The 46,203-nt window shown below is 64.1% G+C and carries 41 protein-coding genes and 1 pseudogene; 25 read left to right on the top strand and 17 right to left on the bottom strand.

What is annotated here, in order from left to right; all coding sequences use genetic code 11:
* From QCE49_RS07270 to phaR, 3 genes and pseudogenes are all read left to right on the top strand, one after another.
* A pseudogene (locus QCE49_RS07270) lies at nucleotides 1–172 on the top strand (acetyl-CoA C-acetyltransferase); the annotation flags it as partial.
* A gap of 87 nt (nucleotides 173–259) precedes the next feature.
* Nucleotides 260–1,000 carry a 3-ketoacyl-ACP reductase gene (locus tag QCE49_RS07265; protein WP_008349413.1) on the top strand — a complete coding sequence of 247 codons (741 nt, stop codon included), beginning with the start codon at nucleotides 260–262 and terminating at the stop codon, nucleotides 998–1,000.
* Nucleotides 1,001–1,155: 155 nt separating this feature from the next.
* Nucleotides 1,156–1,731 (top strand): polyhydroxyalkanoate synthesis repressor PhaR, encoded by a 576-nt coding sequence (gene phaR / locus QCE49_RS07260; RefSeq protein ID WP_033537161.1) that lies wholly within the window; start codon nucleotides 1,156–1,158, stop codon nucleotides 1,729–1,731.
* Between the two features lie 69 nt (nucleotides 1,732–1,800).
* Here the strand turns inward: phaR and QCE49_RS07255 are convergent, their stop codons facing one another.
* Nucleotides 1,801–2,382 carry a hypothetical protein gene (locus QCE49_RS07255; protein WP_250460234.1) on the bottom strand — a complete coding sequence of 194 codons (582 nt, stop codon included), beginning with the start codon at nucleotides 2,380–2,382 and terminating at the stop codon, nucleotides 1,801–1,803.
* A 19-nt stretch (nucleotides 2,383–2,401) separates the two neighbouring features.
* Complete coding sequence (locus QCE49_RS07250; RefSeq protein WP_250434801.1) at nucleotides 2,402–2,584, bottom strand: hypothetical protein; 183 nt, start codon at nucleotides 2,582–2,584, stop codon at nucleotides 2,402–2,404.
* 250 nt (nucleotides 2,585–2,834) lie between these two features.
* Here QCE49_RS07250 and rimO point away from each other — a divergent pair, with 250 nt between their 5' ends.
* The 5 genes from rimO (at nucleotide 2,835) to QCE49_RS07225 (ending at nucleotide 8,220) form a co-directional block, all read left to right on the top strand.
* Nucleotides 2,835–4,172, top strand: coding sequence for a 30S ribosomal protein S12 methylthiotransferase RimO (rimO, locus tag QCE49_RS07245; protein WP_051079027.1), 1,338 nt, complete (start codon nucleotides 2,835–2,837; stop codon nucleotides 4,170–4,172).
* A gap of 4 nt (nucleotides 4,173–4,176) precedes the next feature.
* A complete protein-coding gene (locus QCE49_RS07240; RefSeq protein WP_033537160.1) occupies nucleotides 4,177–5,100 on the top strand; it encodes a sugar kinase in 924 nt (307 codons plus the stop codon).
* Between the two features lie 28 nt (nucleotides 5,101–5,128).
* Complete coding sequence (gene bktB / locus QCE49_RS07235; protein WP_250460232.1) at nucleotides 5,129–6,313, top strand: beta-ketothiolase BktB; 1,185 nt, start codon at nucleotides 5,129–5,131, stop codon at nucleotides 6,311–6,313.
* Nucleotides 6,314–6,336: 23 nt separating this feature from the next.
* A complete protein-coding gene (locus QCE49_RS07230; protein ID WP_144403838.1) occupies nucleotides 6,337–6,960 on the top strand; it encodes a hypothetical protein in 624 nt (207 codons plus the stop codon).
* A 66-nt stretch (nucleotides 6,961–7,026) separates the two neighbouring features.
* Nucleotides 7,027–8,220: a cystathionine beta-lyase gene (locus QCE49_RS07225; RefSeq protein WP_008349419.1), complete on the top strand. Its 1,194-nt coding sequence runs from the start codon at nucleotides 7,027–7,029 to the stop codon at nucleotides 8,218–8,220.
* A 38-nt stretch (nucleotides 8,221–8,258) separates the two neighbouring features.
* On the opposite strand, the gene serB is transcribed toward QCE49_RS07225, so the two are convergent.
* Nucleotides 8,259–9,098: a phosphoserine phosphatase SerB gene (gene serB, locus QCE49_RS07220; RefSeq protein WP_008349420.1), complete on the bottom strand. Its 840-nt coding sequence runs from the start codon at nucleotides 9,096–9,098 to the stop codon at nucleotides 8,259–8,261.
* 46 nt (nucleotides 9,099–9,144) lie between these two features.
* Nucleotides 9,145–10,101, bottom strand: a complete 957-nt coding sequence (locus tag QCE49_RS07215; RefSeq protein WP_034473407.1) for a LysR family transcriptional regulator — start codon at nucleotides 10,099–10,101, stop codon at nucleotides 9,145–9,147.
* Nucleotides 10,102–10,201: 100 nt separating this feature from the next.
* On the opposite strand from QCE49_RS07215, the gene QCE49_RS07210 reads away from it, so the two are divergent.
* The 11 genes from QCE49_RS07210 to QCE49_RS07160 all read left to right on the top strand — a co-directional run bounded on the left by QCE49_RS07210 (nucleotide 10,202) and on the right by QCE49_RS07160 (nucleotide 22,980).
* Nucleotides 10,202–11,218, top strand: a complete 1,017-nt coding sequence (locus tag QCE49_RS07210) for a zinc-binding alcohol dehydrogenase family protein (RefSeq protein ID WP_250460230.1) — start codon at nucleotides 10,202–10,204, stop codon at nucleotides 11,216–11,218.
* Between the two features lie 157 nt (nucleotides 11,219–11,375).
* The gene (locus tag QCE49_RS07205) at nucleotides 11,376–11,927 is read left to right on the top strand and encodes a DUF6013 family protein (protein WP_250460228.1); all 552 of its coding nucleotides are present in this window, start codon (nucleotides 11,376–11,378) and stop codon (nucleotides 11,925–11,927) included.
* Between the two features lie 296 nt (nucleotides 11,928–12,223).
* Nucleotides 12,224–13,132, top strand: a complete 909-nt coding sequence (locus QCE49_RS07200) for a Ku protein (RefSeq protein ID WP_008349424.1) — start codon at nucleotides 12,224–12,226, stop codon at nucleotides 13,130–13,132.
* A gap of 18 nt (nucleotides 13,133–13,150) precedes the next feature.
* The gene (gene ligD, locus QCE49_RS07195) at nucleotides 13,151–15,865 is read left to right on the top strand and encodes a DNA ligase D (RefSeq protein WP_034473413.1); all 2,715 of its coding nucleotides are present in this window, start codon (nucleotides 13,151–13,153) and stop codon (nucleotides 15,863–15,865) included.
* Between the two features lie 20 nt (nucleotides 15,866–15,885).
* Entirely contained in the window at nucleotides 15,886–16,188 is a 303-nt protein-coding gene (locus QCE49_RS07190) for a hypothetical protein (RefSeq protein ID WP_250460226.1), read from the top strand.
* A 203-nt stretch (nucleotides 16,189–16,391) separates the two neighbouring features.
* A complete protein-coding gene (locus QCE49_RS07185) occupies nucleotides 16,392–17,021 on the top strand; it encodes a biliverdin-producing heme oxygenase (protein WP_008349429.1) in 630 nt (209 codons plus the stop codon).
* Nucleotides 17,018–19,390 carry an ATP-binding protein gene (locus tag QCE49_RS07180; protein WP_309805849.1) on the top strand — a complete coding sequence of 791 codons (2,373 nt, stop codon included), beginning with the start codon at nucleotides 17,018–17,020 and terminating at the stop codon, nucleotides 19,388–19,390. Before QCE49_RS07185 ends, QCE49_RS07180 begins: the two co-directional genes overlap by 4 nt.
* Complete coding sequence (locus QCE49_RS07175; protein ID WP_008349436.1) at nucleotides 19,383–19,847, top strand: response regulator; 465 nt, start codon at nucleotides 19,383–19,385, stop codon at nucleotides 19,845–19,847. Before QCE49_RS07180 ends, QCE49_RS07175 begins: the two co-directional genes overlap by 8 nt.
* 74 nt (nucleotides 19,848–19,921) lie before the next feature.
* Nucleotides 19,922–21,859 carry a response regulator gene (locus QCE49_RS07170; RefSeq protein WP_008349438.1) on the top strand — a complete coding sequence of 646 codons (1,938 nt, stop codon included), beginning with the start codon at nucleotides 19,922–19,924 and terminating at the stop codon, nucleotides 21,857–21,859.
* 132 nt (nucleotides 21,860–21,991) lie between these two features.
* Nucleotides 21,992–22,465 carry a VOC family protein gene (locus QCE49_RS07165; RefSeq protein ID WP_008349441.1) on the top strand — a complete coding sequence of 158 codons (474 nt, stop codon included), beginning with the start codon at nucleotides 21,992–21,994 and terminating at the stop codon, nucleotides 22,463–22,465.
* A 38-nt stretch (nucleotides 22,466–22,503) separates the two neighbouring features.
* Nucleotides 22,504–22,980, top strand: coding sequence for a VOC family protein (locus QCE49_RS07160; protein WP_008349443.1), 477 nt, complete (start codon nucleotides 22,504–22,506; stop codon nucleotides 22,978–22,980).
* Between the two features lies 1 nt (nucleotide 22,981).
* Here the strand turns inward: QCE49_RS07160 and QCE49_RS07155 are convergent, their stop codons facing one another.
* Nucleotides 22,982–23,797, bottom strand: a complete 816-nt coding sequence (locus tag QCE49_RS07155; protein ID WP_008349446.1) for an ABC transporter permease — start codon at nucleotides 23,795–23,797, stop codon at nucleotides 22,982–22,984.
* Nucleotides 23,794–24,483 carry an ATP-binding cassette domain-containing protein gene (locus tag QCE49_RS07150; protein ID WP_250460236.1) on the bottom strand — a complete coding sequence of 230 codons (690 nt, stop codon included), beginning with the start codon at nucleotides 24,481–24,483 and terminating at the stop codon, nucleotides 23,794–23,796. The genes QCE49_RS07155 and QCE49_RS07150 overlap by 4 nt, the downstream gene beginning before the upstream one ends.
* Before the next feature lie 124 nt (nucleotides 24,484–24,607).
* Here QCE49_RS07150 and QCE49_RS07145 point away from each other — a divergent pair, with 124 nt between their 5' ends.
* Complete coding sequence (locus tag QCE49_RS07145) at nucleotides 24,608–26,989, top strand: AsmA family protein (protein WP_008349449.1); 2,382 nt, start codon at nucleotides 24,608–24,610, stop codon at nucleotides 26,987–26,989.
* A 15-nt stretch (nucleotides 26,990–27,004) separates the two neighbouring features.
* Here the strand turns inward: QCE49_RS07145 and QCE49_RS07140 are convergent, their stop codons facing one another.
* From QCE49_RS07140 to QCE49_RS07110, 7 genes are all read right to left on the bottom strand, one after another.
* Nucleotides 27,005–29,092, bottom strand: coding sequence for a TonB-dependent receptor (locus tag QCE49_RS07140; protein WP_250460224.1), 2,088 nt, complete (start codon nucleotides 29,090–29,092; stop codon nucleotides 27,005–27,007).
* A 161-nt stretch (nucleotides 29,093–29,253) separates the two neighbouring features.
* Nucleotides 29,254–29,646, bottom strand: a complete 393-nt coding sequence (locus tag QCE49_RS07135; RefSeq protein ID WP_284508275.1) for a DUF2946 domain-containing protein — start codon at nucleotides 29,644–29,646, stop codon at nucleotides 29,254–29,256.
* Nucleotides 29,647–30,150: 504 nt separating this feature from the next.
* Entirely contained in the window at nucleotides 30,151–30,393 is a 243-nt protein-coding gene (locus tag QCE49_RS07130; RefSeq protein WP_250460219.1) for a DUF2795 domain-containing protein, read from the bottom strand.
* Nucleotides 30,394–30,432: 39 nt separating this feature from the next.
* Entirely contained in the window at nucleotides 30,433–30,699 is a 267-nt protein-coding gene (locus QCE49_RS07125) for a hypothetical protein (RefSeq protein ID WP_008349457.1), read from the bottom strand.
* A gap of 228 nt (nucleotides 30,700–30,927) precedes the next feature.
* Nucleotides 30,928–32,664 carry a ClcB-like voltage-gated chloride channel protein gene (locus QCE49_RS07120; RefSeq protein WP_008349459.1) on the bottom strand — a complete coding sequence of 579 codons (1,737 nt, stop codon included), beginning with the start codon at nucleotides 32,662–32,664 and terminating at the stop codon, nucleotides 30,928–30,930.
* Between the two features lie 154 nt (nucleotides 32,665–32,818).
* Entirely contained in the window at nucleotides 32,819–33,622 is an 804-nt protein-coding gene (locus QCE49_RS07115; RefSeq protein ID WP_250460218.1) for an aldo/keto reductase, read from the bottom strand.
* A 26-nt stretch (nucleotides 33,623–33,648) separates the two neighbouring features.
* The gene (locus QCE49_RS07110; protein ID WP_250460216.1) at nucleotides 33,649–34,383 is read right to left on the bottom strand and encodes a glutathione S-transferase; all 735 of its coding nucleotides are present in this window, start codon (nucleotides 34,381–34,383) and stop codon (nucleotides 33,649–33,651) included.
* Between the two features lie 191 nt (nucleotides 34,384–34,574).
* Between QCE49_RS07110 and QCE49_RS07105 the strand changes: the two genes are divergently transcribed.
* Nucleotides 34,575–35,816, top strand: a complete 1,242-nt coding sequence (locus tag QCE49_RS07105; RefSeq protein ID WP_309805846.1) for a cystathionine gamma-synthase family protein — start codon at nucleotides 34,575–34,577, stop codon at nucleotides 35,814–35,816.
* A gap of 21 nt (nucleotides 35,817–35,837) precedes the next feature.
* On the opposite strand, the gene QCE49_RS07100 is transcribed toward QCE49_RS07105, so the two are convergent.
* The 4 genes from QCE49_RS07100 to QCE49_RS07085 all read right to left on the bottom strand — a co-directional run bounded on the left by QCE49_RS07100 (nucleotide 35,838) and on the right by QCE49_RS07085 (nucleotide 41,615).
* Nucleotides 35,838–36,776, bottom strand: coding sequence for a DmsC/YnfH family molybdoenzyme membrane anchor subunit (locus QCE49_RS07100; protein WP_250460212.1), 939 nt, complete (start codon nucleotides 36,774–36,776; stop codon nucleotides 35,838–35,840).
* 19 nt (nucleotides 36,777–36,795) lie between these two features.
* Nucleotides 36,796–37,527, bottom strand: a complete 732-nt coding sequence (locus QCE49_RS07095; protein ID WP_175982236.1) for a 4Fe-4S dicluster domain-containing protein — start codon at nucleotides 37,525–37,527, stop codon at nucleotides 36,796–36,798.
* A gap of 11 nt (nucleotides 37,528–37,538) precedes the next feature.
* Nucleotides 37,539–40,469: a molybdopterin oxidoreductase family protein gene (locus tag QCE49_RS07090; RefSeq protein ID WP_250460210.1), complete on the bottom strand. Its 2,931-nt coding sequence runs from the start codon at nucleotides 40,467–40,469 to the stop codon at nucleotides 37,539–37,541.
* A gap of 75 nt (nucleotides 40,470–40,544) precedes the next feature.
* Nucleotides 40,545–41,615, bottom strand: a complete 1,071-nt coding sequence (locus QCE49_RS07085) for a YeiH family protein (RefSeq protein ID WP_250460208.1) — start codon at nucleotides 41,613–41,615, stop codon at nucleotides 40,545–40,547.
* Between the two features lie 114 nt (nucleotides 41,616–41,729).
* Here QCE49_RS07085 and QCE49_RS07080 point away from each other — a divergent pair, with 114 nt between their 5' ends.
* From QCE49_RS07080 to QCE49_RS07065, 4 genes are all read left to right on the top strand, one after another.
* Nucleotides 41,730–42,620: a LysR family transcriptional regulator gene (locus QCE49_RS07080; protein WP_008349476.1), complete on the top strand. Its 891-nt coding sequence runs from the start codon at nucleotides 41,730–41,732 to the stop codon at nucleotides 42,618–42,620.
* Between the two features lie 141 nt (nucleotides 42,621–42,761).
* Complete coding sequence (locus tag QCE49_RS07075) at nucleotides 42,762–43,571, top strand: TIM barrel protein (protein ID WP_250460204.1); 810 nt, start codon at nucleotides 42,762–42,764, stop codon at nucleotides 43,569–43,571.
* 56 nt (nucleotides 43,572–43,627) lie between these two features.
* On the top strand, nucleotides 43,628–44,629 hold the full coding sequence (locus QCE49_RS07070; RefSeq protein WP_008349480.1) for a sugar kinase: 1,002 nt from the start codon (nucleotides 43,628–43,630) through the stop codon (nucleotides 44,627–44,629).
* A 44-nt stretch (nucleotides 44,630–44,673) separates the two neighbouring features.
* Nucleotides 44,674–45,957 carry an MFS transporter gene (locus QCE49_RS07065; protein ID WP_008349482.1) on the top strand — a complete coding sequence of 428 codons (1,284 nt, stop codon included), beginning with the start codon at nucleotides 44,674–44,676 and terminating at the stop codon, nucleotides 45,955–45,957.
* Nucleotides 45,958–46,203: the final 246 nt, after the last annotated feature.

Raw genomic sequence — 46,203 nt, 5'->3', positions numbered from 1 at the left:
GATCAACGTGAACGGCGGGGCGATCGCGATCGGTCATCCGATCGGCGCGTCGGGCTGCCGGATTCTCGTCACGCTGCTGCACGAAATGCAGAAGCGCGACGCGAAGAAGGGTCTGGCGTCGCTGTGCATCGGCGGCGGCATGGGTGTCGCGCTGGCGGTGGAACGTCCGTAATAAGTCACAGATAGTCACTGGCGGGATTGGGAAGGGCCAGCGGGCGGCAAGGAGATCGCCGTCCGCATAACGAAAATGGAGTGAGGAATGGCGAAGCGTATAGCGTATGTAACCGGCGGGATGGGCGGCATCGGCACCAGCATCAGCCAGCGCCTGCTTAAAGATGGCTTTACGGTCGTCGTGGGCTGCGGTCCGAATTCGCCGCGCCGGGTGAAATGGCTGGAAGACCAGAAGGCGCTCGGCTTCGAATTCATCGCCTCGGAAGGCAACGTCGGCGACTGGGAATCGACGAAGAACGCGTTCGACAAGGTCAAGGCCGAAGTCGGCGAGATCGATGTCCTCGTGAACAACGCGGGCATCACGCGCGACGTCGTGTTCCGCAAGATGACGCACGAAGACTGGACCGCCGTCATCGACACGAACCTGACGAGCCTCTTCAACGTGACGAAGCAGGTCATCGACGGCATGGTCGAGCGCGGATGGGGCCGGATCATCAACATTTCGTCGGTGAACGGGCAGAAAGGCCAGTTCGGTCAGACGAACTACTCGACCGCCAAGGCCGGCATTCACGGCTTCACAATGGCGCTCGCGCAGGAAGTGGCCACCAAGGGCGTGACGGTCAACACCGTGTCGCCGGGCTATATCGGCACGGACATGGTGAAGGCGATCCGTCCGGAAGTGCTGGAGAAGATCGTCGCGACCATTCCGGTGCGCCGTCTCGGCACCCCGGACGAAATCGGCTCGATCTGCGCGTGGCTCGCGTCCGAAGAATCGGGCTTCGCGACCGGCGCGGACTTCTCGCTGAACGGCGGCTTGCATATGGGCTGACGGGCGGCGGCTTCCCGCGACGCCGAAACGCGCGCGGGAAGTCACCACTCGCCGGATTTATCAACGATGCGGCGAACATGCAGCAGCGCTTTTTTGCGACAACGCAAGACCTGCTTGCTGCCATCGCAGTAAAGTTTTGCGTTTAAAGGCGTTAAATGACCACCACTACTACTACAAAGAAACCCGCCGAACGACTCATCAAAAAGTATCCAAACCGTCGGCTGTACGACACGGAAACGAGCACCTACATCACGTTGTCGGATGTAAAACAGCTCGTGCTCGATCAGGAAGATTTCAAGGTGCTCGACGCGAAGTCCAACGACGACCTCACGCGCAGCATCCTTCTGCAGATCATTCTGGAAGAAGAGAGCGGCGGCCTGCCGATGTTCTCGTCGGTGATGCTCTCGCAGATCATCCGTTTCTACGGCCACGCGATGCAGGGCATGATGGGCACGTATCTGGAGAAGAACATCCAGGCGTTCATCGACATCCAGCAGAAGCTGACCGAGCAGAGCAAGGGCATCTACGACGGCAACGCGCTCAACCCCGAAGTCTGGTCGCAGTTCATGAACATGCAGGCGCCGATGATGCAGGGCATGATGACGAGCTACATCGAGCAGTCGAAAAACATGTTCGTGCAGATGCAGGAGCAGATGCAGTCGCAGGCGAAGTCGATGTTCAACACGTTTCCGTTCCCGACGCCCACGCCTTCGTCGACGGAAAAGAAGTAGTCCGGTTCGAGGGCGCGTGCGGGCGTCGAGGCTTGCGCGCCTCGGCGTGAGCGCTCGCGCGCCGTCCGTTCATTGCCCGCCGACGGCTCTCGTCGAATCGTACGCCAGCGCCGCGCCGAAATCGCCGCGATACGTATAGGCGCCGTGGTGCTCCAGTGTCGAGCGTGCATCCACGTACACCTTTCCGCCAGAATCGCGCCAGCGGCGGCAAAACGCGTAGTCCTCGGAAAGATAGCGCCCGGTTTCCGGCTCGACCATCACGTCGAAGAAGCGATGGCAGTAGCCGTGCAACGGCGTATCCGGCGGCGCGTCGGGCACGTAGCGCAACTCGGGCATGCGCGCGATCATCGTTTCGAGCACCGCGCGGCGTATGCACATGAAGCCCGTCGGCGCCTCGTCCACTTCCATGAAGCCGTCGTCGTCCACTTCGAGGCGCGCGCCGTCATGCAAATTCACCGGATAGCGCAACGCCCGTTCGAGAAACTGCGCTTGCGTGAGCCCGGCGGGAATCTCGCCCGTCCAGTCGATGCGCTTGAGCGGATACACGCCGGCGACGACATCGCGACCCGCGAGCAGCAGACGCAGCACCTGCTCCGGTGTGAAGCCGATATCGGCATCGATCCAGAAGAGATGCGTGTGCTCCGTATGCATCAGAAAATGCGCGACGGCTTCATTGCGCGCGCGTGACGAGACTTTCGCCGGCGCAGATGCGCATCGAGCCTCGCACGCCGAGGCGCCAGAGCTCGTTGGTGAGCGTGAGCATGCTGGTGGCGTAGCCGGACGTCACTTGGCCCGAGTAGCAGGGCGTGACGAAGAGCGGATTGAAATGGCGCAGCGCTGAGTAGTCGAGCATGAAACCGATGTGTGATTCGAAGCAATGAGAGACGCGGGAAGCTGCGGATTCGCTCGAGTTTGCTGCGCGCCAGCTTCAATCGGAATGAGACAAAGGAAAAGGGGGCCGAGCCGTGTCGGCGGCTCGCCGATGTAAAATAGTGGATTGGCCTCTTGCGTTCCCACAAGACACTCTTCCCGTGAAAAATTCTTTAGATTCAATCGATTCAATCGATTCACTCGCCAGGACGAAGCCCGCGCCGAAAATCGGCATGGTGTCGCTCGGCTGCCCGAAGGCGCTTGTCGATTCCGAGCAGATCATGACGCAGTTGCGCGCCGAAGGTTACGAAATCTCCGGCACCTATGACGGCGCGGACCTCGTCGTCGTCAACACCTGCGGCTTCATCGACGAAGCCGTGCAGGAAAGCCTCGACGCCATCGGCGAGGCGTTGAGCGAGAACGGCAAGGTCATCGTGACCGGCTGTCTCGGCGCGAAAAAGAGCGCGAGCGGTTCGGGCCTCATCGAGGAAGTGCATCCGAAAGTGCTGGCCGTCACCGGTCCGCACGCGACCAACGAAGTCATGAACGCGGTGCATACGCATCTGCCGAAACCGCACGATCCGTTCACCGATCTCGTGCCGCCCGCCGGCATCAAGCTGACGCCGCGCCACTACGCTTACCTGAAGATTTCGGAAGGCTGCAACCATCGCTGCACGTTCTGCATCATCCCGTCGATGCGCGGCGATCTCGTCTCGCGCCCCGTCGCCGAAGTCATGCTGGAAGCCGAAAATCTGTTCAAGTCCGGCGTGAAGGAACTGCTCGTGATTTCGCAGGACACGAGCGCGTACGGCGTCGACGTGAAATACCGCACGGGTTTCTGGAACGGCAAGCCGCTCAAGACGCGCATGACCGAGCTCGTCGGCGCGCTCGGCGAACTCGCCGCGCAGTACGGCGCGTGGGTGCGCCTGCATTACGTGTATCCGTATCCGAGCGTCGACGAAGTCATCCCGATGATGGCAGAAGGCCCGCTGCGCGGCCACGTTCTGCCGTATCTCGACGTGCCGTTCCAGCACGCGCATCCCGAAGTGCTGAAGCGCATGAAGCGCCCGGCGAACGCGGAAAAGGTGCTCGAGCGCGTGAAGACATGGCGCGAAATCTGTCCCGATCTGACGATTCGCAGCACGTTCATCGCGGGCTTTCCGGGCGAGACGGAAGAGCAGTTTCAGACGCTGCTGGATTTCCTGAAGGAAGCGGATCTGGATCGCGTCGGCTGCTTCGCGTATTCGCCGGTCGAAGGCGCAACGGCGAACGAACTCGACGGCGCGTTGCCCGACGAAGTGCGCGAGGATCGCCGCGCGCGCTTCATGGAACTCGCGGAAGAACTGTCCGCGAAGCGCATGAAGAAGAAGGTCGGCAAGACGCTCAAAGTGCTCGTCGATGAAGTGGGCGCGGAAGGCGGCATCGGCCGCACGGCGGCGGACGCGCCGGAAATCGACGGCGTCGTGTACATCGCGCCGACGACGAAGGCATCGAAGCGCTACAAGGCCGGCGACTTCGTGTCGGTGAAGATCACCGGCGCCGATGGCCACGATCTCTGGGGCGAGGTCTAAAGCCATGCCAGGGATGCCGCACGTCCTCGCGCTCGGCGAGGCCATGATCGAGTTCAATCAGTCGACGCGCGATCAGCCGAACTATCTGCAAGGCTTCGGCGGCGACGTCTCCAACTTCCTGATCGCGGCATCGCGCCAGGGCGCGGCGACGGGCTTCGTGTCCGCGGTCGGCAACGATCACTTCGGGCAATTGCTGCTCGATCTGTGGTGCGCGGAAAACGTCGATACGTCGACGGTGCGCGTCGATCACGATGCGCCCACGGGCGTCTATTTCGTGTCGCACGGCGAGAGCGGGCATCGCTTCGACTATCTGCGCGCGGGTTCGGCGGCGAGCCGCTACGCGCCGTCGCACTTGCCGCTCGATGCGATCGCCGCCGCGAAGGTCGTGCATCTGTCGGGCATCAGTCTCGCGATCGGCGTGGCCGCCTGCGATGCCGCGCTCGCCGCGATCGACCATGCGCGCACGCACGGCGTCAAGGTCAGCTTCGACACGAACCTGCGCCTGAAGCTGTGGCCGCTCGCGCGCGCCCGCGCGGTCATGCTCGAAGCGATCCGCGCAACCGACATCTGCCTGCCGAGCTGGGACGACGTCACGCTGCTCACCGGCCACGAAGACAAAGACGCGATCGTCGATGCGCTGCTGAAACTCGGTCCGAAGGTCGTCGCGCTGAAGCTCGGCAAGGAAGGCGCGTATATCGCGACGCCGGACGAGCGGCGCGTGGTGCCGGGCCGCGTCGTGCAGGCGGTCGATGCGACGGGGGCGGGCGACTGCTTCGGCGGGGCGTTCATCGCGCGCATCGTTGCAGGCGACGATCCTTTCGCCGCGGCGCGCTACGCGAACGTCGCCGCGGCTTTGTCGACGCAAGGTTTTGGCGCAGTGGCGCCGATCCCGCGAAAGGACGAGGTCGAGCGCGCGCTGGCAGAATAGCCGAACCTCAAACGAAGGAGACGACAACATGCAACGTGAAGTGGTGGTGGTAAGCGGCGTGCGCACGGCGATCGGCGATTTCGGCGGTTCGCTGAAGGACTTCAGCCCGACCGATCTCGGTGCGCGCGTCGTGCGCGAAGCGCTGTCCCGCGCGAACGTCGCGGGCGATGAAGTCGGTCACGTCGTGTTCGGCAACGTCGTGCATACGGAGCCGCGCGACATGTATCTCGCGCGCGTCGCGGCGCTCGACGGCGGCGTCACGCAGCATGCGCCCGCGCTCACGGTGAACCGTTTGTGCGGCTCGGGCTTGCAGGCGATCGTGTCGGCGTCGCAGTCCATTCTGCTCGGCGATGCCGATGTCGCCATCGGCGGCGGCGCGGAAAGCATGAGCCGCGCGGCGTACATCATGCCCGCCGCGCGCTTCGGCCAGCGCATGGGCGACACGCGCATCGTCGACATGATGGTCGGCGCGCTGAACGACCCGTTCGACAAGATCCACATGGGCGTGACGGCCGAGAACGTCGCGGCGAAGTTCGGCATCACGCGCGAGATGCAGGACGCGCTCGCGCTCGAATCGCACCGGCGCGCGGCGAAAGCGATCGAAGCCGGCTATTTCAACGATCAGATTCTGCCGATCACGCTCGCTTCGAAGAAAGGCGACACCGTGTTCGACCGCGACGAGCACGTTCGCCTGAACGCCACCGCCGAAGACTTCGCGAAGCTCAAGCCGGTTTTTGCGAAGGGAAACGGCACGGTGACGGCGGGCAACGCGTCGGGCATCAACGATGCGGCCGCGGCCGTCGTGCTGATGGAACGCTCGCTTGCGGAAAAGCGCGGCGCGAAACCGCTCGCGCGGCTCGTCGCGTACGCGCACGCGGGCGTCGATCCGAAGATCATGGGCATCGGCCCGGTTCCCGCGACGCAGAAGGTGCTGGAGCGCGCGAGCCTCTCCGTCGACGATCTCGACGTCATCGAAGCAAACGAGGCGTTCGCCGCGCAGGCGTGCGCCGTATCGCAGGAACTGAAGCTCGATCCCGCGAAGGTCAATCCGAACGGCTCGGGCATTTCGCTCGGGCATCCGATCGGCGCGACCGGCGCGCTCATCACCGTGAAGGCGTTGTACGAACTGCAGCGCATCGGCGGGCGTTACGCGCTCGTGACGATGTGCATCGGCGGCGGCCAGGGCATCGCGGCGATCTTCGAGCGCATTTGAAGGACTCACGGATGATGCCAAGCATGAAAGGGCCGCGGACGGTCGCGGCCTTGACGATCTTCGCCGCGCTTGCCGCGTGCAATTCGCCGATGCCGGCGGGCCAGACCGGCGTGCAGGCACAGAACGCACGCGAGCCAGCGGGCGCCGACGCGCACGGCGCGCAAGCCGCGATCAAGGAACTCGCGCTGCCGCCGCAGAAGCCGCTCACGCCGAATCCGGAGTACGCGAAGTTTCCGCGCTACGTCGGCACGCTCGGCGACAAGCAGATCGAGATGAAACTCGGCGCGAAAACCGACGAGCCCTCCGGCGTGCACGGCGAGTACCGGTTCGCCGGCAGCCCGAACGTGATTCTCGTCGCGGGCGACCGCGACGGCGACACACTCGAAATCGAGGAATCGAACGACGGCACGCACATCACGGGCAACTGGGTCGGCAAGTTCGCGGCGGACGGCAGCGTGTCCGGCGAGCGCATGAACCCGGACGATTCGAACCCGCAGCCGTTCGATCTGCGGCCCGCCGCGGCCGGCAAGACCTTGCCCGCGACGGGCACCGCGAAGGCGCCGCCCGCGCCGTCGCTGGAACCTGCGCCGCCCGCGCCGCCCAAGAATGCCGTGGGCGGCACGAGCAACGTCATCATCGGCGAATGATTCGCTCTGTCTTCACCCCGCCGGGCGTTCCGGCGGCGGTCTCTTTTCATTCCGTATTGCAAAGCCATGACTGATTCCAGCAGCAAGGACCGCGATCTGCAAACCCGCATCGTTCAGCCTGAAGACCGCATCACGCCCGGCTTCGAGTCGTTCTCGGTGCCGGTCGCGCGCGCATCGACGGTCGTGTTTCCCGATCTCGCCTCGATGCGCTCGCTCGTCTGGAGCGACGATTCGAAGTGGCGCTACGGCCTGCACGGCACGCCGACGACCATCGCGCTCGCGCAGCGTCTCGCCGCGATCGAGGGCGGCGAATTCGCGCTGCTGCAGCCGTCGGGGCTCGCCGCGATCTCCAACATCTACTTCGGTCTCGTGAAAGCGGGCGATCACGTTCTCGTGCCCGACAACGCCTACGGTCCGAATCGCGATCACGCCGACTGGCTCGCCGCCGATTTCGGGCTGGAAGTGACCTATTACGATCCGATGACCGGCGCGGGCATCGCCGATTCGATCCGTCCGAACACGAAGCTGATCTGGCTCGAAGCGCCCGGCTCGGTGACGATGGAAGTGCAGGACGTGCCGGCGATCGTCGCCGTCGCGCGCGCGAAGGGCATCGTCACGGCGATCGACAACACGTTTTCCGCGGGCCTCGCGTTCAAGCCGTTCGAGCATGGCGTCGACATTTCCGTGCAGGCGTTGACGAAATATCAGTCGGGCGGCAGCGACATCCTGATGGGCGCGACCATCACGCGCGATGAGGAACTGCACAAGAAGCTCAAACGCGCGCGGATGCGTATGGGCATCGGCGTGTCGGCGGACGATGCGTCGCTCGTGCTGCGCAGCCTGCCGTCGATGAAAGTGCGCTACGAAGCGCACGACCGCACCGCGTACGCGCTCGCCCAGTGGCTCAAGACGCGGCCCGAAGTGAAGGCGGTCCTGCATCCGGCGCTGGAGGATTGTCCCGGCCACGCGTTCTTTGCGCGCGACTTCAAGGGCGGCGCGGGCGGGCTGTTTTCGATCGTCTTCGATGGCCGCTACACGAGCGCGCAAGTCGATGCGTTCGTCGAAGCGCTCGAACTGTTCTCGATCGGCTGGAGCTGGGGCGGCGCGCACAGCCTCGCGATGCCGTACAACATCCGCTCGATGCGCACCGCGTCGCAATGGCCGCACGAAGGCGTGCTGGTGCGTTTCTACGTCGGTCTCGAAGCGGAAGCGGATTTGCGCGCGGATCTCGAAGCCGCGCTCGCCAAGGCGTTCGCCTGAATGAAAACGGCGCCCCGAAGGCGCCGTTTTCACATCGATCAGAACAGCCGCAACAAGCCGTCGAGTCCGACGAAGTTGAACGCGAGACTCGCCGATTGCCGCACGACCGGCTTCGCGCGGAACGCGACCGATAATCCGGCTTCCGCCATCATCTTCAGGTCGTTCGAGCCGTCGCCCATTGCGATCGCGCGTTTCGGATCGATGCCGATCTGCGCGCACGTTTCGATGAGCGTGCGCGCCTTCACATCCGCGTTCACGATCTCGCCGACGACCTTGCCGGTCAGCTTCCCATCGACGATTTCGAGCGTATTCGCGCGCGTGTAATCGAGGCCGAGCCGCGCCTTCAGACGCTCGGTGAAGAACGTGAAGCCGCCCGACACGAGCAGCGTTTTCAGGCCCGCCGCGCGCGCGCCTTCGAGCATGCGTTCCGCGCCCGGCGACAGTTGCAGGCGCTCTTCGTAGACGCGTTCCAACGCGCTTGCATCGAGACCTTTGAGGAGCGCGACGCGCCGCGTGAGGCTCTCGTTGAAGTCCTTGATCTCGCCGCGCATCGACGCTTCGGTGATTGCCGCGACTTCGGCTTTGAGCCCGCAAAAATCCGCGATTTCGTCGATGCACTCGATCGTGATGAGCGTCGAATCCATGTCCATCGCGACGAGGCCGAAATCGGCGAGCTTCGCGTTCGCTTCGATAAAGGCGTAATCGAGCGCATGGGTGCCGCAATAAGCGTCGATGTCGGGGCGCTGCAGCGGATCGGCGTCGATGAGACGCAGAAGGGTGTCGTCGACGCGCTGCGTCTCTTTGGCGCGTGCGAGCGCCGCGAGCGGCCGCAGATGCGAATCGGAAATGGCGCTGGGACTTTGAATGACGAGGTTCATCAAAAAGAGCAGGAAAGGGCGGCGAAACCGCCATTGTAAAGAACCTTCAGCGCTGCACGCGCGCCGGATCGACATCCCAGTAAGGCGGCTCGCCGAACTGTACTGCGAGGAAGTCGATGAACGCGAGCGTCTTCGGCGGCACGAACGCGCGGCTCGGATACACCGCCCAGATCGCGACGGTCTGCGCGAGCGGGTAATCGTCGAGCACGGTGACGAGTTCGCCGCTCGCGAGCAAGGGCGCGACGCTCCACGTCGATTTGAGGCCGATGCCGATGCCCGCCGCGAGCGCATCCCGGATCACTTCGCCGTTGTCCGTCACGATGCGCCCGGACACGCGCACGTCGATGACGCCCGTCGGCGTGACGAAGCTCCAGTCGCGCTGATCGGCGAGGATCACGCATTCGTGATCGACGAGATCGGCGGGATGGCGCGGCGTGCCGTGTTCGGCGAGATACGCGGGCGATGCGCACAGCACGCGCCGGTTGCTCGCGAGCTTTTTCGCGACGAGCGTCGAATCCTTCAGCGCGCCGATGCGGATCGCGAGGTCGATGCCTTCATCGACGAGATCGACGATCTGATCGGTCATGCGCAAATCGACGGTCACGCCGGGAAACTGGCGCAGAAACGCCGGAATCAGCGGCGAGATGTGCTGGCGGCCGAGCGAAGACGGCATCGTCACGCGCAGCCGGCCATGCGGATGCGCCCGCGCGCGCCCGACCGATGCGCGCGCGGCTTCGGCGGCGTCGAGCAGTTCGCGCGCGCGCGCCGCGAAAATCTCGCCTTCCTGCGTGACGGAGACCCGCCGCGTCGTGCGATGCAGAAGCCGCGTGCCGAGCATGCGCTCCAGCCCGGCGATGCGCGCGCTCGCCACCGCCGGCGACAAGCCGAATTCCCGCGCCGCCGCCGACAGATTCGCCAGCGCCGCCGCGCGCACAAAAAGGCCGACGTCGAGCAGATCGAGCCGCTCGCGCGTCGTGTCTTCCGTTACAGGATCGCTCGCCATTCGATGGATTTCCCGAAAAATGTTTCAGCGATTATGACGGTTTTCGAAAGACCGATCGCACTTTAAGATCGAATCCAGTCCACTCACGACGGAGCAAAAAATGAAAGCCATCGGTTTGACCCGCTATCTCCCGATTTCCAATCCCGAATCGCTCGTCGATATCGAACTCGACAAGCCCACGCCGACCGGCCGCGATCTGCTCGTGAAAATCGAAGCGATCGCCGTCAATCCCGTCGACACGAAAGTGCGCGCGCCGAAAGACAAGGTCGAGGCGACGCCGCGCGTGCTCGGCTGGGACGCGGCGGGCGTCGTGGAAGCGGTCGGCCCGGACGTGACGCTCTTCAAGGCCGGCGATCCGGTCTACTACGCGGGCGACATTACGCGTCAAGGCGCGAACAGCGAGTTTCATCTGATCGACGAGCGCATTGTCGGCGCGAAGCCGAAATCGCTCGATTTCACCCACGCCGCCGCGCTGCCGCTCACGACGATCACCGCGTGGGAAGCGCTCTTCGAGCGGCTCGGCGTGTCGGCGGAAGGCAAGGACGCGGGCAAGTCGGTGCTGATTATCGGCGGCGCGGGCGGCGTCGGCTCGATCGGCATTCAGCTGGCGAAGCGCGTCGCGAAATTGCAGGTGATCGCCACTGCCTCGCGGCCCGAATCGGCGAAATGGGCCGAAGACCTCGGCGCGGATCACATCGTCAATCACTTCGACGACATTCCGAAGCAGATGAACGCAATCGGCTTTCCCGAAGTCGATTACGTGCTGATCTTCAACGACACCGACAAGCATTTTCCCGCGGCCGCCGACGTCATCAAGCCGCAAGGCGGCATCGCGTCGATCGTCGAGAACGCGCAGCCCGTTCCCGTCGAATTGCTGAAAGCGAAGAGCGCGGCGTTTCACTGGGAGTTCATGTTCACGCGCGCGATGTTCAAGACGCCCGACATGATCGAGCAGCACAAGCTGCTGTCCGAAGTGGCGCGGCTGATCGACGCAGGCACCATCCGCACGACGCTCGGGAAGAATCTCGGCGCGATCAACGCGGCGAATCTGCGCGAGGCGCATCGCCTTCTGGAAGAAGGGCGCACGGTCGGCAAGCTCGTGCTGACCGGCTTCTGACGAATGTGTTGACGAACATCATCGACGTTGCTGCTCACGCGGGTTTTCCACTAGGATGAGCCAGCGGGCGGGGCGCTAGACTGGATCGGCCCTACAGCTTGCCGGCGCTTCGCGGCGCCGGTCTTTCCTTCCAAGCGCTCGATACGGAGGTGGCGGCATGAATCGTCGTTTGATCGTTCGTCGCATCGTTTCCGTCGCCGCGCTCGCGCTGTTCGCAGCGACCGCCCACGCGACGCCAGGCATCAAGGTTCTCTCCGAAGCGCCCAATGACGGCCCCATCAAGTACACGGTGAAGATGGCGTCGAAGAATTTCGGCAACGAGCAGGAAACGCGCACCATCCGCTCGGGCCAGACCGACGACTTCACCTGGCAGGGCACCGCGCCGAGCGGCGCGCAGGCCGTACCGGACGGGTGCCCGCAGGCGGCGTCGGTGCCCAAAAGCGCCGACGGGCAGGCGGTGCGGCAAGTGCAGATCCGCTTCGCGCCGGTCGTCGCGGACAACGGCGCGGCGAACGTGCAGATCAGCTTTCGCGCGTACGCGCCGAAGGGCACGAGCAAGGTGACCGTGGGCGGCAGGAGCCTGCAATGTCCCGTCGATAATCGCTTCAGCCAGATCGTGCGCTTCTCGATGCCGACTTCTACCGGCTCCAAGAAAACCGTCACGCTCGACGACGGCACGCAGTTGACCGTCACCGCGAGCCGCAAGTAACTCGATGGACGCGCCAGCCTTCCCGGCGCGTTTTTTCGATGCCGCATACGCAACTAACTGTCTTGTTTTCCGAACCGCGCAAACTTGTCGCGCAAACTCATCCTCAGTAAAGCTTACAGATGAACGGCTGCACGCAAGCGCGGGCGACCCGGCGCGCCGTGCGTCCGCACGCCCGCGCCGCTTGGCACGCTTTGTGCGATTCTTGTCGATGCCGCGCTGAAAACAGCGCGCAGAAACGCTTGGGCGCATGTTCCCGAGCGTATCCATCGATTCGATCCGACAGCGAAGGTGCCGCAATGCCGCACATGATCTGGAAAGGCGCGATCAGCTTCGGGCTGGTCCACGTGCCCGTGCAACTCTATCCGGCGACGCAGTCGGAGAAGGTCGGCTTCAACCTGCTCGACAAGCGCTCGATGGACCCGATCGGCTACAAGCAGATCAACAAGAACACGGGCAAGGAAGTCACGCGCGACAACATCGTGCGCGGCTTCGAATACGAGAAGGGCAAGTACGTCGTGATGACCGACGCCGAAATCCGCGCGGCCAATCCCGAATCGACGCAGACGGTCGATATTCTCGCCTTCGTCGATGCGCCCGAGATCTCGTTCCTCTCGCTCGATACGCCGTACTACCTCGCGCCCGATCGCAAAGGCGAAAAGGTCTACGCGCTGCTTCGCGATGCGCTGAAGGATACGGGCAAGGTCGGCATCGCGAGCGTCGTGCTGCACAACAAGCAGCATCTGGCGGCGCTGATTCCGGTCGGCCCCGCGCTCGCGCTCAACACGCTGCGCTGGGGCGACGAAGTGCGCGACTTCAGCCAGTTCAAGTTCCCGGACGAAGACACGAAAAAGGCCGGCGTCACGCCGAAGGAACTCGAAATGGCCAAGCGTCTCATCGACGACATGAGCGACACCTGGGACCCGACGAAGTATCACGACACCTTCAAGGACGACATCATGGCGCTCGTCGACAGGAAGGTGAAGGAAGGCAAGGTTGCCGAGGTGATGAAGATCGACGAAGGTGGCGAGGAAAAGGCATCCGCCGACATCCTCGACTTGTCCGAACTGCTCAAGCGCAGCCTGAAGAAAGGCGGCGCGGCGAAACGCGGCGGCAAGGCCGCGCAATCCGATGACGATTCGGGCGACGAAAGCGGCGAGGAAACCGCGCGTCCGGCACGCAAGACGACGCGCCGCAAACGCGCATAAGCGCACGACCCAACGACGATGGCTGAGAAACTCGAAACCTATCAACGGATGCGGCGTTTCGACAAGACGCCGGAGCCGTCCGGCGCCACGAAGCGCAGCGCGCGCGCGAAAAAGGCCACGCAAAGCGCGCTGTCCTTCGTGATTCAGGAACACGACGCGCGCCGCTTGCATTACGACTTCCGTCTCGAACTCGATGGCACGCTCAAATCATGGGCGGTGCCGAAAGGGCCGAGTCTCGATCCGTCGGTGAAGCGGCTGGCGGTGCACGTCGAAGATCATCCGCTCGATTACGGCTCGTTCGAAGGCGAGATTCCCGAAGGCAACTACGGCGCGGGCAGCGTCATCGTGTGGGATCGCGGGACCTGGGCGCCGCAATCGGGCAGCGTCGAGGACGCGGCGCGCGAGTATGCAAAGGGCAAGCTCAAGTTCACGCTCGACGGCGAAAAGCTGCACGGCGGCTGGACGCTCGTGAAAAGCCACATGCGCGGCAGCGGCGACAAGGAGCAATGGCTGCTCATCAAGGAGCGTGACGACGAAGCGCGTCCCGAAGCCGAGTACGACATCTTGCTGAAGAAACCCGGCAGCGTGCTGTCCGATTCGCTCGGCGCACGCGACGAAACCGGTGCGCTGCGCGAGCGCAACGAACGCAAGGCGGGCGCGAAGAAAGCGCCGGCGCGCAAGACCTCGGCGAAAGCAGCGAAGGCGGGGAATGGTCACGCGCATCCGGATATCGTCGCGAATCGCAACGCCGAGTCGTTGCGCACGTTGTCGCACGAACCGGCGATCGAAGGCGCGCAAAAGGCGAAGCTGCCCGCGACGCTCAAGCCGCAACTCGCCACGCTCGTCGATGCCGCGCCGCCCGGAGATGATTGGGGCTACGAAATAAAGTTCGATGGCTATCGCGTGCTCGCGCGCATCGAAACGGTGAAGGGCAAGCGCGAAGTTCGCATCTATACGCGCAACGGCAACGACTGGACCGCGAAGTTCTCGAAGCAGGTGAAGGCGCTCGACAAGCTCGATATCGAAAGCGGCTGGCTGGACGGCGAAGCCGTGGTGCTCGACGAGCGCGGCTTGCCCGACTTCCAGGCGCTGCAGAACGCATTCGACGTGGGGCGCCCGCAAGACATCGTCGTCTATTTCTTCGACGTGCCCTATCTGAACGGCTACGACTTGCGCAACGTGCCGCTCGTGCAACGCCGCGCGATCCTGAAGGCGGTCATCGAGCCGCTCGACGATCCGGTGCTGCGCTTCTCGCAAGACTTCGCCTTTCACGCCGACGACCTGCTCAAGAGCGCTTGCGACATGGCGCTGGAAGGCATCATCGGCAAGCGGATCGACAGCACCTATGTCTCGGGGCGCAGTGCGTCGTGGATCAAGCTCAAGTGCAGACGCCGCCAGGAATTCGTGATCGGCGGATATTCGGAGCCCTCTGGCAGTCGCGGGCAGTTCGGCGCGCTGCTGCTCGGCGTCTACGATACGGACGGCAAGTTGCAGTACGCAGGGCGCGTCGGCAGCGGCTTCGATCACGCGACGCTCGTCGCGGTGAAGAAGGAACTCGACAAGCGCGAGACTCAACGCATGCCCTTTGCAAGCGAGCCGCAGGAACGCAGCCGCACGCCCGTGCATTGGGTGAAGCCCGAGCTCGTGGCCGAATGCAATTTCGCGGAATGGACCAAGGAGCGCATCGTGCGACAAGCATCGTTCGTCAGTTTGCGGGACGATAAACCCGCGCGTCAGATCGTGAAGGAAGAGCCCGTGGCCGCGAAGAAAGTCGCGGCAAAGAAAATCGCGGCGAAGAAGACGACGGCCGCGAAAAAGGCCAAGGCGAGTCCGGCTGAAATCGAAGGCGTGAAGATCAGCCATCCGGATCGCGTGATCGACAAATCGACGGGGCTGACCAAGCTCGACGTCGTCGAGTATTACGCGTCGGTCGCCGACTGGATGCTGCCGCATCTGAAGGATCGGCCGGTGTCGCTCGTGCGCGCGCCGGAAGACATCGGCGGCGAGCTGTTCTTTCAGAAGCACAGCGCGAAGCTCGCGATTCCGCATATCACGCAGCATCCCGATATCGATCCGGGACATCCGCCGCTGCTCACGATCGAATCGTCGCAGGCGCTCGTCGGCACCGCGCAGATGGGCACGATCGAGCTGCATACGTGGAACGCGGTGGCGTCGAACATCGAGAAGCCGGATCGCATGATCTTCGATCTCGATCCGGGCGAAGGCGTCGGCTGGGAACGCATGATCGAGGCCGCGAAGCTCACGAAGGATCTGCTCGTCGAGCTCGGTCTCACGTCGTTCTGCAAGACGAGCGGCGGCAAGGGCTTTCATGTAGTCGTGCCGCTTGCGAAGCAGGCGAGCTGGGACGACATGAAGGATTTCTCGCAGGCCGTCGCGCAGCATATGGCGAGCACGCTGCCCAAGCTCTTCTCCGCGAAAATGGGCATGCAGAATCGCAAGGGCAAGATCTTCATCGACTATCTGCGCAACAACCGCGGCTCCAGCACGGTCGCCGCATTCTCGCTGCGCGCGCGGCCGGGGCTCGGCGCATCGATGCCGCTTGCCTGGGACGAACTCGATTCCGTCACGAGCGGCGATCAATGGCATATCGGCAACGTGCGCGAGCGGCTCGATGCGCTGAAGAGCGATCCGTGGGCGGGCTATGACAAGGCGCGTCAGCGGCTCACGGCGGAGATGAAGAAGCGGCTTGGCATGAACGCATCGCGCAAGTGAGCGTTCACAAGGAGACGAACATGAAGCAGGCGAACGCGGGCCCGGAGAGCGTGCCCGAACGCGGACGCGAAATGGCGAGCAAGGATCGCGAAAAGCAGGCGCGCGACGATGCGTCGAACGCGCCGCTGCCTCACGAGGCGGATCAGAACGTCGAATCGCAACGCGAACATGGCGCGCGCGATGTTGGCAAGCAGGCGCACGAGGACCTCGAACACGGTCTCGTCGACACGGACCGGCGCGGCGGCGGCGACTATCAGCGCGACACGCAGGGCGACGAACATGCGAATGCGAACAGCGGTGAAGGGCAGTCGAAGGAGCGCTGAACCGAACGGTGAAAAGCCTTCGCGGATGGCAGCGCGCGGGCCGCTTGCGTAGAATGATTCGTTGATCGGGAGCGGGCTTGAACGCAACGTTCGCCGCGTTTTTTCTACCGATGCGCGTATTTCAACAAGCGCGCAAACCGGTAAGCCCTTCCGATGCTTGCATCCCATGACCGCTTTGCGGACTGAAGCCAACACAACGGAACATGCCACTCGACCTTCTGTCCCGTCTGAAGAACGAAACCGCTGCGTGCCACGCGCGGCTGGAGAATGCGCTCGACCTGATGCGGGACGACCTTCAGCGCGACGAATACATCGCGCTGCTCGAACGATTCTATGGTTACGTCGCGCCGTGGGAAGACGCGGCGGCCGCGTGCCTGCCGTCGTCGCTCGCGGACTTTTTCGATGCGCGCCGCAAGGCGTCGCTCCTCGCCGCCGATCTCGCCGCGCTGACGGGTGAAACGCCGTCCGCCGGATCGCTGCCGCAAGCCGGCGCGCGCGATGACCTGCCGCGTATGGACAACATCGGCGATGCCATCGGCTCGATGTACGTGATGGAAGGCAGCACGCTCGGCGGCCGCTTCATCGCGCCGCATGTGGCCGCGCGTCTCGATCTCGCGCCGGGCATCGGCAACGCGTATTTCGACGGCTACGGCCCGCGCACGGGCAGCATGTGGAACGCGTTTCGCGAGACCGCGGCGGCAAGCGTGCCCGAACGCCTTCACGACGATGCGGTGAAAGCCGCCATCGCGACGTTCGAAAGTCTGCAAGCGTGGCTGTGTCCTGAAGCAATCGGCATCGAGTATTCGCAGCCCGCGCCGGGAGCGGGTTCATGAGCGAGTCCGCGAGCGAGCCGCCCATCGGCGCGAGGGCCGTGCGCGAAGCATCGCAAGGACCGCCCGATGCCGAAGCGCGCCGGCGCACGCTCAGCTCGGGCGTCGCCGGCCAGGACTGCGATGCCGAGCCGATCCACATTCCCGGCGGCATCCAGCCGCATGGATTTCTGCTCGTGCTGTCCGACGATCTGCACATCCTGCAGGTCAGCGAGAACCTCGTCTCGCTGACGAACGCGGGTGTCGACGAACTGCTCGGCGCTCCGCTCGATGTCGTCCTCGGCGCGGCGGGCGCGCAGCGCATCGGGCAGGCGGCCGCCACGTCCGCGCTCGACGACGCGCCGCTTTACATCGGCCCGATCGATCTCGCGCCGTCGTCGTCCGATAAGGCGTTGCGCCTCGATGTGACGATACATCGTCATGACGGCACGCTCATCGTCGAGATGGAGACCGCCGCCGCGACGGGCGATGCGTTCGCGTCGATGTATCCGCTCGTCCGCACGTTCGCGCGCGGGCTGCAGGAGGGCGGCAGCGTGCAGGCGCTCGCGGAGCTCGCCGTGCGCGAAGTGCGGGCGATCACGGGCTTCGGCCGCGTGATGCTCTATAGCTTCGACGAGGAAGGCCGCAGCCACGTGCTCGCGGAGGACCGCGACGCGAGTTATCCGTCGTTCCTGCATCAGTTCTTCCCGGCGTCGGACATTCCGCGTCAGGCGCGCGCGCTGTATCTGAAGAACCGTATCCGCCTCGTCGCCGATGTCGACTACACGCCCGCGCGCCTCGTGCCGAGCGTGAATCCCGTCACCGGACGCCCCACCGATCTCACGTTTGCGACGCTGCGCAGCTTCTCGCCCGTGCATCTGGAGTACATGCGCAACATGGGCACGCATGCGTCGATGTCCGTGTCGATCGTCGTGCGGGGACAGTTGTGGGGACTCATCTCGTGTCACGATCACAGCGCGCGCATCGTGCCGTTCAATACGCGCGTCGCGGTCGAGCATCTCGGGCACATGCTGTCCTTGCAGATCGAAGCGAAGGAAGAGCGCGCCGAGGGCGAATATCTGAGCGCGCTGCGCCGCACGATGAGCCGCCTGATTTCGGCGATGGGCGAGCACGAGAACTTCGTCGCCGGCTTGCGCGCCGTGCCGGGCGACGTACTGAGTTTCGCGCGTTCGGCGGGCGCGGCGATCGTCTTCGACGATCAGGTCACGCTGCTCGGCGCAACACCGGACGAGGACACCGTGCGCGCGCTCACGCACTGGCTCGCGGAAAACACGTCCGGCGTGTGGGCGACGGATTCGCTCGCGCGCGAATGGCCGCCCGCCAAGGCGCACGAAGACAAGGCGTGCGGCGTGCTCGCGGTGCCGGTCTCGCAGATCTTCCGCAACTATTTGCTTTGGTTCCGTCCCGAACTGATGCAGACGATCGAATGGGCGGGCGAGCCGGTCAAGATCGAAAGCGCGGATGGCTCGAGCGCGCCGCGCACGAGCTTTTCGCCGTGGCTCGAAACGGTGCGCGGCCATTCGGCGCTGTGGCGTCAGAGCGAGCTCGAAATCGCCGCCGAACTGCGCGGCGCGCTGCTGAACATCGTGCTGCGCCGCGCGGAAGAGCGCGCGGAACTCGCGACCGAACTCACGCGCGCGAACAAGGAGCTGGAGGCGTTCTCGTATTCGGTATCGCATGATCTGCGCGCGCCGCTGCGCCATATCGCCGGATACGGCGATCTTCTGCGCGAGCAGGAAGGCGAGCGCATGTCGGACAAGAGCCGGCGGTTTCTCAACAACATGCTGGAATCTGCGCGTTTCGCGGGCACGCTCGTCGACGACCTGCTGACGTTCTCGCAGATGGGCCGCGCCGCGCTCCGGCCCGCGCCGGTCGATCTCGGCCTGCTCGTGAAGTCGGTCGTGCAGGAAGTCGAGGTGGAAGGCTCGGGAAGAAGCATCGAATGGGTGATCGGCGATCTGCCGCGCGTGACCGGCGACGCCGCTTTCCTTCAGCTTGCGGTGCGCAACCTGATATCGAACGCGGTGAAATATACGCGGACGCGGGAATCGGCGAAAATCGAGATATTCGCGACCCGAAGCGGCGACGAATACGTGATCGGCGTGCGCGACAACGGCGTCGGCTTCGACATGAAGTACGGCGCGAAGCTGTTCGGGGTGTTCCAGCGCCTGCATCGCGCGGAAGAGTTCGAGGGCACGGGCATCGGGCTCGCCAACGTGCGGCGCATCATCGAGCGTCATGACGGGCGCACGTGGGCCGAAGGGCGGCTGGGAGAGGGCGCGGTATTCTATTTCTCGCTGCCCGTGACATTCCGCAACGCGAACGGGACGCAAGGCGCGCCAAATACAAAGTCAAGAAAAAACCATGCTTAAACCGATATTGCTCGTCGAAGACAATCCGAACGATCTCGAGCTCACGCTCGTCGCGCTCGACAAGAGTCAGCTCGCCAACGAGGTGATCGTGGCGCGCGACGGTCAGGAAGCCATCGACTATCTCACCTCCGAAGGCGAGTGGAAGGAGCGCGCGCCCGGCAATCCGGCGGTGATCCTGCTCGACCTGAAGCTGCCGAAGATCGACGGCCTCGAAGTGCTCGACATGATCCGCTCGAACGCATCGCTGAAGAGCGTGCCGGTGGTCATGCTCACGTCGTCGCGCGAGGAGCAGGATCTCATCCGCAGCTATGAACTCGGCGTCAACGCATATGTGGTGAAGCCGGTGGAATTCGCCGAATTCGTCGAGGCGATCAGCGATCTCGGCGTGTTCTGGGCCGTGCTCAACGAGCCGCCGCCGGGCTCGACGCGCTTTCGCCGCCCGCCGCCCGCGCAATGACCGCTGCGCCCATGAGCACGAATCCGTCCCGGCCGGTGCGCCCGCAAGCGTCCTTTCAAGAGGACGCCTAGATCATGCAGCCTCTGCATCTGCTTCTCGTCGAAGACAACGCACTCGATGCGGAGCTGACGATCGCCCAGCTCGAACGCGCGGACTATGCCGTCGAGGCGTCGATCGTGTACGACTCCGCGGCGTTCATCGCCGAGCTGGAGAAAAAGCGCTTCGACGTGATCCTCGCCGACTTCGTGATGCCGACCTTCTCGGGCATCGAGGCGCTCACGATCGCGAGCGAGCGTTCCCCGGACACGCCGTTCATCTTCGTGTCGGGCTTGCTCGGCGAAGAGCACGCCGTCGATATGCTCAAGCGCGGCGCAACCGATTACGTGCTGAAACAGCGCCTGCAGCGGCTGCCCGCCGTCGTGCGCCGCGCGATGCGCGAGAGCGCCGAGCGCGCGCAACGCATCGCCGTCGAGCGGGCGTTGCGCGAAACGGAGACGCATTTCCGCCTGCTCATCGATGCGCTGAAGGATTACGCGGTCATCACGCTCGATCCCGAAGGCCGCATCCGCACATGGAACGCGGCGTCGGAGCGCATTCTGGGCTTTCCCGCGCAGGACGTGCTCGGCCAGTCCGCGAACATCTTCTATGCGCAGGAAGATCGCGAGGGCGGCGTGTTCGACGCCGAGCTGGAAACCGCGCGGCGCGAAGGCAGCGCGAGCGACGACCGCTGGCTCTGGCGCAAGGATGGCCATTCGTTTTTCGCCTCGGGCGTGACGACGGCGATCCGCAGCGAGCACGACGAACTGATCGGCTTTTCGAAGATCGTGCGCGACGCGACCGACGCCCACATGGCCGCCGACGCGCTGCGGCTCGCAAAGGATCAGGCCGAATCGGCGAATCGCGCGAAGGACCATTTTCTGGCGGTGCTCTCGCATGAACTGCGCACGCCGCTCACGCCGATTCTCGCCGCCGTGCGCCTGCTCGAAATGAAGCACTCGCTGCCGCGCGAGGCGCATCCGACGCTCGATCTCATCCGCCGCAATGTCGAGCTGGAAGCGCGCCTCATCGACGATCTGCTCGATCTCACGAGCATCGCGCGCGGCAAGCTGTCGCTGAATTTCGCGAGCGTCGCGCTCGATACCTTGCTGACGAGCGCGCTCGACATGTCCGAAGCCGATCTGCGCGCGAAGAGCCTCACGCTCGAAACGCATTTCGACGCGGGCCGGTTCGTCGTGCTCGGCGACGCGGCGCGCCTTCAGCAGATCATCTGGAATCTGATGAAGAACGCGGTGAAGTTCACGCCGGCGGGCGGGCGCATCGACGTGCGGACCTGGAATCCGGATCCGTCGACGATCGCCGTTTCCGTGACGGACAGCGGCATCGGCATCAGCGCGGAGGCGTTGCCGCGCATTTTCTCGGCGTTCGAACAGGCCGACGATTCCATCACGCGCTCGTTCGGCGGCCTCGGGCTCGGTCTCGCGATCGCGAGCACGCTCGCGCAGAAGCACGGCGGCACGCTTTCGGCCTACAGCGAAGGCCGCGACGCGGGCGCGCGCTTCACGCTGACGCTGCCGCTCGCGAAACTGCAACCCGCGCGCGAGGACGAGCCGCTCATCGAAGCCGCGAGCCGGGAACAGGGACGCGCGCTCAAGGTGCTGCTCGTGGAGGACAACGAGCAGACGTCGTCGGCGATGGCCGAAGTGCTCGAAATGCTCGGCCACGAAGTGTCGGTTGCCGTAACGGTCGCTCAGGCGCTCGAACGCGCGAAGAGCGGGCCGTTCGATCTGCTCGTCAGCGATATCGGCCTGCCGGACGGCAGCGGACTCGATATCGCGCGCGCGTGGCAGAACCTGCAGCCCGACAAGCCGTCGGTGGCGATCACGGGCTACGGCATGGACGAGGACATCCGCCGTTGCCGCGAAGCCGGTTTTCGCGATCATCTGACCAAGCCGGTCAATTTCTCGCGGCTCGAAGCGCTGATTCAATCGCTCGCGGAACAGCATTCGAAATAAGCTATCGGCGCGCGCCGGTCGAAGAAATTTGACAGGCGTCTGCGGGCTTGTGTCGATTCGCGCGCGGCCCGTTCGTCGTAGGCTATGAGACCGCGCCAAACCCGGCGCGCTCACTCACTACACGGAGCCGACATGTCCCAATCCGCCGTCAAGCCGATTCCCGAAGGCATGCGTTCGCTGACCCCGCATCTCGTGTGCGCGGGCGCCGCAGAAGCGATCGAGTTCTACAAGCGCGCGTTCAACGCCATCGAGCTGGGCCGCATGCCCGGGCCCGACGGCAAGCTCATGCACGCGATGGTCAAAATCGGCGATTCCATGCTGATGCTCGTCGATGAGTTCCCGCAATTCGGCTCGGTCGGTCCGAAGGCGCTGAACGGATCGCCGGTCACGATTCACCTGTATGTCGAAGACGCCGACGCCACCGTGAAGCAGGCCGAAAGCGCCGGCGCGAAAGTCACGATGCCCGTCGCCGACATGTTCTGGGGCGACCGCTACGGGCGTCTCGAAGACCCGTTCGGTCATCAATGGTCGGTCGCGACGCATACGCGTGACATGACGCCGGAAGAAATGAAGCAGGCGATGGCGCAGCAGCCTTGCGGTCAATGAACGAAACCACGCACGCTAGTGAGAACGGAGCAACGCACATGCACAAGATTTCGCCCTGTCTGTGGTTCCAAGGCGGCAACGCCGAAGAGGCCGCGAACTTTTATGTCAGCACGTTCAGGAACGCGCGCATCAAGGACATCATGCGCAGCACCGAGTCGGGCCCGAAGCCGGTCGGCAGCGTCATCGCCGTGATGTTCGAACTCGAAGGCGAGGACTTCCTGGCGCTGAACGGCAATCCGGAGTTCGCGTTCACGCCGGCCGTTTCTATGTTCATCAAGTGCGAGTCGCAGGAAGAAGTCGACCACTACTGGGACAAGCTGATGGACGGCGGCCGTTCGCTGGCCTGCGGCTGGCTCACGGACCGCTTCGGCGTGACGTGGCAAGTTGCGCCGACGCGTCTGCTCGGCATGTTGCAGGACCCGGACCCGGTGAAAGCCGACCGCACCATGAAAGCGATGCAAGGGATGATCAAGCTCGATCTCCCGGCGCTCGAGCGGGCGTACAACGGCGAGTGAGCTACGCGGCGCGTTTGCGGGCTTTTCGTTCGACGAGCTTCGACGCCATGAACCGATGGTCTCGCGAAAACAGCCGCCGATACGTCAGCACGACGGCCCCGACCACGCCGAGCCCCGAGCCCGCCGCAATCAGAAACATGATGACGATCTGATACCGCACCGCCTGCAATGGCGACTGCCCGGCGAGCACCTGGCCGGTCATCATGCCGGGAAGGCTGACGAGACCGACCACGGCCATCTGATTCAACGTCGGAATCATGCCCGCGCGCACGGCCTGGCGCGCGGGTCTCTGCGCCGCTTCCCAGCGCGAGGCGCCGAGTGCGAGCGACATCTCGACCGCCGCGCGTCCCGAAGTCAGTTCTTCCGTCATGCGCTCGATGCCGAGCGACACGCCCGTCAGGCAATTGCCGAGGATCATCCCGAGGATCGGAATCGCGTATTGCGGCTCATACCACGGATGAATCCGAATCACGACGAACAGCCCGAACGCGCCGATCAGCCACGAACTGCCCCAAATCGACAGGATGCTGTCCGCGCGCTGTCCGCGATAAGTGCGCCGTCCGCGATCGGAGGCGGCGAATCCGGCGATGACCGTCATCAGCGCCATCAGCGGCAGCACGACATACCAGCGATTGAACGCGAACACCCAGCCGAGCACGTATCCAATCAGCAGCAATTGCACGACGGTGCGGATCGCGGCGACGAAGAGCTTGCGTTCGAGACCGAGGTCGAGCGCAACCGACAGCGCGCCATTGACGACGATCAGCGCCGCCGCCAGGCCGATATCGAAGAGACTGAGGTTCTGATAGCCGCTCATCGCTTGTCCTCGCCGAGTACGCCTGCGTTCATCGTCAGATGACGCGTGGCGACGCGCCGCGCCTGATCCGGATCGTGCGATACCCAGATGCACGCGCGCGCGTCATCGGCGTCGAACCACGCGGCCACGAGCGCTTCGATCGAGCGTGCCGACGCCGGATCGAGCGATGCGGTCGGTTCGTCGAGCAGCAGCACGTCGGGCGCGAGTTGCAGCACGCGCACGAGCGCGGCGATCTGCGCCTCGCCGCCGGACAGATCGCTTGCGAACTTGTCGAGGAAGTCCGCGCTGCGTCCGGCCGCCTGCGCGAGCCGCATCGCGATATCGCGATCGAAATGCGTGTCGCGATAAGCCTTCAGCGAAAACGGATAGCGCAAATTGTCTTCGACGGTGCCGTCGAGCATCGCGGGCCGTTGCGCGATATACGCGACGCGCCGCCTGTAAGCCGGAATCTGCGCACGCGCGATGCGCTCGCCGCGCCACGTAACGAAACCGGCATCGCACGCATCGAGCAGCGCGAGCGTGCGCAGAAACACGCTCTTGCCCGAGCCCGACGGTCCGGTGATCGCGGCGCGCTGGCTTTTGTCGAGTGCGAAATCCGTGGCATGCAGCAGCACCGTGCCGCGCGCGGCGTCCCGGCGCATCACGCCATGCGTGGCGACGAGTTCGGTCGATGTCGCGTCCTGCATCGTGGGTGTGTGTGTCGTTCTCTGGATGAGCATCTTACGGACATTCGGCATTCAGCGGACGCATAAGCCGCGGGCACACGATGTGCTGCCGCAATCATAATCAGCAAAAAAGGATGGAGCCGTCATGGCGCAGGCCCGAACGACCGGAAAAAAAATCGGAAGGATCGTCGCATGGATTTTTGCCGTTCTGGCGGTTCTGATCGCAATACTGGTGGTCATTTTTCTGACGTTCGACTGGAACCGGCTGCGGCCCTGGGTGGACGACAAGGTATCGGAAGCAATCGGCCGCCGCTTCGAAATCACCGGCGATCTGAAAGTCGGCTGGCAGCGTCCGCCGAACGAGACGGGCTGGAAACGCTGGGTGCCGTGGCCGCGCTTCTCCGCTGAAAAAATCACGATCGCGAATCCGGACTGGGCGCGCCAGCAGCACTTCGCCACGCTCGATGAAATCGACTTCCAGGTCGAAGTGCTGCCGCTGCTCGCGCACGACATCGTGATTCCGACGATCAATCTCGTGAATCCGTCGATCGATGTCGAGCGGCTCAAGGACAATCGCAATAACTGGACGTTCAAGTTCAAGCAATCGACCGAGCCGTCGACCTGGAATCTCAAGCTCGGCGATATTTCACTCGCGAAGGGCACCGTCGATATCCACGATGAAGTCACGAAGGCCGAGATGCAGGTCGTCATCGATACGCTCGGCCAGGCCGTGCCGATCGGCGAGGTGATGAAGCAGCAGGAAGCGGCGTCGGCGAAGTCGTCGGCGGAAATGGTCGGCAAGAGCGGCGCGGCGAAGCTCAACAAACAAGCGGATGCGGCCGCGGCCTCGGAAGCCTCGGCGGCGTCGGCTGCATCGGCGGCGGCTGCGGCGAACGCATCGGCGCCGAATCCGGCGAGCACGTCGGCCAATACCAGCATCACGACCAAGGAAGGCCCGAAACCGCCGATTCCGCCGTACGCATTCGGCTGGACCGTGAAGGGCACGTACAACAACGGCAAGGTTTCGGGCGAAGGCAAGCTCGGCGGCGTGCTCGCCGTGCAGGACGCGAAGCGCCCGTTCCCGGTTCAGGCCGACGTGCGCCTCGGCGACACGCATATCGCGTTCGTCGGCACCGTGACCGATCCGGCGCATCTGGCCGCGCTCGATCTGCGCCTGTGGGTTCAGGCGGTGAGCATGGCGCATCTGTATCCGTTCACGGGCGTGACCTTGCCCGAAACGCCGCCGTTCGCGACCGAAGGGCGTCTGACCGGCCAGTTCCGCGAGGACGGCAACGTGTTCCACTACGAGAACTTCACCGGGCGCGTCGGCGGCAGCGATATCAACGGTTCGCTCGTCTATGCGGGCAAGAAGCCGCGTCCGCTCCTGAAGGGCGAGCTCGTGTCGCATCTGCTGCAGTTCAAGGATCTCGCGCCGATCATCGGTGCCGATTCGAACGCGAGCAAGGCGAAGCGCGGCGAGACGGAGAAGCAGCCGTCGTCGAAGGCGCTGCCGACCGAAGAGTTCAAGACCGATCGCTGGAAGGCCATCGATGCCGACGTCAAGTTCACCGGCCAGCGCATCATCAAGGATCCTGATCTGCCGATCACCGATCTGTACACGCACGTCATCATGAACGACGGCGTGCTGTCGTTCGAGCCGCTCAAGTTCGGCGTGGCGGGCGGCTCGCTCGCTTCGAACATTCATCTCGACGGCAGCGCCGCGCCGCTCAAGGGCCGCGTGTCCGCGCAGGCGCGGCATCTGAAGCTCAAGCAGCTGTTCCCGACCGTGAAGACGATGCAATCCGCGCTCGGCGAGGTCAACGGCGACGCCGCGCTTTCCGCGACCGGCAATTCGCCCGCGGCGCTCGCGGCGACATCGAACGGCGAGGTGAAGGCGCTCATCACGGAAGGCACCGTGAGCCGTCTGTATATGGAAGCGGCGGGGCTGAACGTGGCGAACGTGGTCTACGAGAAGCTCTTCGGCAAGCGCGACGTGAACATCAACTGCGCGGCGGCGGATTTCGTCGTGACCGACGGCGTGCTCGATTCGCGCGTGTTCGCGCTCGATACCGACGATGCCGTCATCAATGTCGACGGCACGATCAATCTGAAGACCGAGGACATGGATCTCGGCATCCATCCGCACACGAAGGGCCTGCGCATTTTCTCCCTGCGCTCGCCGCTGTACGTGAAGGGCACGTTCAAGGATCCGCACGTCGGCGTGAGTCCGGTGCTCGCGCTGCGCGGCGCGGCCGCCGTGGGTCTCGGTCTCATCAATCCGTTCGCGGCGCTGATTCCGCTCATCGCGCCGAGCAACAACAAGCCGCTGCCTTGCCAGCAGATGCTCGCCGATATCGGCAAAGCGCCGACCGCGCCGCCCGCAGGGCAGAAGCAGAAGGCGAAGGCGGCGCCGGCGTACATGTCGTCGGATGCGGCGGCGACCGGCGTGGCCAAGTCCAGGGACAAGGACGCGAAGAAGCCGGCGGCGCCGGCGCCCGCCAGCGCCGCGCAGTATCGCGGCAGCTAAGTCGCCGCCGCGCGCTCAGAACGCGTAGCGCACGCCCGCGAAGATGCTGCGGCCTTCGCCCGGATAGAAGATCGCGGTCGACGACGCGGTGCGCGCATCCGCGATCGTGCTGATGTCGCTCACGTAGCGCTTGTTGGTCAGATTGCGCGCGTCGAGAAACACCGAGAGGCCGTTGCGAAAATCCATCCCCGCCTGCACGCCGATGAGCGTATAGCCCGGCACGCGCAACGTGTTGGCGTCGTCGGCCCACGCGCCCGCCGGCACCCAGTCGACGGATGCGGAAATGTGAAAGCCGTTCGGCCGCGCATAGCCGAGCACGGCGCGCAACACGTTCACCGGCACGCCCGCGATGCGGTTGTTGCCGTACTGCGGATCGTCCTTGAAGCGGAAATCGCTCAGGTTCCACAAGCCCGACAGCGTGATCCTGTCGCCCGCGCCCGCGTGCGTGACGTCGCGCCACACATCGACCGATACGCCGGCTTCGATGCCCTGCAGCACCGTCTTGTTCGCATTGAACGTCGATGCCGGTATGTCGGGATTCGTCGTGTACTGAAGCAACTGGTCGCGCACGAGCGAGCGATACGCGGTGACGTCCCAGCTCACGCGATCGCGCGTGCCGCGCGTGCCGAGCTCGAGCGTCCACGCATGCTGCGACGTGAGCGGCGTGAATTGCGTCGTGCTCGAAAAGGTCTGCGTGAGATCGCCGAAATCCGGCACGTCCTGGCTGCGCGTAATGTCCACATACGCCTGGATGTCGCGATTCGGCTGCCACATCAAACCGAGCTTCGGATTCACGCCGCTGAAGGTCTCGCTAGCCGACTTGTAGTTCGGATCGGCCGCGAGCCCGCCGTGATCGACATACTTGCGCACGTCGCGCAACGCCTTGAAGCCGGCCATCAGCGCGACGGTCGGCAGGAAGAACAGACGGTCTTCGACGTACGCCTCGTAGTTGTAGGCGCTTTGCGTCGAATCGAGCGTTTGCGCGCCTTCGTTGCCCGACACGTTCACGTACTGCCGCGCCTGCGTGTTGCCGCCGAAGAAACGCGCGCCCGCGATGACATCGTTGCGCATCCCGCTCACGTTGAACGTCGCGGTATAGCGCGGCGCGATGCCGTAGGTCCAGCCGTCCTGATCGATGACCTGGAAGATCGGGTGATACAGACTCTTGTGGATTGCCCATGTGACGATATCGAGCTGCCCGACATCGAGCTTGACGGTCGTCTTGTTGGCGATGCGCTCGGTGCGCGTATCGCGCGCCTGATCGCCCGCCAGCGCGCTCGCGGATGCCTTCGTCGGATTGTTGAGCGCGTCGGAAAGCGAGAGCGTGCCGGGAAGCTGCTGATCGACGACATACGCGCCGAGATAGAAGCGCGTCTCCACATCCGGCGAGAAGCGATAGCCGACATTCGCGTTGAACTGCTCGTACTGGCCGCGCTCGTGATCGCGATAACCGTCCGCATGATTCACCGAGAACGTGCCGATGAAATCCAGCGGACCCATCACGCGCGAAAACTGCGCGCTGCCCCGGATCGTGCCGAAGCTGCCGCCTTCGAGCCGCACGATGTTCGGCGCATCGGCGGTGTAGGCGGAAGGCGTGACGAAATCGATCGCGCCGCCCATCATCGACGAGCCGTACGCGAGGCCGTTGCCGCCCTTGTAGACATCGACGGATTGCAGCGCGAGCGGGTCGATCTGATAGTAGTCGCCGCTGCCATCGGCGAGATTGGTCGGGATGCCGTCCTGCAGTATCTCCAGCCCGCGCGTGTGATAGCCGCGCGCGAGGCCCGAGCCGCGAATCGAGAGGCGCAACTCCTGGCCGTAGCGGTTCTGCACGAACACGCCGGGCACGTTCTTGAGGACGTCGCGCAACGTGAAGGCGTAGGTGTTCTGGTAATCGGCGCTATCGACGAAGCCGACCGAGCCGACCGTCGCGTCGAGCGTGCGCTTCTGATCGGCGACGTTTTGCGATGTCAGCGAATGTTGCGCCTGTCCTTGAACGATGACGGCGGGAAGCGTCGCGGGTTCGGCCTGCGCGAATGCGCGGGTCGCGGCGAGCGCGGTGAGCCCCGTCATGAGGGCGCGTTGTCGGGCGAGTCGCTTCATGGCAGCGTCCTCGCTTCTGCGTGTGCGGACGGCACGACGCCGCCCCTTGCTGAAAGTGAGCATGGTTCTTCTTCGAATTCGTGATGAATGAGCGCGGCGCGACGCGATGGACGCGCGGCGCCGTTCGATGCCGCGAAAGGCATCGATCCGTTAGGACGAAATCAGACGAGAACCGGAGGGGCGCGAGGCTGCGCAGTGGTGAAAGGAGGCGCGGGACGCTCGATGCGAATCCGCGCGACCGCGACGCTGCGGCGTGCAGGAACGTCGAGCGCTGCGGGGGCGCGTGCAGCGGAGATGGCGGGCGCGTGCGCGAAGAAGTGACAGTAGCCGCAAGCCTGGTCGTCGAGATGCGCGAGCGTGTCTGTCGAATGCGTCGAATGATGACCGCCCGAACGCTCGACTGTCGACGCATGCGCCGAACAGAGCTCGGCGCTGAGTTCGTCGGCATGCGCGCTGGCGGCGATCAGTTGCGAGACCATCGGCGCGAACGTGATCAGCAGCATTGCGAGCAATGCCAGCAGTGAACCCGTTCGTTGATGGAAGCGACTGCGCATGAGGACGAAGATTTGCAAATCCCGAGTGGCGGGATTATGCCACCCGCTTACTTTGTATTACAAAGCAAAGCGGACATAAATTTTCCCCATCAGCGCGCGGACATGTTGTCCCCATCAATTGGGGAGCACCCTGTTGAAAACGCGCCTAAAAGTCTGCTAAATGACTGATGCCGAAGGAAAAGTCATGCGCGCTTCAGGTTGCATCAATGCGTATCGGGCTTTGCATAACTTATCCCCAGCGCACGGGGAAAGGGCTGTGGAAAACCGCTTGGCGACTCATCTAGTTTCTTGATTTCGCGCTGAAATCCCCGCGCGACGCGCATCGCGCCACTTTTTCGCGCGCGCGCGCGACACCGATGCGATGCCCGACTTATCCACAATTTCTGTGGACAGCAGTGTTGAAAAGCCTCGCGTAGACGCGTTAAGTCTTTGATGAATAAAGATTTGTACGACCTGATCGAAGACGGGCGAGCGCGTGCATCGCGATCGTGCCGCGCGGCAGGCTCAGACCGAAATGCCGGGACCGCCGTTGCTGCCCAGCAGTTGTTCGACCGAATTCGCGTCCGTGTAGTCCTGCTCGGGCAGGCCGTCGAACACGGTGATGACGTCGTTGGATACGCCCGCCTCGCGCGCCGCATCGACGATCGCGTCCTTGTTGGCGGGGTACTTCACGAGACGTAATACCTGGGCGATCTCGTTGTCGATCGGCTCGTCGTTCAAGGCGTGTTTTGCGTGCGTGTCGGTCATTCCGAGGTCCGGTGTCGAGTCAGTGAATGAGGAGGCGCGTCAGGTCTGGACCTGAATCGTCTGGCTCGCCATGCCGTGACTCGGCGTGCGCGATTTCGGCAGCGGCACATGACGCCAGCGCGCGTGATCGAGATCCTGCGCCGCGACTTCGGGCGCGGGCGGCGATACGGGCGCGGCGTTCACGCGCAGCGCGGCGCGCGTCGCGGCAATGGCGGCGGTGGATTCGTCGGTCGAACTCGTGTGCAGCGGCGCGGCATAGCACGAGACGGAAACCAGAGCCATCGACAACAACGTTGAGGTCTTCATCGGGCAACCCCTCCTCACGTAGGCAGCAGAAAAGACCAAGCAAAGCCTATGCCGATGGATATTTCCGCCACCCGCCGTGCGCTCGGACCATGACAGCGCCGCGCACACGGGCGCGACGAGTGGGCGTCGCGCAGACATACTTCGAGTGAATTGTGAAGTCGATCCGACCCGCGCGAAACGCGCGCACGCGAAGCGTGACGCGCCGCGAAATTGCACGGCTGCGCAGTTTCAGCGCGACGTCGGGTTCAGACGGAAGTATGCGTCCAGAAGCGAGGTTTTGTACACGACGCCGAGCAGCAACGGCTGCGTCTTTTTTTCGATGACCGGCAGGCGTTCGCCCTGGAACGCGAGGAAGTGCTGCAGTGCTTCGCCGAGCGACATGTCGGGCGTGAGCACGTCGAATTCCGGCTGAAGATAATCCGCGGCGGTTTTGGATGCGCAGGTCTTGTCGTCGAGCAGATCCGACGTGATGTTCTTCAGCGCCACCACGCCCTGAAAGCGCCCGGCGTCATCGACGACGTACAGATACTTCACCGGATATTCGAGGAACACGCGCGTCATGTCCTTGATGTTCGCGGACAGCGGCACGACGGTATCGGCGGGCTTGACGAGCTCGCGCATCTGCGTCGCGGCGAGACGCAGGCGCTCTTTCTCTTCACGCGTGCGCCGCAGCGTGACTTCGTACATCGACGTCTGCTCGGACGTGCGCGCGATGAAGTACGCGATCACGCACGAAACCATTAGCGGCAGCATGACCTGATACGACAGCGTCATCTCGAAGATCATCAGGATGGCCATGAGCGGCGCGTGCGTGGCCGCGGCGAGAAACGCGCCCATGCCGACCATCGCGTAGGCGAAGGGCGCGGACGTGGAGTCCGGCCAGATCGAATGCACGCCGATGCCGTAAAGACAGCCGAGCACCGCGCCGACGAAGAGCGTCGGCGTGAAGATGCCGCCGACCGCGCCCGAACCGGCGGTGGCCGCCGTCGCGATGATCTTGAAGACGAGCACGGTGAGCAGCGCGGTCCACGTCCACGGTTCGTGCAGCAGCGAGTTCACGACTTCGTAACCGTTGCCCCAGACTTCGGGCCACCAGATCGATATCACGCCGACGATCAGCCCGCCCAGCGCGAGGCGCACGGGCAAGGGCAGGGGCAAGGTCGAGAAGCGTTTTTTCGATTCGGCGAGCAGCCGCAGGAAGTGCGGCGCGAGCGTGCCGCAGAGCAGTCCGAGCACGACGAAGAGCAGCACTTCGATGCCGGTGACGGTCGGGAACACCGGCATCTCGTACGGCGGCCTGTAGCCGGCGAACTCGCGCATCGTGATGTTGGCGACGACCGACGAGACGACGATCGGGCCGAAGCTTTCCATCGCCATCGAGCCGAGCACGAGTTCGGTGACGAAGAACGCGCCGGCGATAGGCGCGTTGTACGCCGACGTGATTCCGGCCGCCGCGCCGCACGCGACGAGCAGACGCAGGCGCGGCGGATCGAAGTGCACCCAGCGCCCGATCAGCGACGACACCAGGGCGGCGAGTTGCACCATCGACCCTTCGCGACCGATCGAGCCGCCGCTCGAAATCGTGATGAGCGACGACAAACTGCGCCATACGCTTTGCCAGACGGGCACGACGCCATCGCCGATGGTGACGGCTTCCATGTAGTCCGTGCTCGCATTCTTGCTCGCGCGCTTGCGGGCGATCAGCAGGCAGACGCCCGCGATGAGACCGCCCACGGCGGGCAACAGCACGCGCACGGGCCAGGGCAGGCTTTGCGCGAGCGCGACGAGACCTTCCGAATGATTGCCGAGGAGCCGCTGAAGGATCTCAATGCCTTCGCGAAAGACGGAGGTGGCGAAAGCACCGGCCACGCCGACGACCACCGCCCAGACGAGCATCGTATGCGAGTCCGACAGACGGAAAAGCCGTTGGGCCCGTGTACGGAGCTTGAGCAGAAAGGAGAGCACTTTTGCGAAATCGTGGAATGCTTAGAAGCAAATGGAATAAGGGACTCGCAAGGATAGCATTGCAGGGCGGCGCTGCGGACGTCGAAACGCGTTCGTCAGAGTCGAAAAAAAGCCCGGCACACGCCTGGCCGGGCTTCGTCGGAGCAATCGCGCGTCACCACTTCGGCGCGAACGGCGGATTCGCATTGCGCTTGCCTTCGTCGAGCGCATCGATTTTCGCGATGTCGTCGGCGTCGAGCTTCAGTTTCTGCGCGTCCCAGTTGGCTTTCTGATGCTCCGGATTCGTCGATGCCGACAGCACCACGATATCGCGCGAAAGCAGCCACGCGAACGTCACCTGCGCGGGCGTCGCGCCATGCTTCCCGGCGATCGCCTTGAGCGTCGCGTCCGTATGCGCGCGCCCTTCGCCGAGCGGCATGTACGCGGTCACTTTCACGCCGAGCTTTTGCGTCGCATCGACGAGCGCGCGGTTCGCGAGAAACGGGCTCACTTCAATCTGGTTCGTGACGATCGCGTCGCCGCCCGGCACCTTCAGCGCTTCTTCGAGCAACGGCGCGGTGAAATTCGACACGCCGTAGTGGCGGATCAGCCCGAGCTTCTGCGCTTCCTGCATCGCCGCGAGCGTTTCGGCGATCGGCACCGCGCCGTCGGGCGACGGCCAGTGCACGAGCGCGAGATCGATCGTGCCGATGTCGAGCTTCGCGTGACTGTCCTTCAGGCTCGCGACGAGCGCGTCGTGCGAGAGCCGTTCCCACCAGACTTTCGTCGTTACCCAGATATCGTCGCGCGCCACGCCCGATTCGCGCACGCCCTGACCGACGGCCGCTTCGTTGTTGTAGTACTGCGCGGTGTCGATATGGCGATAACCGAGCTGCAATGCGCTCTTCACCGCGTTCGTGGTCTTCGCGGCATCGACGCGAAACGTGCCGAGACCGAATGAAGGGATCGTTTCTACCATGCTGGCTCCTGGTGAGTGTCGAGGTTTCAAGCGTCCTGATCGAGTTCGGGATAGTGCCTGAAAATGCCCGATTCGTTGAACGGGATGCGCCGTTCCGAATCGACGTAAGCCGCGATGTTCGGCCGTTGCAGCACCGCATCATGAATCGCGGCCACGCGCGGATACTGCGCGCCGAACTCCTTCATCGCGCGCGGAAAGGCGTAATGCAGGCCATCGACGATCTGGAAGATGGACAGATCCACGTAAGTCGCCGTATCGCCGATCATCTGCGTATCGCCGTGCGGGTTCTGCGCAAGCACGCGCTCGAAGTACTTCATGAACTTCGGCCCGCGCTTGTCCAGAAAATTCTGCGTGCGGATTTTCGCCGCGTCCTTTTGATCTTCATAATAGAGTTCGGTCGCGAGCGGATGATGCGTGTCGTGCACTTCGGCGACGAAATCGGCGATCGTCAGTTGCAGGCCGTGCGCGACGTAGCGCAGGCCCTCGTCCTTCGGCGCGAGGTTCAGCTTCGGCCCGAGATAAAGAAGAATGTTCGCGACGTGCGGGACGATCAGCTCGCCGTCCCTGAGAAACGGCGGCGCAAACGGAATATGCGGCTCAGTCTTGCTGTTCAGGACTTTCATCATCGCGTCCATGCCGTAGCCGCTTTTCTTCGATTCGCGCGCGACGTCGATATATTCGGCGCCCGCATCTTCGAGCGCGAGCCGGACGAATTCGCCTCGGCCCTGCAATCCGTCCCAATAGTAGAGTTCGTAAGCCATGAGAAAGGGCTCCTCGTCGGGGCATGCCGCATCGGCGGCGAAGCGTGAGTGTGCGCGTTTTTGACGTTCGGCGGGAAGCGCGCGAACGAAGAGGCGGACGAGCAACACGCGTTCCCGTCGCGCGGCGATGCCATGACTCGTCGCGAATCGTGCAAAATCGATGTTTTGCGTTTTCGAGTAGCGGAGAAGAGATGAACAAGCAAGGCTTCACCACAGGCATCGTTCACGGCGACAGAAACGCGGGCGGCGAGCACGGCGGCGTGCGCCAGCCGATCCACACATCGGTTCAGTACGGATTCGAGCGCGTGGAAGATCTGATCGGCGTCTTCCAGGGCACGAAGAAAGGCGGTTTCAACTACGCGCGTCAGGGCACGCCGACCACCGCCGCGCTCGAACGCAAGATCACGAGCCTCGAAGACGGCATCGGCTCGATCTGCTTCAGCACCGGCATGGCGGGAATCACCGCCATTTTCCTGACCTTGCTGCGCGCGGGCGATCATCTCGTATCGAGCCGCTACGTCTTCGGCAACACCAACAGCCTGTTCGGCACGCTGCGCACGCTCGGCATCGAAGTGACGATGGTCGATGCAACTTCCGCCGAGAACGTCGCGAACGCGATCAAGCCGAATACGCGCATGGTGTTCGTCGAGACCATCGCTAACCCCGGCACGCAGATTCCCGATCTCGAAGGCATCGGCGCGTTGTGCCGCGAGCGCGGCCTCGCGTATGTCGTCGACAACACGATCACGTCGCCGGCGCTGTTCCGGCCCAAGGCGGTCGGCGCGAGCCTCGTCGTCAATTCGCTGACGAAGACCATCGCGGGTCATGGCGCGGCGCTCGGCGGTGCGGTGACGGACACGGGTCTCTTCGACTGGAGCGCCTATCCGAACATCGCCGATGATTACCGCAAGTCGCCGTCCAAAGAGCAGGGCTTGCTGCAAGTCCGCAAGAAAGGGCTGCGCGACATGGGCGCGTCGCTGTCGTCTGAGCAGGCGCATTCCATCGCGATGGGCGCGGAAACGCTCGCCCTGCGCGTCGCGAAGTGCAGCGAGAACGCGCTCGCGCTCGCCCAGTATCTGGAGAAGCACGAGGCCATCGGGCGCGTGTTTTATCCGGGATTGAAGAGTCATCCGCAATGCGAGATCGCTCAGGCGCTGTTCAAGGGTGCGTCGTGGCTGCTGTCGTTCGAGTTGCGCCGCGCAGACCGCATGATCGATGTCGTCAACGCGCTGCAGTTGCCGGTCAAGGCGACGGGCCTCGGCGACACGCGCACGCTCATCATTCCCGTTGCGCCGACGATCTTCTTCGAAGCCGGCCCCGAAGTGCGCAAGTCGATGGGCATTTCCGACGGCATGCTGCGGCTTTCGGCGGGCATCGAAGATATCGACGATCTGATCGCCGATTTCGAGCAGGCGCTCAAGCTCGCGGCATGACCTTGGTGCGCGCCTCGCGCACTACGAGGCGCGCGCGTAGTAAATGTTCTGCGGATGGCGCGCTTCGGCGAAGAAGAACCATCGCTCGGCGACGAGCCCGAGATACTGCGTGACGCACGCGAGGCAGAAGAGCGCGACCGATTGCGCACCGATCCCGAGCAGCATCAGCACGAAGGGCACGGCGAACGCGCCGACGAGAAACGTCCACTTGATGCGCGCGATCGCCTGCGCCGAGCGTCCGTGAAAGAACTCGCGCAGATTGAACGCGCCCGCCGTGAAGCCCCGCGACTTCTGCACGACGTTCGGCCCCTTGATGCCGGTCGCGCTCTGCACGGTCGATTTTGGCCGCAGCTTCGCATTGCGCTTGAGCGCGGCGACGCGCGTCGCGCAGCCCGCGAGCGTCAACGTGCACGCACAAGCGGCGAGACCCGCCGCCAGTGACGGCGCGAGCCACGCGGCGCACGCGGTCGCCAGCGTGAATCCCGATGCGCAGCCGAGCAGCACGAAGTTGACCATCGTGAGCGGCGTCGCCCATTCCTGCAGGAAGCGCAGGCATGCGTAGATCATCGCGGTACAGACGAAAAGCGCCGCCGACGCGATCACGCCGATCACGCCGACGGCAAGCGACCACGGCGCGCCGAGCCAGTGCGCGAAGCCGTACAACGCGGCGCATCCGAGGAACGCGGGCAGGCACAGGCATTCGCGCGACAGCCACGACGTACGCCACATCGCGATGGCGCGCCACGCCCGCTCGGGATGCCCGAGATGGAAAAACGATGCGACGAGGCCCAGCCCGCCGAGCACGACCGACAACGCCGCGCCGAGGATGAAGAACAGTTGCGAAGGCGCGTCGATCAGACCGAGCTTCGCGCACGCTTCGGCACCGACGAGCGCAATCAGCAAGCCTTGCGCGGCGCCGCTCAATGTCGTGAGAAACACGACGGAAAACGCGGGTTTCATGTTCGAGCTCCGATGAAAGTCAGACGCGCACGGCCATCGACGCGAGATTGAGTTCGCCGTGCGCTCCGGGTGCGTCCGGCGCTTCGGCGTCTTGAGACTGACAGCCGCACGAGCCGCCGCCGCTGCTGCACGCATTCACGGGACGACGCGGCAAATAATGATTCGCGGGCTTCGTGTCCCATTCGGGCATCAACTGATAGCCGCCGCGCTCCTCGATCGCCTTCGACACGACCGACTCGGGATCGTGGATATCGCCGAAGAGCCGCGCCGACGTCGGACACGCGAGCACGCACGCCGGCTTGCGATCGCGTTCGGGCAGCGCCTCGTTGTAGATGCGATCGGCGCACAGCGTGCACTTCGTCATCTCCTTGCGCGCTTCGTCGAGCTCGCGCGCGCCGTACGGACACGCCCACGCGCAGTACTTGCAGCCGATGCACTTGTCGAAGTCCACGAGCACGAGTCCGTCTTCCTTGCGCTTGTAGCTCGCGCCGGTCGGACAGACGGGCACGCACGGCGGATCCTCGCAGTGCAGGCACGACTTCGGAAAGTGGATCGTATCGGCGAGCGGAAATTCGCCGGCTTCATACGTCTGCACGCGGTTGAAGAAGGTGCCGGACGGATCGGCGTCGTACGGGCGCTGATCCGCGAGACTGCCAGCTTCGCCGGACGTGTTCCATTCCTTGCAGCTCGTCACGCAGGCGTGGCAGCCGACGCAGACGTTCAGATCGATCACCAGGGCCATTTGAGTCATGCCGGTCTCCTTCAGTTTTTTACGTCGCGCTTGATGGCGTTGCGCAAGCGCGCCGCGAACTCGCCGCGTCCGGCGAAGTACGTCTGCACGACGCGTTGAACCGATCCCGTCATGCCGGGCGATGGACGCATCGGCGCGAATTGCGGCAGCGTGTGATCGGCATCGCTTTCGGCGGGATAGACGCGCACGCGCACGTCGTACCACGCGGCTTGTCCGGTGATCGGATCGGAGTTCGAAAAGCGCAGGCCTTCGCGCGCGGACGCAGGAAGCTCATCCGTGATGAGGTGATTGAGCAAAAAGCCCCGCTGCGATTCGTTCGCGTCGGGACCGAGGCTCCACGCGCCCGATGCCTTGCCGATCGCGTTCCACGTCCACACCGTTCCGGGCTCGACGGCTTCGCTATAGCGCGCCATGCAGCGCACCTTGCCCCATTGCGATTCGACGTAAATCCAGCCGCCGTCCTCGATGCCGTTCGCCTTCGCCATGCGCGGATTCATGTACAACAGGTTCTCGCCGTGAATCTGCCGCAGCCACGCGTTCTGCGAGTCCCACGAGTGATACATCGCCATCGGGCGCTGCGTGACGGCCGCGAGCGGATACTGCGCGAGATCGGTCGTATCGAGTTCCAGCGGCGCGTACCAAAAGGGCAGCGGATCGAAATATTCCTCGATGCGCGCGCGCAAGTGTTCCGGCGGCTGCCGGCCTTTCGTGCGACCCTGCGCGGCGAGGCGGAACTTCTGCATCACGTCGGAATAGAGCTGGATCAGGATCGGCTCGTTGAACTTGCGAAAACCTTTATCGACGGCGAATTGCAGGTACGGCCCGTTCTGGCCGCGCATGTATTGCAGCTCTTGGGCCAGCGTGTAGTGGTAGACGCAATCGTGGTTTGCGTACTCTTCCCATTGATTCGGATTCGGCTCGCCGACGAGCGCGTCCTTGCCGTCCTTGCCGCGCCAGCCGATCAGAAAGCCCACGCCCGACCCCGGCGCCGTCTGATGATTGACGATGAAATCCGGATAGTCGCGATACTTGCGCGTGCCTTCGGGAGTCGTGAACGCGGGCAGCTTCAGGCGGCTGCCGAGCTCGACGAGCACTTCCTGGAACGGACGGCAATCGCCGGTGCGCGGCACGACCGGCACGCGCACCGAATCGACGGGACCGTCGAACTCGGAGATCGGGCGGTCCAGCATCGACATTGCGTCGTGTCGTTCGAGGTAGGTCGTGTCGGGCAGGATGAGATCGGCGAATGCGGTCATCTCCGACTGGAACGCATCGCACACGACGATGAACGGAATTTTGTATTCGCCGTTGTCGTGCTTGTCGGCGAGCATGTTGCGCACTTCCATCGTGTTCATCGACGAGTTCCATGCCATGTTGGCCATGAAGATCATCAGCGTGTCGATGGGGTACGGATCGCCGCGCCATGCGTTCGTGATGACGCTGTGCATCACGCCGTGCACCGCGAGCGGATATTCCCACGAGAACGCCTTGTCGATGCGAACCGGCGTGCCGTCGTCGTGGATGAAGAGGTCCTCCGGCGCGGCGGGCCAGCCGAGCGGCCCGCTCGCGAGCGGCGTGTTCGGCTTCACCTGATCGGGGTGATTCGGCGGTTTCGCCGATGGCGGCACCGCGCGCGGAAACGGCGACTTGTGACGGAAGCCGCCCGGACGGTCGATCGTGCCGAGCAGCGACATCAGCACGGCGAGCGCGCGGATCGACTGGAAGCCGTTCGAGTGCGCGGCGAGACCGCGCATCGCGTGAAAGGCGATCGGGTTGCCCGTCACGGTGTCGTGCTTCCTGCCCCAACAATCGGTCCATTGAATCGGCAGCGTGATCTTGTGATCGCGGCTCGTCTGGATCATTTCGGCGGCGAGGCGTTCGATCGTCGCGGCGGGAATACCGGTGATGTCCGCGGCCCATTCCGGCGTGCACGTTGCGACCTGCTCGCGCAGCAACGCGAAGGAGGGCGCGACGCTCGTGCCGTCGTCGAGCGTGTAGCGGCCATCGAGCGCGGGCGCGGCATCGTCGGCGTGATGCGCGACCGCGCGATTCGTCTTCGTGTCCCACCAAAGATGATTCTGCGGAAAGAGCGGATTCGATTCGGCCGCGCTTTCGTCCTTCACGAAAAGGCCGAACGTGTCGCTCGCTTCGTTCATATCGAGCAGTTCGGCCGCGTTCGTATAGCGCGTGACGAATTCGTGATCGTAGGCGTCGGCGGCGATCAGTTCGTGGATCAGCGCCATGAAAAGCGCGCCGTCTGTGCCGGGGCGGATCGGCACCCATTCGTCGGCGATGGCCGCGTAGCCCGTGCGGACCGGATTGATCGCGATGAAGCGTCCGCCCGCGCGCTTGAATTTCGATATCGCGATCTTGAGCGGATTCGAGTGATGATCCTCCGCCGTGCCAATCATGAAGAAGAGCTTCGCGCGGTCGAGATCCGGGCCGCCGAATTCCCAGAACGAGCCGCCGATCGTATAGATCATGCCCGCGGCCATGTTCGCCGAGCAGAAGCCGCCGTGGGCCGCGTAGTTGGGCGTGCCGAAGTTCTTCGCGAAGAGGCCGGTCAGCGCCTGCATCTGATCGCGTCCGGTGAAGAGCGCGAATTTTTTCGGATCGGTGGCGCGCAGGTGTGCGAGACGCTTTTCGAGCGTATCGAGCGCGAGCTCCCACGAGACCGGCTCGAACTGCGCTTCGCCGCGCAGTGCGCCGGGTTTTCGCATCAGCGGCTGCGTGAGGCGTGCGGGCGAATACTGCTTCATGATGCCCGACGCGCCTTTCGCGCAGATCACGCCTTGATTGAGCGGATGGTTCGGATTGCCGTCGATGTATCTGACTTCGCCGTCGCGCAGATGCACGCGGATGCCGCAACGGCACGCGCACATGTAGCACGTCGTGGTCTTGACATCGAGCTTCTCGTTCTGGGTACGAGCGCCGTGTTCCATGAGTGCTCCTTCTAAAGCGTTATCGCGCGACGGGGACGTTCGCGCGATTCGGTACTTCACTGCATCGGCGATCGATCAGCCGAAGAGGCGTTCGACGCCGAGCGTGATCGCGAGGCCGCCGCCGACCAGCCACGCATACAGGATCGCGCCGGTTGCAAGCGCACGCGGGCCGGCCTGACGGATCTGCGCGATGCGCGTCTCCATGCCGAGCGCGGTCATGGCCATCGTGAGCGCGAAGGTGTCGAGCGTGTTGATCGTGCTCGTGGCGGCATCGGGCAGAACGTGCAGCGAATTCACGACGACGAGCGCGAGAAAGCCGAGCGCGAACCAGGGCATCGCGATCTTGCCGTTGCCTTGCGCCGCGCCGTCCGCCGTGTTGCGCGAGCGGCTGATCCAGAAACCGATGACGAGCAGCACGGGCACGAGCAGCATCACGCGCGTCATCTTGACGATGGTCGCGATATGCGTCGCTTCCGGGCTGACGTTGCTCGCCGCACCGACGACCTGCGCCACTTCGTGAATCGTGCCGCCGAAAAAGAGGCCCGCGCCGAGCGTATCGAGATGCAGCCAGCCGGCGTTCAACGCGAGCGGGTAGAGGAACATCGAGAGCGTGCCGAACAGCACGACGCTGCCCACCGCCATCGCGCTCTTGTGCGGCTTCGATTGCAACGTCGATTCGAACGCGAGCACCGCGGCCGCGCCGCAAATCGCGCTGCCGGCTGCCGTGAGGAGTGCGGTATCGCGATCGAGCTTCATCAGCTTCATGCCGGCCCACGTACCGATGACGAGCGTGCTGACCACGACCAGCACCGACACCGTGAAACCCGACACGCCGACTTGCGCGATTTCCTGAAGGCTGATGCGCAGCCCGAAGAACGCGACCGCGATGCGCAGCAGCTTGCGCGCGGAGAAGTTGACGCCGGCCGCCCAGCTTTCCGGCATGCCGTGACGCAGCGCATTGCCGTAGATCGCGCCCGCGACGATGCCGACGATCAGCGGGCTGATGCCGAGCCCGGCGATAGCGGGCAGCGAAGCGAGGCGCGTGACGGCGGCGGCGAACAAGGCGACGAAGAGAATGCCGTTGAGTTGCCCGCGTCTGGATGATGCGGCCGGCGCGAGCGTTTGGGCGGACTGAACCGTGGACATGGATGAACCCGTTTGACGATGATGACTCGATGGGCTAATCCTATTCTCGATATATGAATATGAAAAATCGTGATTTAGAATGGCAAGTATCGGACCAACTTATATTTTGCACAGATGACCCCGGAACAACTGATAACGTTCGCAACGGTCGCAGAGCACGGCAACATCAGCCGGGCGGCGGTGGCCTTGCATTTGTCGCAGCCCGCCGTGTCGGGGCAGTTGCGCCTGCTCCAGGAGGAATTCGGCGAGCCGCTTTATCAGCGTGATGGCCGCGGCGTGCGCCTGACCGCAGCCGGCGAGCAGTTGCTCGGCCATGCGGAACGCCTGCGCGAGACATTTCGCGCGGCGCACGCGCTGCGCGACGCATTGCGCGGGCTGGAGCGCGGCACGCTGCGCATCGGCGCGAGCACGACGCCCGCGAGTTATTTGCTGCCGTATCTGATCGCTGCGTTTCACAAGCGCTTTCCGGAAGTCGTCGTGACGACCATCGACGGCAATACCGCCGATATCGTCGCTGCGCTCGGCTCGCTCGATATCGCGCTCGTCGAAGGCGCGCCGGGACACGATCTGCCGCTCGGCACCACCGTCACACCATGGCGCGAGGACGAAATCGTCGCGATCCTGCCGAATGGTCATCCGCTTGCCGACGGGCGCGATGCCGCCACGCTCGATCAGTTGAGCGAGCATCCGCTCGTGCTGCGCGAGCCCGGCTCGGGCGTGCGGCAGATCATCGAGCGCGCGTTCGCCGATTGCGATGCGCCCATGCGCGTCGCGCTGGAAATCGCGGGCGTCGAGGGCGTGAAGGAGGCGGTGCGCGCGGGCATGGGCATCGGCTTCGTATCGGCGATGTCGATCCGCCACGAGGACAGCGCGTTGCGTCGCGTGCGTATCGCGCCGCGACCGCTCACGCGGCGTTTTTCGATTCTGCTGCCGCACGCGGCAACGCCGTCACGCGTCGCGGCGCGTTTCCTGGAGTTGTGCGAGGAACCGGGTCTCATCGGCTAGGGAATTCCACTATGGCGCGTCGATGGCGGTCTGACGCACCATTCGTTCTCAACAGGGGCGCTGCGGCGTCCTTTTCGAAAATCGTTTATGGAACCGGTTCCACCGAGGAATTTCGAGGCCAAAACCCATAGTGAGAAGCGAGTGAATCAAAAATCCCGCATCGATGAAAAGCGCGCAGAAGTCGTGATCGTAGCGAGCGCGTTCGGCGCCGATGCGATCCGTCGCGATGGCCACGCCGCGTGGGCGGCGGTCGCGGCGCGCGCGGGTGCGGATGGCTTCGAAGTGCGCCGCGAGCTGTTCGCCGATGACGCCGATTCGCAGCCCGATGCTCTCGCGCAGCTCGGCGTACGGATTCGCGCGCACGGATTGTGGGCCGTCCATTCGACGCCCGCGACGCTGTTCCGCGACGACGGCGCGCTCGATCTCGATTCGCTGCGGCTCGCCATCGACGAGGCAGCGGCGATGGACGCGCGCATCGTCAAGCTGCAACTGGGCGGCACGGAGCGTGGTGTCGCGACCGATCCGGCCACGCTCGATCGCCTGATGTCGGCGATCGCCGCGTCGAAAGCGCGCGTGGTCGTCGAAAACGGACAACTGAAGGCAGGCGGCACGATCGGCGCGTTCGATGCGCTCTTCGCCGCGCTGCCCGCGCGAAGCGGCCTCGCGATGACTTTCGACACCGGAAACTGGCACTGGGCGGAGCAGGATCCGCTCGACGCGGCGCAGCGCCTCGCGCCGCACGTCGCGTATGTGCACTGCAAGGCGGTGATGGGCGAGGGCGCGCGCCGTTTTGCCGCCGCGCCCGCGAACGGCGACGCGCGTTTCGCGACGCTGCTCGCGCAGTTGCCGGGCGATGTGCCGCGCGGCATCGAATATCCGTTCATTCCGGGCGCGGACGGTTCGCTCGACGCCGACGCGGCGCGCCAGGTCGCACGAATCGCGGCATTTTGAATGCCACTTTGAATTACGCATTTTGCATTCAGCATTCATCTGCAAAGGAACCCGACATGCAAGCCAAGCCTGAAGTCCTCGACGTCGTCACTTACGGCGAAGCGATGACGATGTTCGTCGCCGCCGTTACCGGCGATCTCGCGAAGGCCGGTCAATTCACGAAGCGCGTCGCGGGCGCGGATCTGAACGTCGCGATCGGTTTGTCGCGCCTTGGTTTCAAGGTGGGCTGGATGAGCCGCGTCGGCAACGATTCGTTCGGGCGCTATGTGCTCGACGTACTCGCATCCGAAGGCATCGACGCGCGCCGTGTGACGATCGACGAGCGTTATCCGACGGGCTTTCAGCTCAAAGGCAAGTGCGACGACGGCAGCGATCCGGCCGTCGAGTATTTCCGCAAGGGTTCGGCCGCGAGCCATTTGTCGCTCGACGACTACGCCGCCGATTACGTGCTCGGCGCGCGTCATCTGCATCTGACGGGCGTGGCGCCCGCGATCTCGGCGACCTCGCGTGAGCTTGCGTTCCACATGGCCCGCGAAATGCGGGCAGCGGGCAAGACGATCTCGTTCGATCCGAATCTGCGTCCGACGCTGTGGCCGTCGCGCGAGGCGATGGCCGAATCGCTCAATGCGCTCGCCGCGCTCGCCGACTGGGTGCTGCCGGGGGTGTCCGAAGGATTGACGCTGACGGGCTATGCGAAGCCCGAGGACATCGCCGCGTTTTATCTCGATCGGGGAGCGAAGGGCGTCGTCGTCAAGCTGGGCGCGCACGGCGCGTATTTCCGCACGGCGGACGGCGAGCAGGGCATCGTGCCGGGCGTGCCGGTCGAGAAGGTCGTCGATACGGTCGGCGCGGGCGATGGCTTCGCGGTCGGCGTCGTGAGCGCGCTGCTCGAGGGACGCGATGTGCGTCACGCGATCGCGCGCGGCAATCGCATCGGCGCGCTGGCGATTCAGGTGATCGGCGACAGCGAAGGACTGCCGACGCGCGCCGCGCTCGATCTGCTCGAAGCACAGGATTCCAACGACAAGACGGCCAAAGCCGCGTTCGATCTGGCTTGAAAGCCACCAACCGAGACTCAACCGAATTGCGTTCGGAGACAACCATGCAAAGTTCTTCCAATCCCACGCTGGCCGTGCGCCGCTGGTGGGCGATCATGCCGATCGTCTTCATCACGTACAGCCTCGCGTATCTCGACCGCGCCAACTACGGTTTCGCGGCGGCGGCGGGCATCAATCAGGATTTGGGCATCAGCAAGGGACTGTCCTCGCTGATCGGCGCGCTGTTTTTTCTCGGCTATTTCTTCTTCCAGATTCCGGGCGCGATCTATGCCGAACGGCGCAGCGTGAAGAAGCTCGTGTTCTGGAGTCTCGTGCTGTGGGGCGGCTGCGCGACGCTCACGGGCATGGTGAGCAATATCCCTTCGTTGATGGCGATCCGCTTCGTGCTCGGCGTCGTCGAGGCTGCGGTGATGCCGGCGATGCTCGTCTTCATCGCGAACTGGTTCACGAAGTCGGAGCGCTCGCGTGCGAATACGTTTCTGATTCTCGGCAATCCGGTGACGGTGCTGTGGATGTCGGTCGTATCCGGTTATCTCGTGAACTCGTTCGGCTGGCGCCACATGTTCATCGCGGAAGGTTTGCCGGCGGTGGTGTGGGCGGTGATCTGGTGGTTCATCGTGAAGGACAAGCCCGCACAGGTGAGCTGGCTCACGGATCAGGAAAAGAACGATCTCGATGCGACCTTGCGCGCCGAGCAGGCCGCGATCAAGCCGGTGAAGAACTATCGCGAGGCGTTCAAGTCGCCGGCGGTGATCAAGCTGTGTGCGCAGTATTTCTGCTGGAGCATCGGCGTGTATGGGTTCGTGCTGTGGCTGCCTTCGATTCTCAAGAGCGGATCGACGCTCGGGATGGTCGAGACGGGCTGGCTGTCGGCGGTGCCGTATCTTGCGGCGACCATCGCGATGCTGCTGGCTTCGTGGGCCTCAGACAAGCTTCAGGCACGCAAGGCTTTTGTGTGGCCGTTTCTGCTGATCGGCGCGGTGGCGTTTGCAGGTTCCTACCTTCTCGGGTCGACGAACTTCTGGGCTTCTTATGCGTTGCTCGTGATCGCAGGGGCTGCGATGTATGCGCCCTATGGGCCGTTCTTTGCGATCGTGCCGGAGTTGCTGCCGAAGAATGTCGCCGGGGGGGCGATGGCGCTCATCAATAGCATGGGGGCGTTGGGGTCGTTCGTCGGGTCGTATTTTGTGGGGTATTTGAATGGGGCTACTGGATCGCCCTCTGCCTCTTACGTTTTCATGAGCGCCGCGTTGTTGATGGCTGTTTGGCTTACGCTGGCGGTTAAGCCGCAGGCGGCGGTTCGGGCTGGGGTTGTTGTGAGGCCTTGAGGTTTTTGCTTTCGCTTTTCGCTTTTGCTTTCGGTTTCGCCGGATCCCGTTGTCGTGTCGGTCTATTGGCACTGCCCCTGTGCGGGGCGGCAGTCACTTTCTTTGCCGTCGACCAGAGTTAGCGCTTTAGCGCTTACTCTGGTCCTGTGCAAAGAAAGCAACTGTATTGAGCGTCAAGGGTTGAGTTGGTAAGGATCATGGTTTTGGGGGATTCCAAGTTGTGCCGTCGCGCATCATGGCGTTGAG

It is taken from the genome of Caballeronia sp. LZ008, assembly GCF_031451435.1.
Lineage (GTDB): Bacteria > Pseudomonadota > Gammaproteobacteria > Burkholderiales > Burkholderiaceae > Caballeronia > Caballeronia zhejiangensis.
Note: the sequence above shows the minus strand (reverse complement) of the source record. Positions and strands in the feature narration are given on the sequence as shown.

Excerpts from the sequence above, each read along its gene's own strand:
- QCE49_RS07265 (WP_008349413.1), top strand. The coding sequence starts at position 260 with ATGGCGAAGCGTATAGCGTATGTAACCGGCGGGATGGGCGGCATCGGC.
- phaR (WP_033537161.1), top strand. The coding sequence starts at position 1,156 with ATGACCACCACTACTACTACAAAGAAACCCGCCGAACGACTCATCAAA.
- QCE49_RS07255 (WP_250460234.1), bottom strand. The coding sequence starts at position 2,382 with ATGCATACGGAGCACACGCATCTCTTCTGGATCGATGCCGATATCGGC.
- QCE49_RS07250 (WP_250434801.1), bottom strand. The coding sequence starts at position 2,584 with ATGCTCGACTACTCAGCGCTGCGCCATTTCAATCCGCTCTTCGTCACG.
- rimO (WP_051079027.1), top strand. The coding sequence starts at position 2,835 with ATGGTGTCGCTCGGCTGCCCGAAGGCGCTTGTCGATTCCGAGCAGATC.
- QCE49_RS07240 (WP_033537160.1), top strand. The coding sequence starts at position 4,177 with ATGCCAGGGATGCCGCACGTCCTCGCGCTCGGCGAGGCCATGATCGAG.
- bktB (WP_250460232.1), top strand. The coding sequence starts at position 5,129 with ATGCAACGTGAAGTGGTGGTGGTAAGCGGCGTGCGCACGGCGATCGGC.
- QCE49_RS07230 (WP_144403838.1), top strand. The coding sequence starts at position 6,337 with ATGAAAGGGCCGCGGACGGTCGCGGCCTTGACGATCTTCGCCGCGCTT.
- QCE49_RS07225 (WP_008349419.1), top strand. The coding sequence starts at position 7,027 with ATGACTGATTCCAGCAGCAAGGACCGCGATCTGCAAACCCGCATCGTT.
- serB (WP_008349420.1), bottom strand. The coding sequence starts at position 9,098 with ATGAACCTCGTCATTCAAAGTCCCAGCGCCATTTCCGATTCGCATCTG.
- QCE49_RS07215 (WP_034473407.1), bottom strand. The coding sequence starts at position 10,101 with ATGGCGAGCGATCCTGTAACGGAAGACACGACGCGCGAGCGGCTCGAT.
- QCE49_RS07210 (WP_250460230.1), top strand. The coding sequence starts at position 10,202 with ATGAAAGCCATCGGTTTGACCCGCTATCTCCCGATTTCCAATCCCGAA.
- QCE49_RS07205 (WP_250460228.1), top strand. The coding sequence starts at position 11,376 with ATGAATCGTCGTTTGATCGTTCGTCGCATCGTTTCCGTCGCCGCGCTC.
- QCE49_RS07200 (WP_008349424.1), top strand. The coding sequence starts at position 12,224 with ATGCCGCACATGATCTGGAAAGGCGCGATCAGCTTCGGGCTGGTCCAC.
- ligD (WP_034473413.1), top strand. The coding sequence starts at position 13,151 with ATGGCTGAGAAACTCGAAACCTATCAACGGATGCGGCGTTTCGACAAG.
- QCE49_RS07190 (WP_250460226.1), top strand. The coding sequence starts at position 15,886 with ATGAAGCAGGCGAACGCGGGCCCGGAGAGCGTGCCCGAACGCGGACGC.
- QCE49_RS07185 (WP_008349429.1), top strand. The coding sequence starts at position 16,392 with ATGCCACTCGACCTTCTGTCCCGTCTGAAGAACGAAACCGCTGCGTGC.
- QCE49_RS07180 (WP_309805849.1), top strand. The coding sequence starts at position 17,018 with ATGAGCGAGTCCGCGAGCGAGCCGCCCATCGGCGCGAGGGCCGTGCGC.
- QCE49_RS07175 (WP_008349436.1), top strand. The coding sequence starts at position 19,383 with ATGCTTAAACCGATATTGCTCGTCGAAGACAATCCGAACGATCTCGAG.
- QCE49_RS07170 (WP_008349438.1), top strand. The coding sequence starts at position 19,922 with ATGCAGCCTCTGCATCTGCTTCTCGTCGAAGACAACGCACTCGATGCG.
- QCE49_RS07165 (WP_008349441.1), top strand. The coding sequence starts at position 21,992 with ATGTCCCAATCCGCCGTCAAGCCGATTCCCGAAGGCATGCGTTCGCTG.
- QCE49_RS07160 (WP_008349443.1), top strand. The coding sequence starts at position 22,504 with ATGCACAAGATTTCGCCCTGTCTGTGGTTCCAAGGCGGCAACGCCGAA.
- QCE49_RS07155 (WP_008349446.1), bottom strand. The coding sequence starts at position 23,797 with ATGAGCGGCTATCAGAACCTCAGTCTCTTCGATATCGGCCTGGCGGCG.
- QCE49_RS07150 (WP_250460236.1), bottom strand. The coding sequence starts at position 24,483 with ATGCAGGACGCGACATCGACCGAACTCGTCGCCACGCATGGCGTGATG.
- QCE49_RS07145 (WP_008349449.1), top strand. The coding sequence starts at position 24,608 with ATGGCGCAGGCCCGAACGACCGGAAAAAAAATCGGAAGGATCGTCGCA.
- QCE49_RS07140 (WP_250460224.1), bottom strand. The coding sequence starts at position 29,092 with ATGAAGCGACTCGCCCGACAACGCGCCCTCATGACGGGGCTCACCGCG.
- QCE49_RS07135 (WP_284508275.1), bottom strand. The coding sequence starts at position 29,646 with ATGCGCAGTCGCTTCCATCAACGAACGGGTTCACTGCTGGCATTGCTC.
- QCE49_RS07130 (WP_250460219.1), bottom strand. The coding sequence starts at position 30,393 with ATGACCGACACGCACGCAAAACACGCCTTGAACGACGAGCCGATCGAC.
- QCE49_RS07125 (WP_008349457.1), bottom strand. The coding sequence starts at position 30,699 with ATGAAGACCTCAACGTTGTTGTCGATGGCTCTGGTTTCCGTCTCGTGC.
- QCE49_RS07115 (WP_250460218.1), bottom strand. The coding sequence starts at position 33,622 with ATGGTAGAAACGATCCCTTCATTCGGTCTCGGCACGTTTCGCGTCGAT.
- QCE49_RS07110 (WP_250460216.1), bottom strand. The coding sequence starts at position 34,383 with ATGGCTTACGAACTCTACTATTGGGACGGATTGCAGGGCCGAGGCGAA.
- QCE49_RS07105 (WP_309805846.1), top strand. The coding sequence starts at position 34,575 with ATGAACAAGCAAGGCTTCACCACAGGCATCGTTCACGGCGACAGAAAC.
- QCE49_RS07100 (WP_250460212.1), bottom strand. The coding sequence starts at position 36,776 with ATGAAACCCGCGTTTTCCGTCGTGTTTCTCACGACATTGAGCGGCGCC.
- QCE49_RS07095 (WP_175982236.1), bottom strand. The coding sequence starts at position 37,527 with ATGACTCAAATGGCCCTGGTGATCGATCTGAACGTCTGCGTCGGCTGC.
- QCE49_RS07090 (WP_250460210.1), bottom strand. The coding sequence starts at position 40,469 with ATGGAACACGGCGCTCGTACCCAGAACGAGAAGCTCGATGTCAAGACC.
- QCE49_RS07085 (WP_250460208.1), bottom strand. The coding sequence starts at position 41,615 with ATGTCCACGGTTCAGTCCGCCCAAACGCTCGCGCCGGCCGCATCATCC.
- QCE49_RS07080 (WP_008349476.1), top strand. The coding sequence starts at position 41,730 with ATGACCCCGGAACAACTGATAACGTTCGCAACGGTCGCAGAGCACGGC.
- QCE49_RS07070 (WP_008349480.1), top strand. The coding sequence starts at position 43,628 with ATGCAAGCCAAGCCTGAAGTCCTCGACGTCGTCACTTACGGCGAAGCG.
- QCE49_RS07065 (WP_008349482.1), top strand. The coding sequence starts at position 44,674 with ATGCAAAGTTCTTCCAATCCCACGCTGGCCGTGCGCCGCTGGTGGGCG.